The sequence below is a fragment of the Novacetimonas hansenii genome, from assembly GCF_014843995.1.
GTDB classification, from domain to species: domain Bacteria; phylum Pseudomonadota; class Alphaproteobacteria; order Acetobacterales; family Acetobacteraceae; genus Novacetimonas; species Novacetimonas hansenii.
In genome coordinates this window covers 3,135,648-3,193,318 of sequence record NZ_CP062147.1, presented here as the reverse complement: position 1 = coordinate 3,193,318, position 57,671 = coordinate 3,135,648, and the positions used below count along the sequence as shown (strand labels likewise).

Genomic DNA, 57,671 nt, shown 5'->3' with positions numbered 1-57,671 from the left:
GATTTTTCTCAGTTCTGAAACGACGTTCGTGTCCAGCAGGAACATCAGGAAAAATCGGCCGGGCGGAGCGTGATATTGGCGCGAGGCGGATCGAATGCGATGTCCGCCGCGTCCGGCATCGCCAGGGCGTCCGCGATCTTGCGCGGATGGTGCGTCAGACGGCGGTATTCCTCAATGCTGAGCAGGACATGGGTCGTGCGCCCCCTGTCGGTGATGAACACCGGCCTCTTGGCCGCCGCCTTCTTGGCCCGGCTGGTGTCCTGGTTGAACTCGCGGCTTGAAAGCGTGGTGATGCTCATGTCCGGTCTTCCGACTGAAATGTAGGAACATTACTACATATTGGGAAGCATTGCCAGAAAATCCATGTCCGATCCGGGTTCGGATCATCGTTGGCCGAAGATTCCATCCCGCCAGAACCGCCCGGTATCGTTCGACTCCCGCGATCTTCGTCCAGCATGACGAAGGTCCGGTCCGCACCGGGCAAGTATTTTTTTCCCTGCCGTTCGCCGGGATGCGACGACGCGGGAAAAGTTCTTGCAGACCGGAAAAGCATGGCGTTGTGAGGAGGCTCTCGGCATGAAGGCTGGCCTCCTTCGCCTGTCTTCATCTTGAATCACATCAGACGCCCCTTTGGGAATCCTATGATTTAAGCCATTCGTAGCGTACTCTAAAAAACGCTGCATTTCAGAAAAATGCAGCGTACAAAAATATTTTTATAATGATGCAGTATGTCCCTGCCCGATATGTCGTTTTATTCGGGCGGGGATGACGTCTTTTGCAGGGTGCGGTCGAAAAAGTGGTCCATCCATAAATATCCCTGTAACCAGTCCTGCGTGCGCAGGAATGCATGGCGTTCGCCGGGGAAAATATGATCTTCGTACGGAACGCCCTGGGCGGTCAGCATCCGCGCCAGCAGCGTCGACTGTTCGAATTCCACATTACGGTCATCATCGCCATGTACCAGCAGGACCGGCGCGCGCCAGCGCTGGATGTCCGCAATGGGAGAGGAGCGCCATTCCATGTCATGTGCATCACGGTTCTGCTGTGGTGACAGGCCGGGATGGTCGGGTTCGGTCATGTCATGGACACCATGGAAATCCACCCCGGCGGCAAAGATGTCGCTGTTACGCGCCAACGCCAGCCCCGTCAGGTATCCGCCCCAGCTTCCACCCCAGATTCCGATCCGATGGGCATCGACATCATCACGTTTCTGCAGATAGGCCGCCGCAGCCTGCACATCGCGATATTCGCTGGCCCCCGCACGCCCGATGCCCGGTGCGTTACGGAATGCTTCGCCATAACCCGAACCACTGCGGTAATTTACCGACAGCACAACATAGCCCTGTGACGCCAGCGTCTGATTCATCAGATAGGCATTGGAATAATATCCCATCGCATTGAATGCCGGCAGCATCTGGCGCTCTGGCCCACCATGAACGAACAGCAGGGCGGGATGACGCCGGGCCGTATCGTCGGGGGGGATAAATAACTGCCCGTGCAGGTCGATACCATCGGCGCTGTGGAAACGTACGCTTTGCGGCGTGACGAATGATACACCCGACGGCAGCATTGGTGTGACGGGCGTGACGGCCTGCCCATTTCGCAGGACAACGGGGTGCGCTGTCTGCGTCACGCCGGTTGCCATGACGGCGATGTCGTTACCCGCCGTGACAAGTGTGGAAATCTCGTCACTTCCCGGTGTCAGCGCGATCGCGGCACCCGTGCCCGCAACCGGCCGCGACCATGCACGCCATTGGTCAAGGTCGCCGGTATTGGAGGTGTAGAGAAGGTTTTTCCCATCCTGTGACACCTGATACGCCGAAACTTCCGCGCCATCGGGTGTCAGGCATTCCGGTGTATCCTGTCCACCCGGTCCGGCCATGGTCATCGGCAGGGCGCAGATGCGCATCCACCCGCTGCCTTCCCATGGAAACAGCAGCCTGCCATCCGCGCTCCAGTAAGGAACGGAGCCTTCCGGTGCGGCAAAGCGCGATCCCTTCCCCGCAGGTGCAGTCCAGACGGTATGTTCGTGGCCGGATGCCAGGTCATAGACATGCACGGACCAGAACCGTCCCTTGGCCGGGTCTGTCCCCAGGATCGGGTCCTGCGTGCGCATGAACGCCACCGATTTCCCATCGGGGGAGAAAACCGGCTGGCGGTCGTTCGACAGGGCTGGTGGGATGAAGGTCAGGACAGTTGACTTCGCCCCGACATCCCACAGTGCGATTACCCCATGGGAACCGCGATCTATTTCCACCGCCACATGCCGCCCGTCCGGCGCCCAGCGCAATGCGGTGATGGACCCCGGTGTGGTAAAGGCGGCGGTGGGTACTCCCCCTGTATGTCCGACCATCAGTGTCCCGCCACGGCTGAACGCCAGGAACGCCCCGTCAGGCGAAAACGCGGGCGAATGTCCTTCCCCCATGACACGGTCCCGTCCCGAAGGCCCGATCAGGTGGACCGTTTCCTTCCCTGCGAAGGTGGCCTGCCCCGCGTTGGGGGGGGCGTCATTGGGATATTCGGGATCGCCGCCTTCGACATATGCAAGGTTGCGCCCGTCAGGGGGCAGGGTCAGTCCCCACAGGTCGGTGCCGTCATCGGTCGTGTAATGGGTGACACGACGCGGGGCCTGCCCATGATCCGATATCATGATGTTGCGCACGCCTGCGCGGCGTTCCACCCACGCAATGCGCGGGGCCTGCGCCGCACCGGCAAGCCCGTTGGCATACGGCATCGCCAGCAGGGCCGACAGACGCTTTGCCAGGGCATTGTCGCCTTGTGACGTATCATCCGGCGGCGCCGCACCTGGTGGGATGCTCCCCGGTGGGGTAGCCAGCGCAGAGGATGCCAGCAGCACGCCCCCCAGCAGGCCAAGGCCCGTACGACGCAGCAATAAGGAGATGTGAGGCATCACGGAATGGCTCCGGCAAGGGTGGTGAAGATCTGTTCCTCCACCCGTGTGAAGGAAGAATAGGCACCTGGTGTTACGGCATCCTCATCGGGGTATCCTGCGGCGGCGAACACGAACGCATCCCCGTTGGCCGTTTCATACCAGAAGCCCGAATGCAGCCCGTAGGCATCGCCAAGATGCCCGCGCAGGTCCCCATGATATCCACGATAGGGCACGCCCGGGCGTCCATTGGGGTCCGGTTGCCCCGTCAGTTGGATCATGCCCAGCCCATAACTGGCGATGGGATAGGGGCAGGCCCCGTTATGGCCGTCATACTGCCATGTTGGCGTTTCCATCTGCCGGACGTCATGCGCCGACAGCAGGCGTCTGCCATCAAGGGTCCCGCCACCTTGCATGAAGCGCGCCAGACGGGCCAGCCCGGCCACCGATATCCGCAACCCGCCCTGTGGCGAAAATGCGGTGCCATTGGACCCGATGACATAGGCCGAAAGCTGCGCTGGCGACCATCCCTGTGGCGGTTGCGTATCCACCTGCGCCACATAACCACCCGGCAGGTCGCGATATAACGTCGCCAACCGTTCGGGATGACGCAGTTCGGCGATGTTATAGCCACCATCAATACCCAGTGGCCCCAGGACATGTGTCTGCTGGTAATGGTCGAAACGTTCGCCGCTGACACGTTCGATGATGGTGCCGATCAGGCCGTAACACAGGTTGCAATATTCGAACCACGTCCCCGGCCGATGACCCCCATCATGCGCGAAATGGTAATCTGGCCGCCCCGGCTGATGGGCCGGGCCGAACAGGTCCGCCACCTTCTGTTCCGGCGGCAGGGTATAGCGGTCCGCATCCACGATGGTGGAGGTGTGGTTGAGCAGCATCCGCACCGTGATCGGCACATCCGCGAAATCAGGGTTACGCAGCCCAAAGCCCAGATACTCCGAAGCATCCGCATCCAGCGAAACCCGCCCCTGTTCCACCAGTTCCATCAGCCCGATGGTCGTCACCACCTTGGATACCGAGGCAATGCGGAACAGGGTATCCGCACCGGCCGGAATGCTGCCTGTATCGCCAAGGCGGGCGAAACCGCCATGGTAGCTGTAGGCAACCTGTCCCTTGTGCAGCCGCATGGCCACGAGGGCCGCAAGCGGGCGTGCCTCGCCCTGCGTCATGATGGCATCCATGGCCGTGTCGATGCGCCCCGACGCGGCAGGGGCTGCGCTGGCGGCCGGAGCCAGTGCGAGCGCGCATATCATGGCAAGGAGGCAGCCGCCCCTCATGGCGTGTGCGCCGGTTGCAAGATGGTGCGTCCGACCGCAGCCGCCCTGACCCGATGGGCGGAGAAGGGCAGGGGCTGCATGCGCCCCCTGAGCCAGTCCGGCATGAAATCCGCATAATGGGCCGAACGTGGATCGCCGCTCTGTCCTGGGAAATTGAGGAAGACCGAATGATCCCATTCCCCCACGTCGCATACCATCAGATAACTTGCGCCCCCCGTTGCGACATAGGGATCATGCCCGTTCGATAACGGGTTGTACCATCGTGCCATGACGGTATAGGGATCGCCCCCCGTGCCGGTCCGCGCCCCACCCAGCTGCGGGAACCGCGCGGCGATGGCAGGGACATGCGCCAGCGCGTGATCCAGCGTGATCGTATGCAGCGCCCCCCACCGCCATGCGGCCATGACGGGGCCAAGGCGGTCGCGCAGTTCCGATTTCGCACCACGCAACGCAGTCACCAGCATGTCATCACGCGTCTGGGCCGGGTTCGTCCCGAACCGGGCATCGGGCGCATGCAGCAACGTCTTTTGCACCGTCGCGTTGATGGGACCGGGCAGGAGGTCATGCAGGCGTGCCGGGATCAACAGGGTATGCAGCGTGCGTTCCAGCCGTGTCCACCAGACTTCGTAAAGTGCCGCCGCCGCACTGTCGGCATGCACATGGCCATCCCATCCGCGCAACAGCGCCGCCACGTCCATGAGATCGGGCGGCACGGCGCCCAGCAGCCCGACCATATCCAGGGCAAGACGGGAAAATGTATCATGCTGCAACGCCGCACAATCCGCGATGGTGGCGCGCGGCGTCTCCTCCAGCACATGTGCCACGCGGTCATGGCGGAAGCGGTCGCGCCATTCGAAGCTGACACGGCGTTCCTGCGCGGGATAGCCGGGCGGCAGGTTCATTTCGTTGGATGTGGCAAACCAGCCGGATGCGGGATTGAATGTCGAAGGCAGCATCTCCAGCGGCTGCAGCCCCTTCCAGTCATAATGTCCGTCTCCCGGCACCGGCAGCAACCCGTCATGCCCGTCCACGCGCGATGGCAGACCCCCTGCGGCCTGCCACCCGATATTGCCCGCCGTGTCGGCATAGGTGAAGTTGGTGGGGCTGGTATGGACACGCAGGGCTTCGCGGAAGCTGTCCCAGTCATGGGCAAGGTTCAGGCCGATATTGACCAACAGCCCGTTGGCGCCCGGATACAGCCATGTCGCGCTGACCGCCGTGGCCCGGCGGCGCGCGGGGTCTGCGGATACGACCGGGCCCTGCGCCGCGTAACGCAGCACCACGTCGCGCCCTGCCTCGCCCCGCACCGCAATGTGTGTGGGGACGGTTTCCATCTGTTTCCATGCGCCATCATGGAAATAACGATCGGGATGGGCCGGGTGGGTGCGCAGGATGAACAGGTCTTCCTGATCTATATGGAAGTTGGTCCGGCCAAAGGCGATCTGCGCGTTATGGCCCTGCATCACGCCGGGCATTCCCGCCGTGCCGCCACCAATGACGTCAAGTCCCGGCGCGCTGAGGTGGATGACATATCGTGGTCCCGGCACGCCAAAGCTTAAATGCGGGTCATTGGCAAGGATGGGACGTTGCGTTGCCGTGCGCGATGGGGCAATGACCCAGGCGTTGCTGCCGGAATTGGTGCGGCGGTGTTCCGTATCGCCTGCGTCGCGCACGCGTCCCAGTGGCGGGGATGCCTGAAGCACGTCAAACAGCCCGAGGTCGCCTTGCGAGACCGCATGGACATCAAGGCCGCCTGGCACACGTGGTTCATGCGCAGGTTCCAGTGGCGTGCACAGCGCGTCGTAGGACAGCCCCCCGCGTGCGGCAAGGCGGGCGCGGCGGATTTCCGCACGCGTATTGCCCGTGACCTCGGCCCGTATGCGGATCAGGTCCAGAACGTCCCATGACATCGGCATGTAGCCAAAAATCGTGAATTCGGGCGGCAGCAGGTCGGGATTGGCCCGCACCTGCGCCAGGCGCGCATTGATCCCCGCCACATATGCCCGTGCGCAGTCCTGCACCTGTGGTGAAAACCGCGCAAGTTCGGTGGCCGCATCGCCCCGGAACAGGAACAGGCGGTTGGCGGTGTCGGTATCCACGAAATCCGGGCCAAAGACCTCAGCAAGCTGACCTAGTGCCTGGCGATGGCCGAAATCCAGTTCCCACAGGCGGTCGCGCGCCACAAGGAACCCATTTGCGAAAAACGCATCGGGGATGCTGCCTGCGCGGACATGGGGTACGCCCCAATGATCCTCCAGTACCTCCACCGGGGCCGACAGCCCGTCCAGGGCCGCGACCACCATACGCTGGCGTGCGGCCCGCGCCATGGGGGAAAATGTGGCAAACCCCGCCGCTGCCCCACCCAGAAGGATCTGCCGGCGGCTGCATCCGATGTTGCGCATGCTGGTGTCCTTATGTTGCGTTGGTAAGGGGGGCTGCATCGCCACGTACATTGCCACGTACAAGGTCGCAGACCCGCAGCGCCGATCCCACGGAAAGCGTAAAGCCAAGCGCCCCCTGTCCCACGTTAAGCAGCAGGTTGGGCGCGCGTGTGCGCGCGATGATCGGCACCCCGCTTGGCGTCGCCGGGCGCAGGCCCGCCCACGGGCGCGCGGTGTCATATGGCCCCGCCCGTGGCAGGGTTTTCGCCGCCAGGTCACGCAGGCGCGCGATACGGCGGGGATTTATGCTGTTGTCACGCGCCCCGATATCGACCATCGCCGCAATGCGCAGCGCATCGCCCAGACGGGCATAGACCACACGGTTGTCATAATCGGTGACGCTGACATCGGGCATCGTCCCGGCGGGCGAAGCCACCGTCAGGCTATATCCCTTAAGCCCGTAAAGCGGCAGGTCAAAGCCCATGGCGCGCGCCATCTGTCGCGATCCCATGCCCGCCGCCAGCACCACAAGGTCAGTCTCATGCGCCCTGCCATCGACCAGCACGTCGCATCGCCCGTTCGTGCCCTGACGCAGGCTGGCCTGTCCATGCCGCAACGTAAAGGACGGCATGGCGGCCATCGCGTCGCGCAACGACAGGCAGAAACGGTAACAGTCCGCCACTTCGTCAGCGGGGGAGAATATCCCCCCTGCAAGACTGGGTGCCAGCGCGGCAAAGGCTGGTTCCACGCGCGCGCATTCAGCAGGGGAAAGGACCTGTTCGCGTTCGGGATTGCTGATCCCGGCGGCGGCCTTGCTAAATTTGGCGGCGTTGCGATAGACCACGAGCTTGCCTGGCTGCCGCCACAGGAAATCCTTCAGCCCCTCGCCGCGCCAGCGGGTAAGTTCATCCTGACTGCGGAGTGCGAGCTGGAGCAGGATTTGGCTGTTACGGGCATTGGTGGTGCTGTTGCACGCCCGCAGGAACGCCAGCATCCAGCGCCACTGGTGCGGGTCGGCACGCAGGCGCAGCGAAATCGGTGATCCCGCCTGCAACAGCCACGACACGGATTCACGCGGCACCCCCGCATCCGCCAGCGGATGGACATAGCGATAGCTCAGTTGCCCGCCATTGGCGAAGCTGGCCTCCTGCCCCACATCGTCGCGCCGTTCAAGAAGCGTGACCGCATGCCCATCGCGCAGCAGCGCATAGGCCGTCGCCAGTCCCGTGACGCCGCCGCCAATGACCGTGATATTGCGTTGTGCCGGCATCGCGCCTGTCCCTTGCTACTCACTACCTGTTGCAAGATGGTAATGTTTTTATGAGGTTATTTCAGGTGGAAACCTAAAAACAGATACCCGCGCAGGCCAGTTTTAAAATGCAGTCCCCCTATAACTCATGGTTAAGGGATGGGGTGTGGCGGCAGATTTGAAAAAGGGGGCGTCCCTGTTGTGCGGTATGGCGCGAAAGCCGTTCGGGGGTGTCCTGCTTGTGCCGTTTCTTTGGGCGCGCGTCTTGCGACGCCTGTTTGAAAAAATGGCTTTGTCAGAAAATTTATGGTCCGGGTGTGGGGGCTGGGGCCGCCGCTTGGCTGGCATCCCAAAGAGAGTGTTTGAAAACAAATCATTGATAAAGAACAGGAAAAGTTTTTGGGTGCCGCCTTTTTTTTAAAGGCGGCGTCTTCTGAAGCTTTTTGGAAAAAGCTTCACCAAAAACTTTTGTAATTTCAGTATGTTATTGAGACTGACTTTTCAAACAGTCTTCTGGAAACGCGGACCATGATATTTTTCAGGGCAGATCTGTCTGAAAATTTCGAAACATGTCGGCCCATATTCAAAGGAATTGAGGCAGAATCTCAAAATCATTCCTTATTTCATCAACGGCTTGTTTTTTTTCGAAGCCTTCTCATGACGGGGGCGGTAGGAGAAGGGCGCGCCCATCCGCAAGCCGCAGTTCATGCGGGTGAAAGGCGCGGTCCCTTTCATGATGGCTGATGCTGATGATGGTCATGTGCGGCAGCGCCGCAAGCAGCGCGGCGTGGATGCGGCGCGTATTTTCGTCATCAAGGGCGGAGGTCGCCTCGTCCATGAACAGCATGCCCGGCCGCTGCAGCAGGACACGCGCCATGGCGATACGCTGTGCCTCGCCAGGGGACAGGATCGTGTCCCATTGTGCCTCATCGTCCAGCCGCGCGGCGCAGGCGTCAAGGTTCACGGTGTGCAGGACCGCTTCATACAGGGCATCGTCATGGCTGCACGCCGCATGGGGATAGGACAGGACCGCACGCAGGCTGCCATGGGGCAGATAGGTGCGCTGCGGCAGGAACATGCAGTTCCCCCTGTCAAGGGTGATGGTGCCGTGGCCATGTTCCCACAGGCCCGCGATGGCGCGCAGCAGGGTGCTCTTGCCCGTTCCGGACGCCCCGCGCACCAGCCAGCGTTCCCCCCCATCGACATGCAGGGCTGGAATATGCAAAAGCTGCCTGCCATCGGGATGATGCAGGACAAGGTCGCGGATATCGAGGCCGGGCGCTGGCGTGTCGATATGTGTGATGCGCGTGCAGGGCGGCAGGCTGACGGTGCGTTCGAATTCGTGCAGGCGCTGCATGACCGAGCGCAGGGTGGCAAGGTCGGTATAATTGTTCATGAACCATTGCAGGCTGCGCCGGACCTGCATGAACGCCGCGTTGATGCGTGAATATTCCCCAAAGGTTAGCGCGTGGGCCACCAGTTTCGGCAGCAGCAATACCCACAGGATGATCGACGCGGTGCCATTGAACAGGTCGCCCACGAAATTCGCCCGCCATGTATAGGTTACGACGCTGCGCCAGTTATGGGCGATCGTGCGCAGATAATGTGAAAGACGCAGGTTTTCTGCGTCCTCGCCCCGGCTGAAGGCGATCTGTTCGGAATTGCGCCGCATGTCGATCAAGGCCGCGCGCAGGTCCGCGTCGAAATGCTGTTGCCTGTAATCGGCTTCGATCAGGGGGCTTCCCATCTTTTCCATAAGGATTGACGCCCCCAGCGTTGCAAGGATGGTGCCCAGAAGAAGGTAGCCTGAAACACGAAGATGATGCCCGGACCAGCTCATGTCGATGCTGCCGCCGATTTCCCAAAGCACAATGGAAAATGACAGCAGCGTCGTCACGGCCTGTATGCCATCAAGGGCCATGCGCAGGCTCAGCACCGTCATCTGCGACAGGTCATCGGCAATACGCTGGTCAGGGTTGTCGCCCGTCGCGGTACCATGTTCCATCCGGTAATATGCCGTATCGGACAGGTACCGCCGCAGATAGACCCGTGTGTTCCACAGCCGCCAGCGCATCGACAGCACCTGCGTCAGGTAGGTCTGCAGGACATAGCATCCGCTGGAAAGGACACAGACTGCGATATAGGGGGGCAGCAGCCATAGGCAGGTTTCCACCCTGTAGGCGAACATGGCGTCAAAGAACTGCTGGTTCCACCGGCCGAACCACACCGCCGTACGGACATAGATGAATGACAGCCCCACGATCGTGGCCAGCATCGCCAGTGGGGCCCATTTCTCGTGTGAACGCCAGTAGGGCAGCACGACCGTCCAGTCGGACAGGGAGTGGCGGGCAGGGGGATCAGTATGTCGCACGCAGGGTCGCCATGAAATTGCGGGGGGCCGCGGGGAAGTTGAACTGCCACACGCCGCTGGCCCGTTCGTAATAATAACGGTTGGTCAGATTGTTGGCATTGAGCTGCAGGCGTAAGTGCCGGTTGATGACATAGCCGATGACGCTGTCGATGGTCATGTATCCGCCCTGCACGGTGGTGGGATATCCGCCATGCAGGTTGCTGCTGGCGTCGATCCCCGCCCCGAGGCTCAGCCCCTTCAGACGGCCTGCGGGCAGGGTGTAATGTACCCATGACTTGAACATGTGGTGTGGCGAATACGCCCCCCCCGAAATCCGCCGAGGACGGATTGGACAGCTTGGTATCAAGATAGGTATAGCCGATCGACACGCTGAGGTTCGGCAGGATCTCCCCGTCCATCTGTGCCTCCCATCCCTGTCGGCGAATGGGGCCGGTGGTGATGTAAAATCCGACATGTTCAGGGTCTGACAGCGGCTGGTTGACGCTTTCCATCCGAAACAGCGCGGTCGAGACATTGAGGCGACCGTGGAAATACTCCCCCTTGAACCCGGTTTCCACCTGGTTTCCCAATTGTGGCGCAAGCCCGCCGCCGCGATAGCGCATATCCCCCACCGATGGGGTGAAGATGCTGGCATAACTGGCGTACCACGACAGGTGCGGGGTGATCTGGTACACACTGCCCAGATAGGGCGTCAGTTGGGCATGGATGTCCGACCGCGTCGCCCACGCCCCGCGCGGCGACGGAGAGGTGTCGCGCGCATGTTCGTAAAAGCGCGAGACGCGCCCGCCAAGCACCACCGACAGGCCCCGGACGGGTTCAAGCCGCAGTTGCCCGTAAAACCCCCACTGATAGGCAGCATCATCCCTGCCTTCGGCCCCGCCAGAGGACGCGGCATAGCTGACGCTGCCTGCGGCAGGGGCCGGGATGGCGGCGGTGTTGCGGATGCTGATATTGTCATATACGCCACTGCCCGTAATGTCGGGATAGGCCACGTACTGGTCATATGAATTGTAATTGAAGCCCGCCAGCAGGTGATGCGTATGATGGAACAGGCGGAACGCACCTGTGGCATAGATATCGGCGGAGCGTGAAGAGTTCGTCCCCTTCTGCGCGGAAATGCCCTGGTCCTCATAGGTCAGCAGGCCGCTTTTCGCGCCGATGGTCGTCCAGGGTTCATTATAGAGCATGTCATAGCTCTGGTCATAAAATGTCCCGCGTGCCGTCAGCGTCCAGTTCCGTCCGATCTTTTGTGACAGTGACACGGCAGTCTGCTGTGTCATGTAGTTGCTGTAGCCCCATGGTTGGGACGGATTGGCCGACCGCCCACCATACCACAGCGTCCTGTCCGTTGTGACCGGCAGGCCGAAATAGGGCGCGGTAATGTCCTGCTGCTGTGCCGCGTGGGAGACAAGGAAGGTTGTCGTGGGCGTGATATCCCATTCCAGCGCGCCATAGGCCTGCCATTTGCGCGAATGGGAATACTGATAGAAATAGCGGTTGTCCTCAAACAGGTCCGCAGTGCGAAAGCGGAGTGTCCCCGAACGGTTGAGCGGCGTGCTCAGGTCGATGTCGGCGCGATAGTTGTCAAAGCTGCCGACGCTTGCCGCACCGCTGAGGGCGAAATCGTGTCCCGGTTTTTTTGTCACCTCGTTAACCACGCCGCCTGCGCCGCCAGCCCCCTGCAACAGCCCGGCAGAGCCGCGCAGGACCTCGATACGTTCATACATCGACAGGTCGAAGGTCGCGTTGTTGAGCGTCCCTGCCGCATTGGGCGTGCCGTCAAGCGACGTCGTAAGCTGGTAGCCGCGGGAATAGAAATTCGAATTCGCGCTTGACCCTGGCAGGACGCGGATGCCGTTCACCTGCCGCATTGCGTCCGTCATCGTCAGCATGTTGGAATCCTGCATGCGTTCTTGTGTGATGACGGAAACCGAATGCGGTACATCCTTCAGCGCAACGCCCGATTTGCCCCACAGGTCGGTTGTGGGCACCGTATAGGACCCACGGTTGGCCCTGACCTCTATGGCTTCAGGCCGGGGCAGGGTGCTGTCGGCCTGGGGTGGAGGGACGGCCCTGGTGGTGGCATGTGTGCGGGGGGCAGCTGTTGCCGTCCGGGCCGCAGTAGGCCGGGTAGGATTGGGTTGGACAGCACTGGATTCGATAGCTCTGGGGCGGGCCACACTGGGACGGCCCGCACTGGGTTGTGCAGCACGGGTCCGAACCGGATTGGGCCGGGCTGGATTGGTCAGGGTTTGGGGGGGATGATGTGGGGTTGCATGGGCGTGATGTGCGATCATGCATCCGCACAGGAGGATTCCGGCCGGGATGACCCCGACCAGAACAATCCGGGCCGGGATGATCCCGACAGGCCCGGACGCCTTTGAAAAACGCGACATGGATTGCGATCCTGAACTGACATGAAACCAGTCAGCAGGACAGGCGTGCGATCACGTCGTGCCACATACCCTGTTGGGTGATGGGGCTGTCGCGTGGGGGAACGTGGCCTGTGGTCCTGCTGACGCCAGGGGGCATTCAGCAGGGGGGCCGCGTGAGGGGGGAACGCCCGGGGAAATTGCCGGGGGTGCACGCGGTTGTCCCGGACGGGCATGCGGGCGTGCCCACGCCATCGGCGGCAGCGGCATGAACGGCAGTGCCGCCAGTGCGATGGCGGGCAGGTGCAGCAGCGGGCACAGCGTGCATGACCCGTCGTGGTCATGGCGGGATGTATCATGGTCGGGAGTGTGGTCACGACCATGGTCCGGACCATGGAGGATGGCCCGGCCGGTGAGATGGGTCATGGCCTGCGCCAGGGCGCGATGCGGGCCGTCCTCCATGACCATTGTGGCGGCGTCTTCGCATCCCATGTCCGCCATGGGGGCGATATCAATACCGGTCAGGCGTTCAATCGTGGCGCGTGGCATTTCCCCGGGCAGCGCGCGGCTCAGGACCAGCAACTGCCCCACAAAGCCCAGCAACGTGCACACAACAACCAGCCACCGGATGGTGGCCATGCCTGTCACAGGATGGGAAATGCGTGCCATGAAGCGGAAAGATATGCCTTTTTTTCACGAATGCGTGGCAATGTCGGTCACGCCGTAAGGCTTGTCAAATCGGCTGGCGGGCATATTGTGTCGAACACGTAATGGTGCGACAGTGCGCCCGAACGCATTCCCCCCCGTCATGGATGGCAGGCGGTCTGGCGTCCGTGCTGCATGAACGTCCGGCCCACCCACCGGGCCGATTTACGGAAGGAAAGGTCATGTCCGGTATCTTTGCAATGTTGCGGCGTGGCGTCATGACCGCCACGGTTGGGCTGGTATGTGCCGCCGCCCCGGTGCAGGCCGCAACGCTGGCGCAGGATGTGGCAAAAACCGTATCAGGACAGCCGGGGTCTTTCGCCGTCTATGCCGCGATGTCGGGACAGCGCCCGCAGGTCTGCCTGAACTGCACGGATTACATCAATGCCGCCAGCACCATGAAACTGTTCGTGATGGACGCGGCCTATGACATGTTTACACGTGGCACCCTTCAGCCGCAGGAGACGATTGTGGTGCATAACCGCTTTCACTCCCTCGTAGGAACGCGGAGTTTCTCGCTGGAGCAGAAAGAGGATTCCTATGATCCGCTTTATGCGCAGATCGGCAGGCCCGTCACGGTGTCCGAACTGGTGCGTGTGATGATCCAGTACAGCAGCAACCTTGCCACCAACCTGATGGTCGAACGGATCGGCGTGCCCTATATCCATGCCGTCATGCATGCCCAGCACCTCAAGGGAGTGCGCTTTGGCCGCATGATCGAGGATTATGACGCCAATGACAAAGGCATCCGTAACGAGATGACGGCAAAGGGGCTTGGCATGTTCATGCAGAAGCTCGACCAGGGAAAGATCGTAGGGCCCGCGCAAAGTGCCGCGATGATCGACATCCTGCGTGGCCAGACATTTAACGACATGATCCCTCCCGGCCTGCCGCCCGGAACCCCTGTTGCGCACAAGACCGGATGGGTGGATGGCGTGCGCAATGACGCGGGCATTGTCTTCCTGCCTGATGGACGTCACTATATCCTTGTGATGCTGACGAAATCCCTGCCTGACGAGGCTGCGGGCATCCGGGTGCTGAATGGCATTTCCCGTCAGGTCTATGGCCATTTCGTCGCGTCACCCGCCATGGGTGCGCCAAAGGGCGGGTAACGGGGGAGCTTCTGGCGCGTCCCTGATGTGCCCCGGGTGTGTCGCGCGGCGGCATTGCCTAACCAGCCAGCGTACGGGGACCGTGTAAGACATGCGACTGCGTCAGATTGAAGTTTTTTATGCGATCATGACGACGGGGTCACTGCGTCGCGCGGCAGAGGTGCTGCATGTTTCGCAGCCCGCCGCAAGCAAGGTGCTGCGTTATGCCGAGCAGTCGTTGGGCTTTGCCCTGTTCGAGCGTACGGGCGGTCGCCTCGTCCCCACGCGTGAGGCGCAGATCATGCTGCCGCATGTCAACACGATCTTTGCCAAGCTGTCCGACCTCAAGCGCCTGACGGACAATCTGCGTTATGCCCGTGACGGGCATTCGATCAATATCGGCTGTGTCCCCAGCCTTGGCCTCAGCCTCGTGCCACGGGTGATCCAGCGTTACCATGCCGACCATCCCGGAACGGAATTGACGGTCGATACCCTTCACGGTACCGAAATCGTGTCGCGTATCCTAAATCATGACCTCGACCTTGGGATCGTGTTTGGCGATTATTCCTGCGACGGCGTCAGTTCCCATCACATCGCGGATGTGCCGCTGCTGCTGATTGATGGCGGGGACGGCACCGATGGCCCGGTCGTTATGGAACGGATCAACCCCGCCCGTTACATCGGGTTGAGTGAAAATGATCCCACTGCGCGCCTGCTGGATATGGCAATGGAGGAGGCGGGCCTCTGCACCGCCCCGTCGGTGCGGGTGCGCACGCATTACATGGCGGCCGAGCTGGTGCGACTGGGGGCGGGGTGCGCCATCGTGGATGCCCTGACCGCGCTGCATCACCCCGGCCTGTCGAAACCGCACGAACTCTCGCCCCCCCTCTATGTGGCATGCACGGTGCTGTTTCGTGCGGATTATGCGCTTTCGCATATTTCGCGTGATATCCTGTCGCTTTTGCGTACGGAACTTGATGTTGACCTTGGGCGGCTGCGGTGCTGAGGCTTCCGCACGGAAATCCTGATATTAAAAATATGGTTTAATCATAAGAAAATTTCTGATGGAGTCCTTTTTGGTATCGCCCTCGATAAGATTCTTTATTGTTCCTGGAGGGATATTTGAGAATGGCCAATATGAAGAGACTGTTTAAAAAACAAATCATTGATAAAAAATAAGAAAAGTTTTGGGGTGCCGACTTTTTTCAAAAAGGCGTCGTCTTCTGAAGCTTTTTGGAAAAAGCTTCACCAAAAACTTTTATAATTTTAGTGTGTTATCGAGCCAGACTTTTCAAATAGTCTCGAATAAGGGAAGAAGAGGCTTCCAATATATTTCTGTTTATGGATCTGATATATTTCAAGGTTTGTGAAGGCATGAAAGCATAAAAATTTCGGTATCATAAAGGTTTTTTGCAATATATCAGAGCCTGACGCAAAAAGAGGTTTGAGTGGTTTTGGGTAGGAAACAACGCTGCGTTGGGATCAAATCTTATGAGGCAGATTGTCCCCAACCTCATGACCATAAATCGCGATTGAGAAAGCAAAACAACCTATCCGGCCTTCACTATGAACATCAGCGTTTCTTGAGTAACTGAAATAAATCAATTGATTTTCGGTCAGGATTTCAGTTTTTCAAAAGACCTTATATTGGACGTTTAAAAATCAGGTAATCAAACACCACTTTATATATCAGAGAATTTTTGAAAAGTAAGTCTCAATAACATCCTGAAATTATAAAGATTTTTGGTGAATCTTTTTCTAAAAAGCTTCGAAAGACGCCGCTTTTTTGAAATAAAGGTGGCACCTAAAAACCTTTCCTGTTTTCTATCAATGATTTGTTTTCAAACAATCTCTCGGGCATGTTTTATGCATAAGGTTCTGCACGGCGGTCTGGCGGGTATTACGTAAGGTTAAGGGCGGGCAGCATCTCGTTACGCGACAGGGGGGCAGGTTTCATGCTTTGCTGGCAGGTGGTGTCACATCATGTTTGTGACGACGTCCCTTTTCTTCAGCAGCGTCAGGATGGCCGGTAGTGAAAAAGTCATGTGCAGGACGGGTCGCCCGTCGCATTGTGGGAATGGGCATATTGTCGCTTGCGATATTGCCGCCTGCGATTTCTGCATCGTGGGCCGCGCCCGCTGCCTTGCCGCCGGGCCTCAGCGCCGCACAGATCGACGCGGTTGTCGCGCGCGCGCGCGATGCGTTCCATGTTCCGGGTGTGGCCGTGGCGGTCGTGCATGATGGACAGGTCGTTTTTGCACGGGGATATGGCCGCAGGGGAGAGGACGCGCATAGTGGTAATGTCGATACGCGCACGATGTTCGCAATCGGGTCCAATACCAAGGAATTCACCACCACTGCGCTTGCGACGCTGGTTGATGCGGGCAAGCTGAAATGGGATGACCGGGTGATCGACCATATGCCGGAATTCCGGGTGGCAGATCCCGCCATCACGCGTGATTTCCGCGTCAGTGACCTGCTGACGCATCATAGCGGCATGGGTGAGGGGGCGGGCGACCTGATGCTGTTTTCCCACAGCACCTTCACACGGCCCGAAGTGCTGGCTGCGCTGCCTTACATGCCATTTACCGCGCCATTTCGTGTGGATTACGCCTATAATAACCTGTTATATGTCGTTGCAGGTGCGCTGGTGGAGAAAATCAGTGGCACAAGCTGGGAAAATTATGTCCAGTCGCATCTGATCGACGCTGCTGGCCTGCCCGCCTGCCAGAGTACGCCGCCGGTCAGCGGGCAGATGGATGTTGCAACGGGACAGGGCGAAGATCCTGCCCTGCCTGATCGTGCCACGCTGCGTCTGCCTGCCGTGGCCCCGGCGGGAGGTATCTGGTGCAGTGTCGATGGTGTCAGCCGTTGGGTGCAGATGTTCCTTAATGGTGGGAAAACCCCGCAGGGCAGAACCATCATCAGTACTGCGCAGCGTGATGTGGTATGGGCCCCGCATGCGCTTTTGCCGCTGCCGGATACGGCACAGGCAACGCAGGGGCATTTCCGTGCCTATGGCTATGGCTGGTTTACCGAGGATTTCTTTGGGAAAAAGCGTGTATGGCACACGGGCACGATCGACGGAATGGTCAGTTATGTCTCGTTCCTGCCGGAAATGAATACCGGGATTGTGGTCCTGACCAATCATGATGACCATCATGCGACTTATGCCATACAGACGACACTGAACTCCCTTGTCGTAACAGGGAAAAGCGATGACTGGGTGCAGCATTGGAAGGATGAGGCCACAGCAAAGGAGGCAGAGGCGGCCAAGGCTGCCGCCACCGATGGGCCTGGATCACCCGCGCGGCCGTTTATCACGCTGTCTGCACAGGCGGCGCATGACTATGTCGGGCTGTACCATGATGACTGGCGTGGAAACCTGCATGTTACGCAAAAGGGTACCGAACTGCGCCTGACATTTGACAAGGCGATCGGTCTTTCGGGTGTACTGTCGGCGTTGCCGCATGACCTGTTTGTGGTGCGATGGGATAACCGCGCACAGGATGCGGAGGATGACAGCTATGTCCAGTTCCAGCGCGATATGATGGGCAAGGTCGTAGGTATGAAGATGCAGGTTATCGGCTCGGACTTCAGCTTTGACGCGCAGGACCTGCATCCACGCAAGGTTTCGGACCAGCCCTGATAATCGAACATGTCCCGGGCAATATGATCTAGGACGTAGTGTCCGGGAAGGTCTGTACCTTTTTAATAATGCATTGTTCGAGAACGTATTTCATAAAAAAGGGGCATGGGAATTCGATTCCCATGCCCCTTTTGTCATTGGTCCGGATATTCAGGGTTTTTGCGGGGCGAAGATATTGCCCGCCGGTGTGGGGGCATGCACGTCAATCCAGCTATTGGCGACGTCAATACTGATCTGTGCCGGTTTATAGGCACTCGCGGGGGCAAGGAAAATATTGTCCACATAGGTCTGCGGATTACGGTCATAAAGCGGGAACCAACTCGACTGTACCTGGATCATGATCCGGTGCCCCGGCAGGAAGGTATGGTTCGCCACAGGCAGGTTGAATTTGTAAAGCTGCTGTGTATTGGCGGGAATGGGTTCTGGATGTTCGAGGCTCTTGCGATAGCGGCCACGCAGGATATCAGCGCTGACCATCAGCTGGTAGCCACCCATCTCGCGCTGTTCGGGCACTTCGTCAGGATAGACATCGATCAGCTTGACAACAAAATCCCCGTCGGTGCCGGTCGTCGCGGCCGTCAGGTGGACAACAGGCTGCCCCTTGATCGTAAAGGGCTGCGTCAGCACACCAGATGTCATGGTCAGGACGTCGGGCCGGGCGGAGAAATTGCGCTGGTCCATCGTCAGCCACTTTGCCCATGGCGAACCCGTTGCCCCTTTGGTCAGCACGGGACGTGGAATATAGGTAACCGGGTGCGCGGGGTCGGACACATATTGCTGCGTGCCGGCATTGGCGCCCGCCGGGGTGAAGGCAATGCCGTGTCCGGGCTGGAAATGCAGGCTGGTGCATCCCGATGCGCATTCCTGTGACGGCAGGGCATTTTCGGATTCCCACACATTCTCCCCGGTGCGGAAGGCCGTGACGCGGGCAGGAAGCGGGATGGACGCGTCCTTCAGGTAATGTGCAAGGAACGGTTCAAGGATCTTCTTGCGGAAATACAGTCCGGTATCGGCGTGAAAGTCGATATCCCCCAGCATGCCTGCCTCTTTGGCCTCTCCTCCATGGTTCCATGGCCCCATGGCAAGATAGAGGTTGGAGGCCGCCGACGGGGTCTGTCGCAACGCGTAATAGGTTGCAATCGCGCCATAAATGTCTTCCTGGTCCCACAGGCTGTGTACCAGCAATGTCGGAACCTTCAGCCCTTCCTTTTGTAGCAGCTTGTCCATGGCCTGATCCTGCCAGTAGGCATCATAGGAGGGATGCGCCAGAATCTGCTGGAAGAAGCCGATCTGCTCCATGCCGCGCGACTTGCCCACCATGCCGGCGGATACGCCATTCAGGTAAACGTCATAGGCATCATACTGACTGGCCCACCATTTCGGCATGCTCTTGCGCGTGGCGTCCTGGGTATAGATGTAGGGCAGCGATTCCTCGCGGAAGGCGCCGTTATGGAACCAGTCATCGCCCATCCAGCCATCGACCATCGGGTTCATGGGCACAGAAACCTTGAGCGCCGGATGCGGATGGAACAGTGCCGTCAGCGCGGTATAGCCATCATAGGAGATCCCGATGATCCCGACTTTCCGGTTGCTTTGCGGAAGGTTATGGATCAGCCATTCGATCGTGTCCCATGTGTCGGTTGAATAATCGACCTGTGTGCCATTCAGCGGGCCACGCATCGGACGCGCCATGACATAGTGGCCTTCGGAACCATGTTTGCCGCGCACATCCTGGATAACGCGGATATAGCCGCCATCGGCGATCACGTCGGGCATGTTGTCATACCCCTCCATAATCGAGCCCATATGGCCGCTATAGGCATATGATACCATGTGATCAGCGCTATAGGGCGTGCGCGTCAGCAGGATGGGGGCATCATGGGCCGCCCGGGGGATCAGGATGACGGTATACAGCTTCGTCCCGTCGCGCATGGGGATCATCACGTCCTTACGAACGTAATCAAAGCTGGAATCCGCGACCTCGAACTTGTCCGGCATGTCGGGGGCGATGCCGCCTGGCGGCGCCTCCTGTGCCAGGGCGGTCATTGAAAAGGCAGCGAAACATCCTGACAGCAGAAATATTTTTTTCATCATCGGTCTCATGCAGCGTACAGAAAATGGGCCGGACCCGAAGGTCCGGCCCCATCAGGCGGCGATTTTCAGAATTCCGCCGAGATGGTGCCAAAGAATTCGCGCGGTGCCGCAACGAACAGGTTGGCGTTGTCATCACCGCTGACCGATGCCGCGCCATACACGCCACCGATATAGTTCGTGTTGAACAGGTTGGTGATGCCAAACGTGGTCTTGAGGTTATGGGTGAAGCCGATCTTGCCAAAGTTATAGGCAAGGTTGAGGTTGGCCAGCCAGTATGACGGGATCTTCTCGTCATTCAGGTAGGTCATGGGGCGTGAACCGATATAGTTCACGTTGAAGTTGAACATCGCCCGCTTGTAGGTGTAGTTCAGGTTCGCCTTATACATGAACTTGGGATAGTAGACCTGGTGCTTTCCCTTGATGCTGTAGGTTGTCCCGCCATAGTTGATGGCCGTGCTCTGGTATTCGGCGTTGTTCCAGCTAAAGCTGTTGGTGATTTCCAGTCCCTTGAACGGACGCACCGTGCCCTGCACGTCCGCGCCATTCATGGTTTCGCGACCCACGTTCAGGAAGGCGTTGTTGGTGTTGTTGGCCGACCCTTCGGTAATGGCCGCCAGACGGTTGTAGTAATCCGTGTGGTAGAAATCCACCGTCCCGGAGAAGTAGCGCGAGTTGTAGCGGTAGCCCACGACATAGTTCCACGTGCGTTCCGGCTTCAGCTTGCTCTTGTTTGCGTTGAACACCGTCTGTGCCGAAGTGGTGGAATTACCCAGGCCACCCCATGCAGTATCCGAATCTGTCTGTGAATAGTAATCGTAGGAACGCATGTTCTCCGCAATGTCCCAGTAAATTTCATGGTTGCGGAGGAAATGGTAGTCAAAGCTGAAATGCGGCAGGAACGCATCGGATGCCGTCATGGTGCCGCTGACGGGATGGCGGTAATAGGCGTTCCAGCCTTCGGCGACCAGTTTGTCGGTATAGTCGGCCTTTGTGCCGCCATGCGTCGTCTGCGTCATGGAGCGGAAACCAGCCAGCAGCGTCATGCCCGGCATGATGGTCCAGCGGTCCTGCAGGAAGAAGCTGAAGGTGTTGGTGTTAAAGCTGTTGTTGAACCACGTCGCGCCCGAACCGGCGGGCATGTTGGAATCGTCGTTGTGGCCGGAGGTCAGGCCATCTTCATACAGGCGTTCGTTATACACCCATTTGTTGTTTTCGTACCAGACACCGGTTTCAATATGGTTGTGGTGCGGGGCTTCGATGGCGAATTTTTGCGTAAAGCCAAGGCGGCGCATGAAGGCATGGCTGCCGATCAGCGCCTGCGGCACGCCCGATACGGTCCCGTCGGAGTTCAGCGACACCGGCCCGTAGGAAGGTGAGGTCAGGAAGTTGTTGGTGCCACCATAGATGGCGCTGTTGACGTTGCCATAAACGATGGTGTCGGACGTCACGTTCTTGAAGATATCGTAATGCAGCGACACGTTCGACAGATAGGTGCGCTGCAACTGTGACGCATCCCACGAATAATCGCCCACTTCGTCATTCGACAGGATGCCCTGCACGGATGACGGAACCTGGTCGGTGTACTGCGCATAATAGGCCCACAGCTTGGCTTTTTCGTAATCGGGTTTCAGATAGGTCGAATTGCGGCCCATCTTCTGCCACATGTTCTTCGTCATCGTCAGGTAGTTGGACTGCGTGAAATCGCCATAGCCAAAGAAGGCCGTCAGCTTGCCGCGATCACCCAGCGGCTGCACCAGCTTGGCGTCCGCCTGCAGTTCGTCCTGATATCCCTGGCCCTTCCACAGGTTGGTGTCGGTGCGTGCAAAGGACGCATAGAACTTTGTGCCCGTGGAATTGAGCACGCCGCTATCCACGCGGCCATAGGTGCGGAACGCGTTATAGCTGCCGAAGGTCTGGCTGACCTTGCCGCCCGCCTTGTCCTTGGGGTCAGACGTCACATACGTCATGGCGCCGCCAAGGTTCTGGGTCGAGAATGAATCCAGCGCACCCGCGCCCTGCGACATGGTCATGCCGCCGATATCATCCTGGATCATCGCCTGCGTGATCGAGACGCCGTTGCTGTTGGCAAAGCCCTGCGTGCCCATCGGCATGCCGTCCAGGGTCGCGCCGATCTGCATCTGCGTAAAGCCGCGTACGTAGAATGTGTTGGCATAGGTATCCAGGCCGAACGCATCGGTGGAGGTGAAGTTCGCGCCCGGCGTGGTCTGCGCCAGCACCTGCATGGGGTTCGTCCCTTCGACGAAACGATCCATGACCTGTCGTGTCACCGCGACCTCGGACCCATGGCTGCGCACGCGTGTCGCACTGACCGTCAGGCTTTCAGGCGTCTTGCTGGCAAGCTGGTGCTGCGCGGTGGCTGCATGTGCCGTCCGGGGCGTGCCTTTGACCGCGCCCCTGGCGGCAACGCGATGCGTCGTGGCAGTCGTCGTTGTGGTCGTCGTGTCCGCAGCGGAGGCCGAAGCACATGTTCCAACCGACGAGAACAGGGTATAGCCCGTTATCGCCGTACAGAACAGAAGCCATGATTTTTTTCTCGAATACTGCATTGGTCCAGTTTTGCTGAGCATTTGTTACCTTGCCTCAGATCGGGTTGCGACATGTTCTGCGGAAGACGGCACACAATCTTGAAAAAATAATGCCAATCCATGTTTGGTAAGGTCGTTATCTGGCTGATGCCATTAGGTTCTATATCGAAACGTTTTAGGTTTATTCGTTTCCTGTCAATAACAAAAAATCATGTTCTACTTAACCTGTAGTTAAGGGGTGTGCCCGCCCCCATAATGCAGGGCAGGACTTGCTTGCCCCGGGCTTTTGCTTGGCATGTCATGATCCATGATGCCCGCCGGGCACTGGGACCTGATTTTTTACAAAGTTAAGGCCCATGATCCTGAAATTGCAGGATAATTTATATGTAATAATGGATGTTGATGAAGAAAACCGGCATGGGGAACCGTCGTGTGGTGGGGCATGCATGACGCCCCGTTAGGCATCGGTCATACGTGATGCGGAATATATAATACCCTGATTTTATCAGGATGTTCATGTATTCTGTGAACAGCCGTCGCCATAACGGGGCGGGCGTTCCAGGATTGGCTTTGATATAGATTCATGGTCCCAATCCCCCCAGAAAAGTTAATGTCCAGCAGACTATTTCAGTGGTGATGGTTTTATGTCAATTCCAAATACGCCCCGTTTTCATTAGCTGTGGGTTAAGGAGACGCACTGTGGCGGGAATGTCGCATTATTTATGGGGATATTTAATATAATTGTTTAATATCAATTGGATAACAAAATGTCACGCGTGTGTGCCCATCGGGTACGCCATGGCATAACTGCTGGTTATGTACCCATGACCAGATGGAATTGGATATTACGGCCAATCCAGTACAGTCTGGTAACAATAGCTGTCCCGGCCCTGGGGCAGGACCACATGCCTGCCTGAATCCATCGTGCGTCAGTACGGGGACGCAACCATATCGACAGGACGGGTATTGTGTAACCCAATTTTGTGGATCAGGGGTTTTCGTAAATGCTTCTTTCGGCGCGTGTGGGTCATGGCCTGCCGTGGGGCCGGATTGCAGGCATGTCACCACCAGTGATGTTTGGGGCATGAATAGTTGCGATTGATGTCGTTGTGCGCGCGGTACGTGTTCCGTCACCTGCTGGTTCTCCTGCCGGCCATGTTCGCCCTGTGCGTTACGGCGCAGGCGGCGGGGCAGGATCACCATGGGGGGGAACTCCGCCTGCTGGGCAGCACTTCTGGCGGGACGCTGGACCCGCAACTGCATTACACACCGGTTTACCTGCAGATTTTTTCTGCCGTTTATGATGGGCTCCTGACCTATCGCAAGGCGGGGGGCGCGGCCGGGGACGAGGTCGTGCCGGATCTGGCCACGGCATTGCCCCAGCCAGAGGATGGGGGCAGGACGTGGACATTCTACCTGCGTCCTGGCATCCGCTTTTCCGACGGGCGGCCCGTGCGGGTACAGGACGTGCAGGCCTCTTTCCAACGCATCTTCCGCGTCGGCAGTCCCACGGCCAGCAGTTTTTATGAAAATATCGTCGGCGCGCATGACTGCCTGCGCCAGCCCCATGCCTGCACCCTGTCCGAAGGGATGGAGGTGGACCCGGCGACCGGGCGCATCACGTTCCATCTTGTCGAACCCGATGCAGAGTTCCTGACCAAGCTGGCCTATCCCCATGCCGTGATTTTGCCTGCCGACACACCTGACCATGATGTTGGCACGGTGCCTGTGGCGGGGACGGGCGCCTATCGTGTTGTCTCCTATGACCCGCAACAGTCGTTGCACCTTGCGCGCAATCCGTATTTTCACGTTTGGAGCGACGCCGCACAGCCCGAAGGCTATGTCGATACGATAACCTACCGTTTCGGCCTGCGTGACGAGGACGAAGTCACGTCGGTGGAGGCCGGGCATGATGACTGGATGTTCGAGGTCAAGCCCCTCGACCGGCTGGGCGAACTTGGGGCGCGTTTCCCCGATCGGGTGCATATCAACCCGTCGCTGCATATCGTTTATGTGCCGCTCAATGTTCATATCGCGCCGTTTGACAATGCCATGGCACGACAGGCCGTGGCATGGGCGCTCGACCGGCATGCGGCGGCCATCTTCTATGGCGGTCCGGCTGTGGCGACCCCGATGTGCGACATGGCGCCGCCCAATGTGCTGCCGCCGGTGGGGCAATGTCCCTATACGCTGCCGGCTGTATCCGCATCCGGCATGTCCGGCTGGCCCCGGCCCGACCTGGACCGGGCGCGCGACCTTGTCATGAAAAGCGGGACGCAGGGACAGGCCGTGACCATCGTCGTGCAGACGGATTCAACACAGCGTGGGATCGGGGCATGGATGCGTGACCGGCTGCAACAGATCGGCTACAGGGCATCTGTGCGTGAGATCAGCCGGGGAGTGCAGTTTTCCTATATCCAGAACAGTGCCAACAATGTGCAGATCAGCCTGACAAGCTGGTTTGGCGATTATCCCTCTCCCTCCAACTTTGTGTATCTGCTGTTTGCCTGCTCCAGCTTTCACCCGCATTCCGACAATTCGATCAACATTCCCGGCTATTGCAATCCCGCCCTTGATGCCGTCATGCATCGGGCGTTACAGGAACCACGCGATCCCGTGCGCATGGCCCTGTGGCGTCAGGCTTCCAACATGCTTAACAGTGATGAACCCGCCGTGCCCCTTCTTGCCATCAAGGATGTAGACCTGGTTTCCGCCCGTCTGGGAAATTATGCCTACCATACCCTCTATCACATGCTCGTCGCGCGGGCGTGGGTGCGGTAATGGCACAGGATCTTCCCGCGCCGCCCGCAGGCCCATGGCGGCAGGCCATGCGCTCCATCGCGCGCAACCGTTCCGCCATGGCGGCGCTGGCGACGTTGGCGCTGGTGACGCTGGCATGCATGCTGGCGCCGCTTTACGCCCATCATGTCGCGCATACGGACCCGTTCACATCAAATGTGGCGGGCAGCATCGTGCTGGACGGGCATGAGGTGGATATCATGCAGCCCAATGACAACCCGCTGCATCTTGGCCTCAGCCCGATCGGGCCGACATGGCATGCGACCTATCTGCTGGGTGCGGACAGCCAGGGGCGCGACCTTGCGTCACGGCTGCTGTACGGGGGGCGGGATTCCCTTCTGGTCTCGTCCTGTGCGGCGGTGGTGTGCCTTGTGCTGGCGGCCATGGCGGGCATTGTTGCAGGATTTTCTGGCGGGGTCGTGGATGCGCTGCTGTCGCGTATGATGGATATCATGTGGGCGGTGCCGGTCTATCTGTTTGCGATCTCCCTTTCGATCGTCACCGTCAGCCACGGGCTGCGGGTCGGGCCGGTCACGGTGCGGGCCGACAGCCTGCTGATCCCCATCTTCATCATTGCACTTGTCTATGTGCCCTATGCCGCGCGGCCGATACGTGGGCGTGTCATGGCGTTGCGGCAGGCCGAATTCGTCACGGCCGCGCGCTGCCTTGGCGTGCCGCGCTGGCGTATTGTCGTGCGTGATATCCTGCCCAATGTCACGACCACGCTGGTGATGCTTGGCCCGCTGCTGATGGCGCTGTCGCTGCTGGCGGAAAGCGCGCTGTCGTTCCTGTCGCTTGGCGTGCAGGCGCCCGCGGCGTCATGGGGCACCATCATCCAGGATGGCGAAGGGCTGATCTATACCCGTCCCATGGTGGCGGTCGCGCCGGGCCTTGCGATCGTGGTGGTTGTGCTGGCGCTCAATATCCTGGGCGACGGGTTGCGTGATGCGCTGGATGTGCGTGACGCGGCGCGGCGTTCGTCGTGAAGGGAGCGTGGCCATGATGCTTGCCCTGCTACGTCGGCTGGGACAGACGCTTTTCGTGCTGTTCGGGATTTCCGCGCTGGTGTTCGTGGTGTTCTTTGTAACGCCGGGGGCGGACCCCACAGCGCGCATCGCCGGGCGCAATGCCTCCCCCGCCGTGATGGAGAAGGTGCGCCGGGAATATGGTTTCGACCGGCCCCTGCCGGTGCAGTACGCAACGATGATGAAAAAGCTGTTCATCACGCGCGACCTTGCGTCCTATGTCGATCGCGGTGAACTTGTTGTGCCGGAAATCCTGCGCGCGGCCCCGGTCACGGCATCGCTTGTGTGTGGGGCGGCGCTGATCTGGGTTGTGGTATCGGTCGCGATGGGAACGCTGGCGGCGGCGATGAAGGATACATGGGTGGACCGGACCCTGATGATGGCCGGGCTGGTGGGGATTTCCATGCCGGTCTTCTGGCTGGGGCAGGTGACCAACCTTGTAACGCAAAGCCGTTATCACGACACATGGCTGTTTTCATGGGTGCCGGGACTGGGATACGTGCCGTTTGGCGAAAGCCCGCTGGGCTGGTTCCGTGCGCTGGTGATTCCATGGATCGTGCTGGCGGTGATGTTCATCGGGATCTACAGCCGTGTCCTGCGCTCTGACCTTGTGGCGCTGGCGGGGGAGGATTTCATACGCACCGCACGCGCCAAGGGGCTGTCGCCGGTGCGCATCCTGCTGTGGCATGGGCTGCGGACATCCATGATTACGTTCGTATCCTTGTTCGGGCTGGATTTTGCGCAGCTTGTTGGCGGTGGCGCGCTGTTGACGGAGGTTGTGTTTGGCCTGCCCGGTGTGGGGCACCTGACATATCAGGCGCTGAACAACCTCGACCTGCCGGTCATCATGGCAACCGTGATGTATTCCGCCGTCTTCGTGGTGATGGCGAATGCGGCGGTGGACCTGCTGTATGTGTTTCTTGACCCGAGGGTGCGTGATGGCCGCTGAGATATCCCGCCCCGTGCCATTGCTGGAGGTGCGCGACCTGTGTGTCAGCTTCCCTTCGGGCGGACGCATGATCCCGATTGTCGAGCATGTGTCCTTTACGCTGGGTGAGCGTGAGATCCTTGGGCTGGTGGGGGAATCCGGGTCGGGAAAATCCGTGACGGCCATGGCGATCATGGGGCTGATCGACAGTCCGGGCGTGCGTATCACCGGCTCCGCCCTGTTTCGCGGGCAGGAACTTGTGGGCCTGCCGCCTGCACGGATGCGGCGCCTGCGGGGCAAGCAGATCGCCATGATCTTTCAGGACCCGATGACGGCGTTTACCCCCGTCTATACCATTGGCTGGCAGATTGACGAGCAGATCCGCGCGCATGAACGCGTCACACGCCGGCAGGCGCGTGCGCGCACGGTGCAACTGCTGGGGGAAATGGGTGTGCCCGATCCTGCACGCACGGCCAACCGTTATCCGCACCAGTTGTCAGGGGGGCTGCGCCAGCGTGCGATGATCGCCATGGCGCTGTCATGCAATCCTGCCCTGCTGATCGCCGATGAACCGACCACGGCGCTGGATGTGACCGTGCAGGCGCAGATCCTCGAACTTGTCCGTTCGTTGCGTGCGACACATGGGTCTTCGGTCCTGATGATTACGCATGATATGGGCGTGGTGGCGGAAACCTGTGACAGTACGCTGGTGCTGTATTCAGGACGGGTGGCGGAAACCGGGCCGACGGACCTCTTGTTCGCGCATCCGGGCCATCCTTATACGGCGGCCCTTCTGGCCTCCATCCCGCCGTTGGACGGGCCACGGCCTGAACGCCTGCCGACCATCGCGGGCGCGCCGCCTGCGCCGTTGGACCGCCCGGCGGGCTGCGCCTTTGGCCCGCGTTGCGATTATGTACATGAAAGCTGCCGTTTTGTCCCGCCGCCCCTGATCCCGGTTGGCGCCGGGCAGGAAGCGGCCTGTGTCCTGCCGACCGAAAGCCGTCCCCTGTCGCCGCGGCATGTGGCCGCCCCCACCACGCAGGACGCCCCCGCATGAGCGCACGGTTGACCGCAATGACGCCAGATGATGCCCCCCCCCTGATGGAGGTGCGCGACCTGCGCAAGACCTATGCCCTGGCGCGTGGGCAGACGCTCAAGGCGGTGGACGGCATTTCCCTGTCGGTCATGCCGGGGGAGGTGCTGGGTCTGGTGGGGGAATCGGGATGTGGCAAGTCCACGCTGGGGCGGTGCCTGCTGCGGTTGATGGATGTGACGTCTGGGCAGATCCTGTTCGAAGGGCGCGATATCACCGCCCTTGGCGAACGCGCCCTGCGTCCGCTGCGGCCGCGCATGCAGATGGTGTTCCAGGATTCCTATGCCTCGCTCAACCCCCGGCGGCGCATTGGCGACCTGCTGGCGGAACCGTTGCGGGTGCATCCCGATGCGGGGGGGCGCAGGCGTTCGGCGGCCGAAATTGCCGCGCGCCTGCATGAACTGATGGAACTCGTCAGCCTGCCGCGTGCGGCACTCAACCGCTATGCCCACGAATTCTCCGGTGGTCAGCGCCAGCGCATCAACATTGCCCGCGCGCTGACACTGTCGCCACGTCTGGTTGTGGCCGATGAACCGGTTTCGGCACTGGATGTGTCGGTGCAGGCGCAGATCGTCAACCTGTTCATGGACCTGCAGGCACGTCTGGGGCTGACCTATGTTTTCGTCGCGCATGACCTTGCCGTGGTGCGCCAGATTTCTACGCGTGTCGCGGTGATGTACCTTGGCGCGGTGGTCGAACTTGGTGCGACGGACGATGTGCTGCACCATCCGGCGCATCCCTATTCCGCTGCGTTGACCGCCGCCGTGCCGCGCCCGGTGGTGGGGGGCATGCGCGCCGTCCCGCTTGGCGGTGATATTCCCAGCCCGATCGCACGCCCGGCGGCATGCCGGTTCCATACACGCTGCCCCCATGTGCAGGAACGCTGCCGGGTGGAGGAACCCGCCCTGCGCCCCATTGGCCCAGGACACGATGTTGCGTGTCATTTCCCGCTTTCACGCGGCTGACGCGCCGCGCTGCGTTCATCATGCCGTGGAAATGGGATTTGCGGATTTTGCACGAATATATGCTATTTTCGTCCCGTGCGGTCGGCATGAACCGGAAAGGACGGTATTGTGGAACTGAAATGGCTGGAAGATTTCGTATGCCTTTCACGTACCCTCAGCTTTTCGCGTGCGGCGCGTGAACGCAATGTCAGTCAGCCTGCCTTCTCCAAGCGTATCCGCCAACTCGAACAGTGGGCGGGTGCATCCCTTGTCAACAGGGTCAGCTACCCTGCGGAACTGACGGCGGAGGGCAGGCGGTTCCTGGAGGAAGCGACGGAGATCGTCTCCGCCTTCTACAGGGCGCAGCGCAGTGTCTGTCCATCATCACGGTGCGAGGTCGTGACCATCGCCGCGCTTCATACGCTGGCGCTGACGCTGATCCCGCATTATTTAGGCAGCCGTGAGAACATGCCGTCCATGGCGCGCCTGAAGGTGACGCCAGACCTTGGCGGGATCGAGGATAACCTTAACAGGCTGGTCACGGGTGGGGCGGATTTTTTCCTGACCTATGCCCATCCGCTTGTGCCGTTTCACCTTGACCCGGCGCTGTTTCCCTTCGTCTGTCTGGGGACGGAGCGTGTATTGCCTGTATGTGCGCCGGAACTGAAGGCACGGGTCAGCCACGCCATGGCCAATGCGGAAGCCGTCGATTACCTGAGCTATGGCGATGAATCATTTTTTGGTGTTGCCCTGTCAAAGCTTTTTGCAAAACATGATGCCTTTCGGCGGCGGGTCGTCTGCGAAGACACGCTGTCGGTCGGGTTGATGTCCATGGCGCGGGCGGGATGGGGGGTGGCGTGGCTGCCTGAAAGGTTGATCCGCGATGAACTCGATATGGGGCTTTTGGTATCCGTTACCGATGATCCCGCGCTGGTGTTGACGGTGGAGACACGCCTTTATCGCCATGCCAATGCGCAACGCCCGGTCTGTGACCAGGTGTGGGACGTGTTCACCTCACGCGCGAACAGGTTTGCCCCGGCCCATGGGTGATGGGGTATGTGTCGGGTTTCGTGTCATGATTTTAAAAAATGTTTGAAATATATACAATGTTTAGAAAAATATTGATAACCATGAATGGTTTCAGGATATAACGCGGGCCGGGAAAAGTCGGCGCAGTCCCTGCCGGTCAATCAGGTCCTCAAGCCATATGGCATGTTCCAGCAAGGCCTGGTCATTGCCGCGCTGTGCGCTTAACAGCACGCCGACAGGGCGGCCTTCGCGATCTTCCGCGCACGGGATGCTGATGGAGGGATGGCCGCTGATATTCGTCAAGGTGCAGTTGCGTGATGCCAGCATGGGATGTTCAGGTGTCATCGCCACAGGGGGCAGGGCGGTCACCTGGGCCGTGGGTTCAAGCAGCAGGTCGCACGTTGACAGCACGTGATCCATTTCCACGCTGATGGCGGCCTGTTCGCGGCGCGCATCCTCGATCTCACTTAAGGAAACAGAACTTTTGCGCAGCAGGCGTTCGCGCAGTGTGGGGGAAAGTGCGTCAGGATTTTTGTGTGCGGCAGCGCCCCAGACCTGCCATGTTTCGGCAAAAAGCGCGATGGTGACAGGTAATGTCCGGACATGTAGCGTCGTGGTGCAGTCCATGATGGTGACGTTTTCGTCACGCAGTGCAGACAGAAGTTGGCCCATGACGTGGAGGATGCCGACGTCACAGTTTTCAAATCCTTCCCACCGGATACCGATACGCCGCGTGCGTGGTGCGGGCGCGCTCGGGCTGGCGTCGTGTTCGATGGCGTGGAACAGGTGCCGTGCGTCGCGTGCGCTGCGTGTCAGCAGCCCGACATGGTCAAGGCTGGGCACGAGGGGCATGATGCCGGTCATGTCCCAGCGTTTTGCAGTGGGCTTGAACCCTGTGATGCCACAGCAATGCGCCGGGAAACGGATGGAACAGGCGGTATCCGTGCCCAGTGCCGCCATGGTGAGGCCCCTGCTCACGGCGGCGGCGGACCCGCTGCTTGACCCCCCTGGGTCCAGGCGGGTGTCGAGTGGATTGCGGGTGCGTGGTCCCACCGCATTTTCGCCCGTCGTGCCCCATGCCAGTTCACACATGCTGGTCACGGCAGGAAACAGCGCCCCTGCCGCGCGCAGACGGGTGATGATCCACGCATCACGCGTCGCAATGCGCCCGGCGAACAGCCGGCTGCCACCCTGTATGGGGGTGTCGGCGATATCTATATTGTCCTTTACCGCGATATTCAGGCCATGAAGCGTCTGGCCCGCACGCTGCCGTTCAGGCAGGCGGCTGAGGGCCTGAGCTTCCTGAATGACCGCTGTTTGGCGGAGATGGCGCACGGCGTGGATATCCGCGTCGCGCGCCGTCATCCGTGCAAGTGCCGCACGGATATCCCCCTTGTGGGGGTCGGCTGTCATGCCGCCATATGTCATGGACGTGGATGGGCCGCCAGCACATCCGACAGGGCCGGGAACACCATGCCGTTGCGTCCCGCAACAGGGGTTGCGGCACACAGGGCGTTGAGCACAGCTTCCTGTGTGGCTTCGGCCACCGCGCGGAACAGGATGTCGATGTGCCCTTCGTTCAGCATGGGGCGGGTGATGGTACCTTCGGTTTCGTGCAGGTGAAAACGCACACTGGGACAGAAACCAACCGCGATATCGCCGCTGCCGTTGCCCCAGAAGGAGCCCAGTCGCCCGATACCTATACCCGCGCGGCGTATGACCCGGCGTAATTGCCGGTAATCCAGCGGCAGGTCGGTTGCGACAACCATGATGACGGACCCACGTTCGCGTTCATCGTGCAGGGTGGGCGCAGCCGGTGGTGCGATGCGGCGTCCATCCGGCAGGGTCAGGTCGCCCGGCATGCCGAAATTGGCAAGTACCAGCACGCCCAGAATGCCCTGGTGCGTTCCGGCCGCGACATGGCGCGAGGACGTGCCGATCCCGCCCTTGAACCCGAATGCCGTCATGCCGGTACCCGCCCCGACCCCACCTTGCGCGACCGTGCCGCCCTGCGCGTCGCGTATTGCCTGCAGGGCGTCGTCTGGTGTTACGGCCAGTGCCTGTATATCGTTGATGCGCCCGTCATTACATTCAAATACCAACGGGTTGACCGTTGACAGGCTGCGGCCGATTTCGGGATTGCGTCCGATGGCGTCACGGATCAGCGCCTCGGCCCCCGCACTGACGGAGAAGGTATTGGTCAGCAGGATCGGCGTTTCAATCTGGCCAAGTTCCTCGACCTGCATCATGCCGACGCTTTTGCCAAACCCGTTAAAGACATGCACCGCGCCAAGCGGACGGTCGCGGAACAGGTCGCCGTCATGGGGCAGGATACATGTGACGCCCGTCTGAATGGGGCCATTGCGGATCGTGCGGTGTCCGACGCGTACGCCGGGAACATCCGTTATGGCGTTATGCGGACCGGGTGGCAGGATACCGCACCCCAGACGAAAGCGCCGCGCCGGGCTGTCGTATGTCGCAGGGCTGTCGTATGTCATCGTGTGGCCGGCGCGGAAAGGGAACGCATGAAGTCAAGGTAGGCGTCCTGCAGGCGTTTCGTAACCTCGCCGGTCTGCCCATCCCCCACGGCATGGCCGTCGATGCTGGTGACGGGGATGATCATGTAGGTCGCGCTGGTGACGAAGACCTCTGGCGCGCGCAACAGTTCATCGCGTGTGATGATGCGTTCTTCCACCTTCATTCCGGCATCCTGCGCCAGCGTGATGATACGCGCGCGCGTGCAACCGGCCAGCAGATGGTGCGAAAGGGGGCGTGTGATCAGCGTACCCGATGCTTCCACGATGAACACGTTGGAGGACGAGCCTTCGGTAATGCCCAGTTCGTCAAAGAACAGGGTATCGTCCACGCCGTTGGCAAGCGCGCTGCGCTTGGCCATGACCTGTGGCAGCAGCATTGTGGTCTTGATATCACGGTGCAGCCAGCGGATATCGGGTTGCAACTGCACCGTGATGCCGCGTGACAGGGACGGTGCGGACAGGAAATCCTGTGCCTGCGCCAGGATCATGACGGTCGGTCGCCCCTGCGGCACGGCCGTAAAGGAACGCGGGGTCGCACCGGGCGTCACCTGAAGGTAGGCAAACCCGTTCGTGATGCCATTGGCATGCGCAAGGTCATGCATGATCTGCGGTAGCTGCGCGCGTTCGGGGGGCGGCGTCATGCCGCATGCGCCAAGGGACCTGTCCAGTCGCGCAAGGTGGCTGTCCATGTCCACGAACTGCCCGTTAATGATGATGCAGACTTCGTAAATGCCCTCGCCAAACAGGAAAGCCCGGTCAAAAGGGGAAATCCGGGCTGATTCCGCAGGCTGGATTTCCCCGTTCAGATAGATCAGTGATCCCATGTCATGCTCCGGCCTAGGGCGAAAATTGATGCCGGAATATCATGAACCTGAAAGGGGAAGTCGTCGAATTGATATTTTCTTCTATCCTATTCTCAAAAGTTACTGCTTCGCCGGTCTTTATATCAAGGCAACATCAGAAAATTTCATGTTTTCCGTACATTTGTTTTCAGGACGTATTTCAATGTCGCCGCATGGACCATGCCACGATACAGGCCGCGACAATCAGCCCGGCGACAGAGAATGTCGCACACCACAGCACCACCCCCACCACCACGCCTGCCGCCAGCGCCACACCAAGGGCCAGGGCAGGTGCCACCCCACGCACAAGGCCCATGACGATGCGATATCGTGCCGACAGGTCAGGCAGGCGATAGCGTGCAGGCTGCAACGCGGCATGGCATGCCAGACACCCGACCCATAGCATGACAAGAAGGGGGATCATCCCACCGGCTCCCTATACAATCGTACCAAAGGGTACAGTGCAATCAGGCCGAACAGGGCCGCCATGCCATCAATGCCCGCATGAAGGACAGGTGACGCCCGTAATGCCGCCATCGTGCATGTGGCATCCAGCACGGGCAGTCCACACCCCAGCACCGCAACCATGACAAGCTGTTCACGCCATCCCCGCATGGGACGTGCGATGCCTGACCACAGCGTGCCATGCATCGCGCAGGCTGCCCATGTAAAAAAGAATACGGTGATTTCCGCCCCCTCCCGTCCCGGCAGGCCCGTCGGCAGCATGCGGTTGGCCCACAGAAAGGACAGGATACCCACCGGCAGGCCAACGATTGTGGCGATGGTCAATCCTTCCGCCACCCGGAATTCCGCCCGATGCCCCGAATGGCGTCGTCGTTTCATGAGGAACAGGACCAGGCCGCTTGCAATGCCTGCTGTCGCGCCAAGGCCGGACATGAAATACAGCCAGCGTAGCGATGGCGGGGCGAAACGGGCGTAATGCAGACCATGTATCAGGTGCATGGTCATGGCGATGGGGCGGCGTGCCACTGTCGTGCCCAGCAGGCGTCCGTCAGGCAGGCTGAAATCGACGTGGTCACGTGTCAGGAATGGGCCGGAGGCATCGCTTGCGGAAATGCTCAGCCGGTCGGGCAGAAACAGGATGAAGCCACAATCCCGGCCGCCCAGGCGTGCGCGTGCCGTATCCAGCAACGGGCGCATATGTGTCATTACAGGCCGAAGGGGGGCAGGTTGTGCCGGGGGGGCTGTGGCCCGCGCGCGCGGTGCCGTCATGACGTGCAGGTGCGCGGGTAATATCGTGTCGGCATGCACAAGGATGCCGGTATAGGCCATCATGACGGTAAATGGCATGAACAGCACACCGGCGAGCAGGTGCGCATCCAGCCATGCCCGGATACGTGATCCCGACAGGCGCAGCATGACGATATCGGGCATCAGGGCGCGCAGGTGGATGATGAGGCCAGCCCCCACCGCAACCAGCAGTCCCAGCGCAAGGATATTGACAATACCCACCCCCACCGTTCCCCCGCCGCGCAGGCTGTAATGGAAATTATAGAAGAATTTCCCCCCCGTCGTGGCGCGCGTCGCAATCAGGGCGCCCGTGTGGGGATCAAGCGTGTCGCCCACGAATTCATGTCCGTCATAATGCAGGATTTCGAGTGCGGGCGCCCGTGCGGAAGGCAGGTTCAGGAATGCAAAGACGCCACGCGCCTGTTGTTCGCGCACACGTGCCGCCGCCGCGTCAAGTGCTGTATCGGTGGGGGACGTGCCGGTAGGGATACGGATTTCTGGCTGCATCCATCGTGTTATTTCCGTATCGAAAACCGCAAGCGTGCCGGTGGCGCAGATACATGTCAGTACCAGCCCGCATATGAACCCCACCCAGGCATGCAGCCATCCCATCCGTGTGCGCAGGGTTTCGCGCATCGGGGTTTCGCGCATCACGCCAACACCACAAGGCACAATACCGCCACACAGCCTGTGGCACAGACCATGGTAAATCCGCGATACCTTGTCCGCATGCCGAAACAGGCCAGCACCATGGCCGGCAGGCCCGCGACGGCAATGATTTCGCCCAGGGCTGTGGCATCTGCGGGCAGGGATGGATGCCACAGCCCGGCATCCGTCACCACAAGGCGTGCAACCACATAGGACAGCACGCAGGACAGAAGAATGTTGCGGAACCTGTCGGCCCGGAGGCTGGATTGCAGTTTTGCCTTGTCGTGCTTCACGGTGGTCCCATGTTTACATGATATGAAATAAATGCGACGCATTCGCATGTGATCTTCATGCCACAAAATGCTGCCTTTTGCGAAAACCGTGTCATAACAGCCGTGTTGATGTTGCGACTTACTATCACTTGCGTATATCAGGCCTCCTACGCAAATGCTTTTATCCGAGGCCCCGATGATGTTATGTGCCCGCCTGCTCCCTGACTGCCGGAACAATGTCGCAAGGCTGGCGGCCATGATCTTTATTGGTGGCCTTGTGCCCTGCGTGCCTGCATTCGCGGCCGGTGATGACAATTCCGACACCGCGAAATCCGACGCCGCGCAAAAAGACGAAAAAATCATCGTGACGGCCAAGCGGCGTAATGAAATGGAAGTGACAACCGGTGGGAACCTTGGCGCGCTTGGGAACAAGCGGGGCTTGGATGTGCCGTTCAATGTGCGCAGCTATAACGCCAGCATGATCCTGAACCAGCAGTCACAGACACTTGGTCAGGTGCTGGAGAATGACCCGTCGGTCCGTACGACCTATGGCTATGGCAATTTTTCCGAAATGTTTGTCATCCGTGGCTTTCCGGTCAATGGTGACGATGTGGCGATTGATGGCCTGTACGGCATCACCCCCCGGCAGCTTGTCTCGCCACAGCTTTATGACCAGGTGCAGGTGCTTAACGGGGCCAGTGCCTTTCTTAATGGTGCGGCGCCCAGTGGGTCGGCCATTGGCGGCAATATCAACCTTGAGTTCAAGCACGCGACGCAAACCCCCATTACGCGGGTGACGGGGGATTATACCAGCAATGCCCTGGGCGGTGGCAGCGTGGATTTCGGGCGGCGTTTCGGGCGTGACAAGGCGTTTGGCTTTCGCCTGAATGTGGCGGGACAGGATGGAGAGGATTCCATCGACCATGAACGCCGTCATTCCGCCGCCGTGGGGGGCGATTTCGACTGGCATGATGATAAGACGCGCATTTCGCTGGATATGAATTTCCAGAATCAGGGGGTGAATGGCGGTCGTCCGGCCATCTTCCTTGGGGCCGGGGTGACGGCGGTGCCACGGGCGGTGGCGCCATCGCATAATTTCGGGCAGCGCTGGGCCTATAACGACCTCAACTATATTTTCGGCAAGTTGAATGTCGAACATGATTTTTCGAAACATATCACGGTCTATGGCGCATTCGGCGGCCTTGGTGGGAATGAGAAGGGGGATTACGCCAATCCCACCGTGACCGATGCCGCCACGGGGGCAGCCACGATCGGCAGCATGTATGTGCCCTATGTCCAGACCAACAAAAGCCTGCGTGCCGGGGTGCGCGCGCATTTCAGTACCGGGCCCGTGCGGCATGAGATCAATGCCGGTGGGTCGTCGCTGTGGGAAGAGGCCGATACCGCCTATTCCATGGCGCTGACCTCTGTTGCAACGAATATTTATCGCACCCCTGCGGTCACGCCGCTTGCCAATACTTTCAGCGGGGGTGATGTCAACAACCCGCAGGCCATCAGCCGCACGCGGCTTTACAGCCTCTTTTTCTCTGACACGATGTCATTCTTTCATGATCGCGTCGCCCTGACGGGGGGATTTCGTTACCAGAACATGTTTATCGACGGATATGGTTATGCCGCGTCGGGGCGTGGGGCTGTGACATCGCATTATGACGAGGGGGCGATTACCCCGGTTGTGGGTCTTGTCATCCATCCCACACGCCAGACGGCGCTGTATTTCAACCGGATCGAGGGCCTGTCACAGGGGGCGACCGCGCCGTCGGACACGTTGAATCAGGGTCAGGTCTTTGCGCCTTATAAATCAACGCAGTATGAGGTGGGCGCAAAATATGAAACCCGCCGTTTCAGCGCCTCGCTTGCGGTGTACCAGATTTCGCAGCCCAATGCGTATTCAAAATCCGTCGGTACCAGCAGCCAGTCGATCTATGTCGAAGATGGGTTGCAGCGTAATCGTGGTATCGAACTCAGCATCAATGGGCAGATCCTGCCGGGCCTGCGTTTCAACGGGGGGGGCACGGTGATTGATGCGGACCTGCGTCGCACGGCTGGGGGGCTGCAGGACGGTCATACCGCGATTGGCATTCCTAATTATACCATCAACGGAAATCTGGAATATGACCTGCCGTTCCTGAAGGGGGCGACGGTCGTGGGGCGTGTCGTCAATACCGGCAAGCAGATGGTCAATACATCCAATACGCTGCATCTGCCGGTCTGGACACGTTTTGACCTTGCAGGGCGGTACACGTTCGTCGCCGACCATAAACCGCTGACACTGCGTTTTGGTGTCGATAACCTTGCCAATACCCGGTACTGGTCTTCATCTTTCAATGGCTATCTGCTCGAAGGATTGCCGCGCACGTTCAAGTTCTCCTTTACCGCAGACCTGTAAGGGGTCATGGGATGTGTGTTTCAATTATTTCGAAAATATTTGAAAATATATAGATTTTAAAAAATTCATCGGTCGGAAATCTGCGTGATGTACGCAGGGTGCCGGGGCGGTGGGACACTGTCCCGGGCTGCCATGCGCGTCTGGCATCATCGGGCCGGGTTGCGATACGCCATGACCGCTTTGTGCGGCATGGCGTTTTTTTTTGAAAATGGCAGAATAAAACGAAGCCTCCTGAATTTTTGACTTTTATGGCGGTGTGCAGGCCGCATCGGGAGGCATGTTGCGACTTATTTCAGAATGATGACGGTTTTGCATTGCGAATCAGAATCACTTCTAGTAGTGGAAGTTTAATTAATAATTATTCGCACAACAAAGATGGCCCCCATGATCCCTCCCAGACGTTTGAGACCATTTTCTGCGGCAACCGCGACATTGGCGCTTGCATGTTCTTCGGCCGCGCATGGCGCCACGGCCGGCACGACGGCCAGTACGACGGCCCGTACGTCCGCCACGGTCATGACAGGGACATCATCCGTCCCGTCGTCAACCGCGTCGGGGGGCACGGCGGCAACCACGGCCACCAAATCGACCAAGACGGCCGACGGCAGCGCATCGACCGCGGCACAGCCGGATGCGGACGGGGTTTTTTCCGACCATCGTTACGACAATACGACGGTGACGGCATCCCCCATGAATGCGTTGCGCCAGTCGGTTGGCCTTAGCCGTATGCCGCATGACGCGATGCATACGCCGCAGAACATCAATGTCGTGCCGCAGATCCTGATGCAGCAGCAGAACGTCAAGTCGCTTGACGAGGCATTGAAGAACGTCCCCGGCATCACGGCATCAGTGGGCGAGGGCGAAGGCGGCATGGCGGGGGACCAGTTCCTGATCCGCGGGTTCCAGTCGCAGAATGACATCTATGAAAATGGTCTGCGTGATTTCGGGGTCTATACGCGCGACAGTTTTGATTACGACCATGTCTCCGTTATCAAGGGGCCGTCGTCGGAAGTATTCGGTAACGGCACGACGGGGGGGGCGATCAACATCGTCACCAAGGCCCCGCACCTTGGCAATGCCTATCAGGCCAATTTCTCGGGCGGAAGCGGGTCGTACTATCGCGGAACGCTTGATATCAATCAGCAGTTGACCAACAGCATCGCCTTCCGCCTGACGGGCATGGGGAATGAAAACAATGTTGTCGGGCGCGACTATATTTATTCCCACCGCTGGGGCATTGCACCTTCGATTGCCTTTGGCCTGGGCAAGAAAGTGTCGTTCATCCTTGAATATTTCCATCAGAACGACAACCGCATTCCTGATTATGGCGTGCCTGTCGTCTATAAACCCGGACAGGCCATCGGTCGTCCGGTAACAGAATATGGTGTGCGGCGTACCAACTGGTATGGCACGACCTATGATCAGGACAACACCAGCGATGACATGATCACGGGACGCCTGACGGCGCGGGTCAGCCCGATCCTGACGCTTTATAACGACATGCGCGGCGGGATCTTTCATCGCTATTTCTCCGCCTCTCAGGAAGCCTGTTCCAGCATGGCGGCCGGAACCGCCGCCTATACCAACAATGTGATAAACGGAAGCGTGCCTTCTGCGACATGTAACCGGGATTTCTTTTCCGCAAATCCGTCAAGTGCGCAGGTCGCGCGTAATGGTGGTGTCGGTGGTCCCGAACCCTATCGCCAGAGCGACTGGTCAATACAGGATGTCTTTTCCGGGGTGGCGCGTTTCAAGACAGGCCGTATCCGCCATGAGGTCATCGGCGGGTTTGATATCGAATATGTCACCGATCATCGACAGAACTATGCCTATGGCAGCAACCGTACCAGCACCAGCCTGCTGAACCCGTCGATGTATGTGCCCGGCCTTGTGCTTGGGGATTGTAACCAGTATCCGAACCGCCTTGTGAATATCAGCGGTGTGGGCAAGAAATGTTACAAGGATAGTGATGCGCTTGATGTCGGCTTCTTCCTGTCCGATCAGGTGTGGCTGACGGATTACCTGTCGGTCAAGGCGGGCTTCCGCTGGGACAACTGGAACAGTCATTACAGTGCGACGGGCGGGAATACCGCGAAATATCCCGATGTCCATTATGGGCAGGACGAGACGACCATCAACCCCAGCGTTAGCGTCATGTATACACCGCGCAGCAACCTGATGGTGTATTTCAACTGGTCGCAGTCCACGACACCGTTGAGCATGTATGTCACCAACAGTTCCGAACCGATGACCGCCAAAAGCCAGAGCGCTGCGCCCGAACGCAGTTCCCTGTATGAAATCGGGGCGAAATACAGTGCCTTTCATGACCGGATCGGCATGACGGCGGCGCTGTTCCGTCTGGACAAGAGCAATTCGATCCAGACAGACCCCAACACCGGCGATATCAGCGCAACCAGCGATCAGGAACGCAACCAGGGGCTGGAGCTTAGCATTTCTGGGACGTTGCTGCCGAACTGGATGTTCTATGGCACGTATGCGCTGTATGATCCGACAATCACCAAGGCCGGTTCTGCGACATCCAAGCAGGGGGGACAGATCCAGTATGTCCCGCATAATCAGGCAACGGCATGGACATCTTATGAAATTGCCCCGCACAAGCCATGGAACATGACGGTTGGTGGCGGCCTGACATGGCGGCAGGGTGTATGGCTGGATCAGGCCAATACGGCGCGTGCGCCGGCAACGGTGGAATTCGACGCCATGGTGTCGCATCGTTTCAATAACCACTGGCGCATGGCGATGAATGCCTACAACCTTGATAACCGCCTGAATTACGGCAGCCTGTTTTCCAACCGCGTCACGCCTTCCATCGGCCGGTCCTTCCTGTTCAATGTCTCGGCCCAGTATTGAGGTGGCTTGAAAAGCCCATATTCATGACAGGCGTTTTCGGGTGCCGCCTTTTTTCATAAAGGCGGCATTCTTCAAAGTTTTTTGGAAAACATTCGCCAAAAAACTTCTTCATGACTGTCATCGGATTGTGTAAGCCTCTTTTTGTCATGCGGCGTGGGGCGATCGGCCAGTGGGGCAGGGCGTGCGCGGATGCGGGGATAAGGTCAAATGCTGTTACATGTGCCCGGACTGCTTGATGCCGGGGAACTTGCCCACTGTCAGGCGACGCTGCGTGCGGCGCAATGGACGGACGGACGCGAAACCGCCGGGCAACAATCCGCCAAGAGCAAGAACAACCGACAGTTACCGCAGGATTCCCCCGCCTGTCGTGAACTTGGCGATATCGTGCTGCGTGCGCTTGGTCGTAACGCAACATTCAACAGCGCGGTGTTGCCGTATCGCGTCAGCCCCCCGCTGTTTAACCGTTATGACGTGGGGATGTCCTTTGGTGCGCATGTCGATAATGCCATCCGGGGGATTTATGCGGGTGGCATTCACACGCGCATCCGCACGGATGTTTCAACCACCCTGTTTCTGTCCGATCCCGACGATTATGATGGCGGGGAACTGATCATGTCCGATCCGGGGGGCGAACAGGCAATAAAACTGCCCGCAGGGGATCTGGTGCTGTATTCCACGACCGTCCTGCACCGTGTGACCCCGGTTACGCGTGGGTCGCGCCTGGCGGCATTTTTCTGGTCGCAGTCGATGGTGGCTGATGAAACGCGTCGGCGCATCCTGTTCGACCTGGATGTGCAGACCATCACCTTGCGTGAACGTCTTGGCGATCATGACCCCGCCGTTCTGGGGTTGACGAACATCTATCACAACCTGATGCGGCAGTGGTGCATCCTGTAAGAGACTGTTTGAAAAGTCAGGCTCGATAACATACTGAAATCATGAGAGTTTTTGGTGAAACTTTTTCCAAAAAGCTTCAGAAGACGCCGCCTTTTTCGATCAAAAGGCGGCATCCAAAAACTTTTCCTTTTTTATCAATGAGTTGTTTTCAAACCCTCTCTAAGGGGTTCCCAGACGGTTTTTACGTATCTGTTCAGGCTGGATTGACAACAGTTTCTGGTGAAGCTGCTTTCCAGAAAAGCTTTGAAAGATGTCCCCTTGCTAAAAAGGTGACACCTGAAATCTTATGAAAATGCTGTTTTCAAACGACCTGCCATGCCGGGGCAGCGATCAGTCGAGGGCCGGGCGGCCACGTCCCTGCTTGACCTGACCGCGCCGTGACTTGTCATCCATCCTGCGGCGACGCTGTGTGCGGGACGGGCGGGTGGCGATGCGGCGCGTGGGGACATGGGCTGCCTGGCGCAGCAGGTCGCACAGGCGTTCGATCGCGTCCTCGCGGTTACGGGTCTGGCTGCGGAATTTCTGTGCGGTCAGGATGATGGTCCCGTCGCGTGTCATACGGCTACCCGCCAGCAGGCGCAGGCGGGCGCGTATGCGCGATGTCAACGCGGCACACCGCGCCATGTCAAAGCGGAGTTGTGCTGCGGTTGCGACTTTGTTGACATTCTGCCCCCCCGGCCCGGACGCATGGATATAGGTGACGACAATATCGTCGTCAGAGATAACAAGATCGGGAAGGACATGGTACGCCATGCCTGTGTATAGCATATTCCCGCCATTGTGGGGGGAGGTGTTCGCTTTGTGGATACCTTCCCCGCATGGTGGGCATTGCCCGCGGACGTGGATACGACCACCATGTACCCAACCAAAAAACATGGCGGGAGGAACACATGACCGAGGTTACGGATCGCGAGAGCGAACAGTTGCAGCAGCTTCTGGCGCAGGCGGCCGATCAGGCGGCACAGAAGAAAGTGATGCCGGTGGTCAAGATGATCGCGGCGCAGCAGCTTGTCATCATGGACCTGATGCAGTTGTTGGTGGACAGTGGCACAGTGCATGCCGAAGACATCGTCGCGCGCATGCGTCACCTGATGGAACATGCCGATACCCGCGACATGGCCGCGCGCGCCCTGTTCGATCAGGTGCGTTCGCGATTTGCAACCCAGTAGCCCCTTCTTTGTATGCAAAGGTTGTGACGAATGGATGATCATCCCCCCGCCCTGCGTGCCGAGATCGCAGCCCTGAAGACCGAGCTGCTCCGCCTTAGGGAGGCGCTGGCAAATGCGCAGAAAACCATCGAGGCGCAGAGCGCGCAGTTGCGTCATGAACAGGCGCAGAAGAAACGCATGCGCTAATCCCCCTTTCATTTCCCCTATCACGACAGGACCCCATGTCTGACGAAAAAGCAAAAGACGCCAGCGGCAATGTTGTCGTCTATCCCACGGTAAGCTGCGGCGCGGAGGCCGTGCAGGGAACCGTGGTCATCCTTGACCTGTTCATGGCTACATCCCCCGAACACCTGAAATCGGGGGACCGTCGTGTGGTCACGGCCCTGCATCCCGAACAGGCCCTGCATCTGGCACAGCAGTTGCAGGCTGCGGCGGAGACCGTCTTGAAGGCGCGTAAGGACCGTGCGGCATCCTGAACGCGCCGGACGCTGAAAACATCAGGCAGGCATGTCCTGCCATCCTTGTCCCTGACGGCTGTTTGGGAATGCCTTGTGGCAGGAACAATAAAAACCCTGTTGGATAATTTGCAAAAAATCCTCGTGTTTCATCATTTTTTTGAAAAAATGATGATGGTGACTTTTAGAGGCTGTTTGAAAGGTAAGTCCGATAAGATCGTGAAATCATAAAAGTTTTTGGTGAAGCTTTTTCAAAAAGCTTCAGAAGACGCCGCCTTTATCGATCAAAAGGCGGCACCCAAAAACTTTTCCTGTTTTTTATCAACGGCCTGTTTTCAAACAGTCCCTGAGTGTCCGGGGGATTGCGGACCATCCGGGTGTCGTGATCCGTCCCGGAAGGCCCGCAATCCCCCGAACCGCAGGTTAAGTGCGACCTCGCGCCCCGACAGGGTTGGCACAGGAAGGGTATGCGACAGCGATTGCCGCAACCGCGCCTGGGAAACCAGATGCACGATCCCCACAGGGGCATGGGGGTAGAACAGGTTGACCAGCATGCCGCGATCCTCGTCCAGCAGCCATGGCCCGATATAGTTGTGGGCGTTATCGAGGAAGGTCACACGAGCGTTGTCGATATAGACCGCCAGCGCGATGCTGAGCTGGTCTTGCGTGAACAGCGCGCCGCCCTGGCGGATGATGGTCTCTTGCCATTTCCGCAGCATGGGCCAGATGGCCGCATCACGGTGCAGGCACATCACCCCTGAATTCAGCAGGGGCTTTGCGCCGATCCGACGCCGGATGGCAAAGGGCAGGCGGGCCTTGCGCGCGTTTTTATAAAGGAACGAACGTACCTGCATCCAGCCCGGACATATCCACCGGATTGCGAACATGTCCGCGATCTTGGCCCCGATTTCAGGAACGATGGCCAGCGCCCCGTCACGTGCGGCGTCGAACATGTGTTCGATGGCGGTCATGTCCTGCACCCAAGCATCCGCGTCGACCCACAGGATCAGGTCGAATTGTGGCAGCACACGGTCCAGCCACAGCTTGGACAGGTTGATGGCCAGGGTCGGGCGCTGTCGTATCTGCCGTGCGGACGCGCAGGGTGGGACATAGGGGGGTCGGATCAGTACCCCAAGGTCCGAAAGGGTTTCCACCTGCCGGGACGACAATCCGGCGTCAAGGACACATAATGCCGCATCTGTCCGGCCATTGATCGACTGGATCAGTTCCATGACCAATGGGAAATAACCGCTGTCACAGCCTGTGACGATAACCTTGCGCAACCGGGCCTCCTGCCTTGGCCACCTGCCGCCGGTCGTGGCGGCATGGACCGGCGTAGCATACAGCCATAGCAACAGGGTGGGAAACGGATCGGGGGCGTGGCGCTGGCCCATAGGGGGGAACGCCGCTATGGTCTGGGTCGTGTACTGACCATATACAGGAACCGCGTCATGACCGTTCATACGGGGACATCGCTTCCCCCTGGCGAAGACGAGATCGTCGCCACCGTTGCCGCCATTACCGAAGGGGAAGGCGATCCGATCGCAAACGCCGCGAATATCGCGGCGATCCTGTTTGAGGGATTGGTGGATATCAATTGGGCCGGTTTTTATTTCCTGCGTGACGGACAGCTTGTGCTGGGGCCATTCCAGGGGCGCGTGGCCTGCACCCGCATTGCGATTGGCAAGGGGGTGTGCGGCACGGCAGCCCAGCAGCGTGCGACGGTCGTAGTGCCTGATGTCCATGCATTCGCGGGGCATATCGCATGCGATGCGGCATCACGTTCGGAAATCGTGGTGCCGATCCTTGATGGGGATCGGCTACTGGGCGTTATTGATATCGACAGCCCATCTCTGGCACGTTTCACGCAGGCGCATGCCGCGCTGATCGAACAGGTTGCCGCATTATATGTGCGGGCATGTCGTGGACATGCCTGAAATGATGCGGGGATAAAAGGTCTTTCGGTGCCGTCGTTTTTCTGGAAATGAACTGTCCTTAGGGCAGGCGGCCAAGATGTCGTGCCAGCAGGTCATAAAAACCGTCTGCATCGACCTGTCGCATGAACATGGCATTGACTGGACGTTTCGTGGTGCCCCACCAGTCCACAACCGACATGCCCCGCGTCAGCACATCATGCAGTGCGATTGTCACATTGACCTTCCGACCGGCAAACAGGTCGGGGGCAATCAGGCAGGCGAGTGTGCATGGATCATGCAGGGGCGCGCCCGTCCAGCCATATTTGGCGATGTCAAACTGTCCCGCCCTGTCCAGCATTGCCACGGCGGCCGCAGCGCAGCGACCCGGCAGGGCGCGCAGGCGCGCCAGGCGTTCGGGCGTGCTCAGGCATTGGTGCGTGACATCCAGTGGCAGAAGGGTCAATGCGGTGCCCGCGCGCAGGACGATGTCAGCGGCCTCGGGGTCGGCATAAAAATTGAACTCGGCCGTGGGGGTGATATTGCCACCTTCGGACCATGCGCCCCCCATGGCAATCACCCGGTGGAGGCATTGTGCGATATCAGGCGCCTTGAGCAATGCCACCGCAAGGTTCGTCATCGGCCCCAGCATGACAAGGCTGAGGCTGTCGGGCGGGGCCGTACGTATGGCATCAATCAGGTAATCAACACCGTGCTGCGTCTGGACAGGCATGGTGGGCGGCGGCAGGTCTGGCCCGTCCATGCCCGTGACGCCGTGTATATGACGGGCATTGACGCCGGTATGGCCCATGGGGCGGGCACACCCGGCGTAAACCGGGATATCCGTGCGTCCCGCCAGTTCAAGGATGCGACAGGCGTTCTGCGCGGTCTGTTCCACCGTGACATTGCCCGCAACGCTGACAAGGGCCTGTACTTCAATCTTTTCGGATGCCAGTGCCAGCATAATCGCCAGCGCGTCATCCACGCCGGGATCGGTATCTATGATGATCCTGTGTGTGGTCATGTCGCCGCGTGTCCCGTGCCGTGCCATAAAGAGCGGCACGGTAGGGCATTACCATGCCCCAGCGCCAGTGGTTGCGTGTCCAGACCCGGGTGTCACGAGGGAGGGCGGTTGTCCATGTTTCGGCCCCCATGATCCTGCCACCGGAGCGGTACCGCCCGGGCCGTGCCACTGGAAACGTGCCATTGGGATCGTATCACTGGGATCGTGCCGTCAGGTGCATAGCATCGGGCATGGACCGTCTGGAGGGTACTGCCTGATGGGGCAGGGCGATGGCTCATGTGGTCTGCCAAGAATAATCGTTGTTACAATTCGTAGAACAGATGCCGTATTCTGGCATGTGGTATTCTGTATAACCATATCTGTAAGGCGCATGACTTGACGCTGATTACATCATTTTAATATTTTTAGGACATAGTCAGAAAATGATGAAGAAAATGCTTCTCGCTGCTGCCGTCATGACCGGACTGACCGGAACGGTTGGGCATGCGGCGCTGGCGCACGATGCCCCACCTCCTCCGCCGCCGGGTGAAGGTTGCGATGCGCATGGTCCCCATCATGGACATATCCTTTCCCTGCACGGAATCACCCTGACATCGGCCCAGCATAAGAAGCTGGCGGCCCTGATGCATGGCGACCACCCTGATTTCCGCGCGGACATGCAACAAGAACGCGCCCTGCACGGGCAATTGCGCACTCTGTTGTCCACGCCAGGCACCGTGGATCAGGCCAGCCTGACCTCTGTGGAGCAGCAGCTTGATGTCCTGCACCAGAAGCGTGAGGCGCAGCGTCTGCAGTTCGAGGTCAAGGTCCACGATATCCTGACGCCGGAACAACTGGCGCAGATCAAGGAGCGTCAGGACAAGATCGATGCCCTGCAAGACCAGCTCCATGCCCTGATGGCCCCCCCGCCGCCGCCGCAGAAATAATCCCTGTCCCTTGATCCCTGAAGGGTGAGGCGTGTCCTTGCCTGACCCATGATGATGGCGTCGGTTGTCCTGCAACCGGCGCCATTTTTGTTTGGGCCGCGCCAGACGTAACGCGCATGCCCCGTGAGGCATGGGAAAACATGGTTGTTCCTGCATGTCGCCATGTCGCGCAGGGAGCGTGGCGCCAAACTATTGTGAAAAGGACACCCGGTTTGGAATTGCGCCAGCACCTTTGGGCAGGGTGAGGGCTGCGGAGCTGAAGGCACATTGCGCAGGAGCCTTTTCCTCAGGCTCTTTCACCGATATTATTTGTTTTTCATAACATATTATCGAACGTGATATATAAAGGATAACATGTTTAAAATGATGGCAATCATGAGCAGGCCAGGGGATGCGACGCAGGATATGGCAGGCGATGTGGTGGGGGGGGGATGTGACCGTACAGGCGTGATGGCCCGGCGCATCGTCCCGGCGGGCGTCCAGCATGTGGTTCATTGATGTCAGGGGGCAGGCCGCAAGCAGTTGGCCGGGGAACGGCCCATCTTTCAGGCATCAGCCTTTTTCAAAGAGGTGACGGCCTCTGAGGCTTTCCGGCGAAATGCCGCGCCAAGATGTATAATTTCAGTCAGCTATGGCGTGTCCCGCAGGCAGGTGCCCCGGACACGCCCGTCAGGCGATTATTTCGTGGTATAGCCACCATTGACGAGGATGGTCTGCCCGGTCATCCACCATCCTTCCGACACAAGGAAGCGGACATGCGGGGTGATGTCCTCGATATCCGTCAGGCCGGTCTTGCTGAAGGGCGACAGGGCGGCGGCGGTTTTATGATAAGCCACGGCCTGTTCTGATTCCTGCCCATAAAAGAATGGCGTATCCATGGGGCCAGGGCCGATTGCGTTAACCGAAATACCGCGCGCGCCATATTCCTTGGAGGCCGCGCGGGTGAAATGTTCCACCGCTGCCTTTGACCCGGCATAGGTGGAATAAAACGGCGTATACGCCCCAAGCAGTGATGTCACGAGTGTCAGCAGCTTGCCATGGTCATTCAGGTGCAGGCCCGCTTCCTTGATGAAGAAGAAGGCCGCCTTGGTATTGACGGCGAACATTTCATCATATTCGTCCTCGCTCGTCTCGGCGATGGGCTTCTTCAGGACCTTGCCCACTGTGTTGATGGCGATGTCGGGACGACCAATGGCTGCAATGGTGTCGGAAAACAGCTTTGCTGTCGCTGCGGCGGTACTCAGGTCCGCCTGGAATGCCACTGCCTGAACGCCTGCGGCCTGCAGGTCCGCGATCGTGCTGTCGGCTTCGCTTTTGCTTGCGGCACTGTTGTAATGGATGGCGATGGCGCGCGCGCCATGGGCGGCAAGGTCACGGGCAATCAGGCCGCCCAGATTTTTTGCCCCGCCTGCGATCAGGACGGTTTTCCCCTTGATGCTGTGATCGACCATTGTTGCGATGTCCCCTCATTGCGATGTGCTTCCCCGAACGGGAAGGTGTGGAATGAGCGTATCATTTGCGATATCGAGATAAAGTTGCCTTTCCTGACAACATATGTCGTAAATCACGAACAGTCTGTCGCGATGGTGGCAGGTAGGGGGCGCATGGACCGGATCGACCTGTTTCGCGTTTTCGCCCGCGTGGTGGAGAGCGCAAGCTTTACCCGTGCGGCCGAGACACTGAATCTGCCACGTTCCAGTGTATCCACTGCCATACAGGAACTGGAAGGACGGCTTGGCGCGCGGCTTTTGGCGCGCACGACCCGATCTGTTACACCCACGGCGGACGGTATGGCATTTTATGACCATTGCCTGCGCCTGATCGCAGATGTGGAGGAGGCGGAAAACCTGTTCCGCCATGACGGGGCCAGCCCGCGTGGCCTGCTGCGGGTCAACCTGCCGGGCCGGATCGGGCGGTTGCTGGTGGCGCCGCGCCTGCCTGAATTCCTTGGGCGGTATCCGGGGGTTGATATCGAACTTGGTGTGACTGACCGGGCCGTCAACCTTGTGGAGGACGGGATCGACTGTGTCCTGCGCGTCGGCCCGCTGCATGATTCCGGTCTGATTGCACGCCGGATGGGGGACCTTGATCTGGTCAATGTCGCCTCTCCTGCCTATCTGGCCCAACATGGGATACCGCAGGTTCCTGCTGACCTCGTCCATCATCTGGCCGTGCGTTATGCCTCCCCCTCCACCGGGCGGATCGAGGCATGGGAATGGGAGGAAGGTGGTGCGACCCACAGCCTGCCCATGTCCGGTCGTGTCACGGTTAACAGTGCGGAGGCCTCCATCGCCTGCTGCCTTGCCGGATTGGGCCTGATCCAGGTTCCGGGCTATGACGTGGCCGCCCTTGTAAAGTCGGGGGCGTTGGTGGAGGTGCTGCCCCAATGGCGCGCGGCCCCGTTGCCCATGGCGCTGCTTTATCCGCACCGCAAGCATCTGTCGCGCCGGATACAGCTTTTTGCCGACTGGCTGGAAGAGGTTCTGCATATCCCCGGACAGCCATTGGCCCATCCTGCGCCGCGCACGTCTTTGCCAGCCGATGTCATGCCGGATGCCATAACCGTGTCAGCGCGCCCGCGCGCCCCTGCACCGGGTCCGTTGGCGGGAAAGGCAGGCGCCCCATCACCGTGATGGCGGCGCGCGTGATGGGGCCACGTTGCAGGTCGAAATCCTGGTCGGGGGGATAGGCCCCCACGACAAGGAAATCGTTACTCGACCCTTCGTTCCTGTGTCCCGTGCCTGCGGGCAGGACGACGACGTCACCCGCGCGCACCGTCACAAGCCGTCCTCCCGGCCCGCCAAGGCGCAGTTGCGCGGAACCCGCGATAATCCCGAGCACCTCATGCGCGGTGCTGTGGTAATGGTGGAAGTCATAGACGCCCCATCGCCAGCGTGGTGGCCATCCATTGGCGGTAAACAGTGCCTCCATCCCGGCCGCCGGGTCGCCGCCGCGGATGGGCAGGGCGTTATGGTAATGCAGCACCGGCAGGTGCGCATTGTTGGGAACCCACCCATCGGGTGACAGCATGAAGGCATCCGGTGCATTGCGCATGGCGGCGGCCCCGCGCGCCGTGCGGACATGCTTGCCACACATCACCAGCCCAAGCATGCCAAGGATGGTCTGGAACTGTCGGCGTCCGGTCTGTGTCCTGTGCTGGCTCATGATCGGGGTCCTGCTCTGCCGTGCCCATCCATCTATATATCAGGACGTATGAGGGGCAGGCGGGTTGCAACCATATTTACCCCTACCCTCGGCATTGCCGGGCTGTTCATCGCACTCAGCGGCAAACCTCGTTTATAAGTTTACCCCAAGGAATTGTAGTCCGCAAAAGCATAAATATGGGTATTTAAATAAATGATATGTTAATTGAATCTGGTGTAGGAATTATTTTCAATCTATGAATTGGGATGAAGGGTAAATATTTTCCAACCTATAAAAATATTGATGGTGACTCTGGCATTGTGTCATATGCATATGATGCAACTTCCATCGAAGTGATTTTCGGGAAGGGTAAGCAAACAACTTACATTTATACCTATGGTAGTGCCGGTATGGATCATATTGAGCGTATGAAAATACTTGCTGATTCAGGACATGGTCTGAATGAGTATATCAGACGATATGTAAATTACAAATATGCTTCAAAATCATAAAATCATATAAAATATTTCAAACCCGAATGCGCAAACCAGTATGCATGTTGTGCCTGCTGGTTTGCAATGGAATGGAATTAATTATATATAATCTGGTTTTCGTGAATATATTGTTTATTGTCAGATATTGATCTCGATTAATTGCCTAATTCCATTGCGGAAATAAGTGCGTTTGCATGTATTTCCAAGGTGTCCAGACAGGGTATCGTAAGGTTCATGCTGTCAAAAATAAGTGGTAATTCCGTGCATCCTAATATAATTGCCTCTATGTCATAAGTGTGGATCATATTTTCAATAACTTTCAAAAATCCACATTTTGTTTCTTCTTTTATTATCCCATGTTCTAATTCGTGAGATATTTTATCTGCAACGAAATCTAAATCTTCTCCTTGAGGTGAAAATATTTCTATTTTTTCTTCCTGAAAGGGTTTTTTGAAAAAATCTTCTTCCATGGTGAAACGCGTTCCTAATAACCCGACTTTTTTATACCCTAATTTTTTTGCTTCTTTTTGGGTGGCTTCAATTATACTGACTAATGGGACAGAAGATTTCGTACGTAATGTGTCGAAAACGATATGTGGCGTGTTTCCGGTCAGTGATATGATGTTGCATCCTGCTGCCTCAAGGTTGCGAATGCCATTCATGATATAGTGGCTTAAACCATCATAGTTTTTTTCTGAACAGAATTTAAGAACATCAAATACATTTAGGCTTTCAATATTGATGTTGGGAAAGAAGTTTTCACCTACAATTTTATTGGCGCCATATACTATCTTTTTATAATAAATTATTGTGGACTCAGGGCCTGTTCCGCCAATCAATCCTAATTTTTTCATTTTAATATCTCCTGACAATGTAACGTTTCACGAACTCTAGAATTTTTCTGCATAGATGTCAGCCTTGGATACTTTGGGATAATGGAGGCGGTTTCTGCCCTTTTCTCGATGTCCAATCGATTGCCATTGGGCCTGCGAACCCTCTTTTAATGGGGGTATGCGTCCCGTCTTTGGCGGAAATCTCTGAGAGACTGTTTGAAAAACAAATCTTTGATAAACAATGGGAAAATATTTTTTTCTGTTGCCTTTCGATCGAAAAAGGCGATGTATTTTCGAAGCTTTTTGAAAAAAGCTTCACCAAAAACTTTTACGATTTCACAATCTATCGGACTTACCTTTTCAATACGGTCTCTGAGGGCAGTTTAGGGAATGACTGTTTGATCGGAGATATTTTGCAAAAACCAGCCCCGATAGCCTATGGAAACCATAAAAGCTTAGGAGCACAATGTTTGTGCGAAAAGCATTGAAATACATTGTATTTTCAAAAAATAATTCCCAAGATTGCCCGACCGCGTCCCATATTTGCCCTGTTGCACATTCTGCCCCTGACCGATCCCCCTGAGGATCACCGTGGTCCGTTCCAGCGGGGCAGTGTAATGTCGGACATATGCAGCATTGTTACCATGCAGGGGAAAACAGGCGATGACGACAGTTCCGGTCCACAGGGGCAATGCCGCGACAGGGCGGCTGGGCGTGGCGGTGGGGCAATGTACCCTGGGCACGGTCATGCTGGCGACGGGGGCGAATGGCGTGGTGGCCATCGCGATGGGCGATGGCGCGGATGCATTGGTGCATGACCTGCGTGCGCGCTTCGTGGGGGTGGAACTTGTGCTTGGCGATCCCTGCGCCAATGACTATCTGCGGCATGTGGTGGCATTTATCGACGGGGAGTCGGACGCACTCGACCTGCCTCTTGATATCGGTGGCACCGCGTTTCAAAAACGGGTGTGGGCGGCCTTGCAGGCCATCGCGCCGGGCACGACCGTAACCTATGCTGAAATCGCGCGTCGGCTGGGTACACCTTCGGCGGTGCGGGCGGTGGCGGGGGCCTGTGCTGCGAATATGCTGGCGGTGGTCATTCCCTGCCATCGTGTCGTGCGCAGTGATGGCACCTTGTCAGGCTATCGCTGGGGTGTTGCGCGCAAACAGGCACTGATTCTGCGTGAAGCCACCGGCACGGCGGCGGCCATCGCGCGGTAAGGGCCGGGAATGGCGGCGGGCGATGGGGGATGTGGATGCGGGGGCGCTGGTTGTCTTGCCATACTCTTTGCGGCATGAGGGGCACTGGCGTCCATTCATTCCCGTTTGTTGGTAGGTCCTGATATGTCAAACTATACCCCCGTTGGCCTCGGTAATGAGGCCGCAACCGTCAAAGCCCTGACGCATTCGGGGAATTTTCACGTTGATGAGACGCTGGGATATGTCATCCTGCATTACGCGCTTGCCCCCCATGGCGACCTGCGCGGCCGCGTCCTTGGGACCGTACCGACTGACAGGCTGGATTTCGGCCGGACGCGTTCGCCCGAACGTATCCGTGCGGCGGATATCGTGTTTGACGTCGGCGGTATCTATGACCCGCAAAAGGGACGTTATGACCACCATATGAAGGACAAGCCCCTGCGTGAGGACGGCACTCCCTATAGCGCGGCGGGCCTGTTGTGGAAGGATTATGGCATTGCCGCGATCCGCAATATCCTGAAGGCCCCAGTGGATGACGCGGCGCTGCCCATCATCTGGCAGGCGATTGACAAATCACTGGTCCTGCCGATCGACCTTGATGATAATGGTGTGGTCAAGCTGGAGAAGCTGTCGCTGGCGGATATCGTTTCATCCTGCCGCCCCGTCTGGGACACGGCGGAACTTTACGGTCCCGAAGAAGCTGCGATGCGTGAAAGTGTAGGCTTCGCCGATGCCGCGTGCGCGGTCGCGGGTTATCTTGTCAATACGGTCGATCGCGTCCGTGCCAGCCTGAAGGCAACGGATCGTGTGCTCGAAGCGTATGCGAATGCGCAGGACAAGCGTATTCTGGTCATGGAGACGGGTATGCCGACCGAAAAGGTGATTTTCGAGCATGACCTGCCTGTCGTCTATGTTGTCTCGCCCGCCGCGCCCGGCCGCTGGAACGTCAAGGCGGTCCCTCCCGTGCGGGGTGATTTCGGGCAGCGTGTCTCTCTGCCTGAAGCCTGGCGCGGACTTGATGGAGAGGCTCTGGCCAAGGTGTCAGGGGTGGCGGATGCAGTGTTCGCCCATCCCGCACGCTTCATCTGTGGCGCAGGCAGCAGGGAAGGGGCGCTGGAGATGGCGCGCCTTGCGCTGGAAATCGACGCCTCCCAGAACAAGGGCGCATGAGGCCAGCGCACAGACACGACACAGATACGCACCATAGAAGCTATCGGACGCCGCCTTTTTGAAAAAAGGCGGCGTGCTTCAGGGATTTTGTAAAAGATGCCCCAGGCGTCATCGTGATGGATGCGATGGTTGCCTGATGGGGCTTTTGCGTTGCCTGCCATCTTTTGCAGGATGGTCGGTCACTATCGGCGGGGTGGTATGTTGGTGTCCGCGGCGGGATTCGAACCCACGGCCCCAGGATTCATCCCACTTCGACTTTCGCCGCCGCCATCATGCGATGGCGTTCGTGGTCTGGACTGTCCCTTCGCCATGGACCCACCATAGGGGGGTCGGTAGGCGCTGCCCATCCAGTCTCTACACCTTCCCGGCATGGGGCCGGGCTTGGCTCGGGATTGGCACGGCATTCCTGCCAGAGCGTTCCCCGAATTTGAGCAGATCCGCCACGTGGTTTCCCGTCGTGACGCCCAATTGCTACCAGGAATCCTGTGCTCTATCCTGCTGAGCTACGCGGACATACACCCGTTATATCTAGCCGAGGGGCCGGGGGGGGGCAAGTATCAATATGGCCATGCCCATCGGTACAATATGCAACGCCATGCCCGCTCCCATGCTGCAACATGGCCCAGGCTGGTAAAGGTTTTCGAAATTCTTTGAAAATATATTATATTTTCTGAAAATGTCCCCGCAAAACATGTCGGGTCGGGGGATGTTTTATGATGCGCCTAGCGCTGCCGCGCCATAATCCGCGCCTGTGTGGCAAGGCGTGCGATATGGCGTTTGCACAGCACGACATCTGGGCTGCCGGTCTGCTTGCAGGCCAGTTCAAGCTGCTGTGTCCATGTGGCCGCCTGCATCAGGGCATCTGCATCCCATATCGTGACGGCACGGCCAAACTGTTCCGTGCGTTTGAAAAAGACCGGTGGCCGCAGGGCGGACATGGCGTCCGCACGTCCCTGTCCCGCATCCATCGCCAGACGCACACGCCGCAGCCGGTGGATATGCGACAGCAGCGCGCGTGCCGCGCCAATCGGGTTCATGCGGTCGGTGCTCATCGCGCGTTCGATCGCAAGGTCGGCCCCCGCCCGGTCGCCCGACATTGCGGCAAAGGCCGCATCCTCAAGCGATACGCTGGCGGCATCGCCAATGCAGGACTGAACGTCTTCATGTGTCAGACGCCCGCCCTGTCCCGCGAACAGGAAGAGTTTTTCCACCTCCGCACGGGTTGCGGCGCGGTCCGGGCTGGCGCGTTCCGCAAACCATGACAGCGCGTCGGGATCAATCTCCACCCCAAGGGCCAAGAGCATCTGGCGGATGCTGCCCTCAAGCGCGCGACCTTCCTCGGGGTAGCAGGCGATGGCGGCGCAGTTCGGCGCTTTTTCCAGCAGGGCACGTAGTTTGGAGCGGGACTCCAGCCCTGGCGCCTCCATGATAAGCAATGTGTCCGTATCGGCTGCCAGGCACTCCTTGACCGGTCCCGTCAGGCCATCACGCGCCTCGCGCACCCAAACGACACGACGCCCCCCGACAAGTGACAGTGCAGCGCATTCTTCCGCCATGCGGTCATGCGCGTCGCGACCCAGTATGGCGACACGGAATGGATCATCCAGTTCGGGCGTAATGACCTGCGCCGCCTGTGTCGCGCGTTCACGGATCAGGCCGGTATCTTCGCCATGCAGCAATATGACACGCCACGCGCCCGGGTCGCGCAGGGTGCTGGCGATTGCGCGCGGGCTGATCTTCACTGGTTGGTGCCGCTGCCACCGATGTTGACATTATCGGGGCTGTCGCTCCCGACGCTGACGGAGGTGCCTACGTCGCTTTCGTCATTCAGCTGTGAATTCGACCGCCCCGTGGCCAGTGCGGGCAGGCCGTCCGCACCGGGGCGTTGTGATGGCATCTGGTTGTTGCTGCTGGCGTTGGCGATCGAGTCGGGGTCGATGAAGCGGGGCTGGTTCTGTTCCGCGTCCGACCCGTCTGTCGCGGGCTTGGCATGGGTGCGGAACCATACCCCCACCTGCTGGGTAATCTGTTCGGCCATGTTCTTCGCCACGCGGGTGCGCACGGTCTCAAGGTTCAGCGACAGGGCGAAATACTGTTCATATGTATTGTTGACGCCGTCGATGATGTTCGCATCCCCTTCGGCCAGCAGGCGTGGGCTGGCGCTGACGGTATAAAGCTGCCAGTGGGCGAAGGCAGTGGTGCGGGTGCGCCCGCTGGTATTATCCGAATGGATGTCCACCGCCTCGTTCATCATGTAGGTGCGGATGCGCAGGCTGTAGCGGGTCGGGTTTTCAGGCCCCGCCCCGCCAAGGTCCTGTTGCAGGAACTGTCGCAACTGCTGGCCGTAACGTTCCGTGATGCGCGGCACATAAACCTGTTGCAGTTCGGCCGCCACATCCGTCACCGTGGCCTTGCCGTCAGGTCCGATATGCTTTCCTGTCGTCTGGTACATGGGCGAGAAACCGCACCCGCCCATCATGACCACAAATGCGGCCGCAAAAAGCGGCGATACGCTGCGACGACACGAAAGGCGTATCATCTATTTCGCAATCACAAGGTTGACGATCCGCCCCGGCACGTAAATGCGTTTGACGATCCGCGCGCCCTCCAGCAGGCGCGCGACATTGGGTTCGGCCTCCGCACGGGCGATGACCTCGTCCTTGGGCAGGTCGGGGGCCACCGCGATCGTGCCACGCAGCTTGCCCATGATCTGCACCGCGATCGTGACCTCGCTTGCGACAAGCAGGTCCTCCTGCGCCTTGGGCCATGTGCGTTCGACCACCGGCCTGCCTGCGGGTTCCAGCAGTGTCATCATCGCTTCGGCCTGGTGCGGGATCATCGGTGCGCACAACAGCGCCAGCGCCCCGGCCGCCTCACGCCGGGCAAAGGCGACGCCGTCTTCGTCCGCGTGCTTTTCCGCATCGGCCAGCGCACTGGTCAGTTCATGCAGCCGCGCGACCGCGACATTGGGGCTGAACCCTTCGAGGGCTTCTGTCACTGCCACGATGGTGCGGTGGGTCGTGCGGCGCAGCGTGTCGGCGGGTTTGGCAACCTGCGTGGGGCAGGGGGCGTCGGCCGGGACCTGTGCCGCCACACCGCGCACGACGCGGAACAGGCGTTGCAGGAAACGCGCGGCCCCGGCCACACCGGA

Annotated in this window: 49 protein-coding genes and 1 pseudogene (2 of these 50 cut by a window edge); 24 read left to right on the top strand and 26 right to left on the bottom strand. The window is 59.1% G+C overall.

Annotation, left to right across the window (positions count from 1 at the left end):
- The 9 genes and pseudogenes from IFJ82_RS13870 to IFJ82_RS13830 form a co-directional block, all read right to left on the bottom strand.
- Window positions 1-45, bottom strand: the 5' end (the start) of a protein-coding gene (locus IFJ82_RS13870) for a type II toxin-antitoxin system VapC family toxin (RefSeq protein WP_075595889.1). 384 nt of this gene lie to the left of the window's left edge; the window shows 45 of its 429 coding nt (coding positions 1-45); the start codon lies at window positions 43-45; its stop codon lies beyond the left edge, outside the window.
- Window positions 45-299 (bottom strand): type II toxin-antitoxin system prevent-host-death family antitoxin, encoded by a 255-nt coding sequence (locus tag IFJ82_RS13865; RefSeq protein WP_192264964.1) that lies wholly within the window; start codon window positions 297-299, stop codon window positions 45-47. Before IFJ82_RS13865 ends, IFJ82_RS13870 begins: the two co-directional genes overlap by 1 nt.
- A gap of 452 nt (window positions 300-751) precedes the next feature.
- Entirely contained in the window at window positions 752-2,911 is a 2,160-nt protein-coding gene (locus IFJ82_RS13860) for a S9 family peptidase (RefSeq protein WP_225578681.1), read from the bottom strand.
- Window positions 2,911-4,191, bottom strand: a complete 1,281-nt coding sequence (locus IFJ82_RS13855; protein ID WP_225578680.1) for a serine hydrolase domain-containing protein — start codon at window positions 4,189-4,191, stop codon at window positions 2,911-2,913. Before IFJ82_RS13855 ends, IFJ82_RS13860 begins: the two co-directional genes overlap by 1 nt.
- On the bottom strand, window positions 4,188-6,593 hold the full coding sequence (locus IFJ82_RS13850) for a penicillin acylase family protein (protein WP_192264963.1): 2,406 nt from the start codon (window positions 6,591-6,593) through the stop codon (window positions 4,188-4,190). Before IFJ82_RS13850 ends, IFJ82_RS13855 begins: the two co-directional genes overlap by 4 nt.
- A gap of 10 nt (window positions 6,594-6,603) precedes the next feature.
- On the bottom strand, window positions 6,604-7,842 hold the full coding sequence (locus IFJ82_RS13845) for an FAD-dependent oxidoreductase (protein ID WP_192264961.1): 1,239 nt from the start codon (window positions 7,840-7,842) through the stop codon (window positions 6,604-6,606).
- A 634-nt stretch (window positions 7,843-8,476) separates the two neighbouring features.
- Window positions 8,477-10,096: an ABC transporter ATP-binding protein/permease gene (locus IFJ82_RS13840; RefSeq protein WP_239026135.1), complete on the bottom strand. Its 1,620-nt coding sequence runs from the start codon at window positions 10,094-10,096 to the stop codon at window positions 8,477-8,479.
- A 440-nt stretch (window positions 10,097-10,536) separates the two neighbouring features.
- Window positions 10,537-12,084: pseudogene (locus IFJ82_RS13835) on the bottom strand (TonB-dependent siderophore receptor); the annotation flags it as partial.
- A 555-nt stretch (window positions 12,085-12,639) separates the two neighbouring features.
- Window positions 12,640-13,233, bottom strand: coding sequence for a DUF2946 family protein (locus IFJ82_RS13830; RefSeq protein ID WP_225578679.1), 594 nt, complete (start codon window positions 13,231-13,233; stop codon window positions 12,640-12,642).
- Window positions 13,234-13,451: 218 nt separating this feature from the next.
- Between IFJ82_RS13830 and IFJ82_RS13825 the strand changes: the two genes are divergently transcribed.
- The 3 genes from IFJ82_RS13825 to IFJ82_RS13815 all read left to right on the top strand — a co-directional run bounded on the left by IFJ82_RS13825 (window position 13,452) and on the right by IFJ82_RS13815 (window position 18,009).
- Window positions 13,452-14,381 carry a serine hydrolase gene (locus tag IFJ82_RS13825; RefSeq protein WP_225578678.1) on the top strand — a complete coding sequence of 310 codons (930 nt, stop codon included), beginning with the start codon at window positions 13,452-13,454 and terminating at the stop codon, window positions 14,379-14,381.
- 91 nt (window positions 14,382-14,472) lie between these two features.
- Window positions 14,473-15,366 (top strand): LysR family transcriptional regulator, encoded by an 894-nt coding sequence (locus tag IFJ82_RS13820; RefSeq protein ID WP_003617765.1) that lies wholly within the window; start codon window positions 14,473-14,475, stop codon window positions 15,364-15,366.
- A 1,026-nt stretch (window positions 15,367-16,392) separates the two neighbouring features.
- Entirely contained in the window at window positions 16,393-18,009 is a 1,617-nt protein-coding gene (locus IFJ82_RS13815) for a serine hydrolase (RefSeq protein ID WP_192264957.1), read from the top strand.
- Between the two features lie 150 nt (window positions 18,010-18,159).
- Here the strand turns inward: IFJ82_RS13815 and IFJ82_RS13810 are convergent, their stop codons facing one another.
- Both IFJ82_RS13810 and IFJ82_RS13805 read right to left on the bottom strand, forming a co-directional pair.
- Window positions 18,160-20,055 (bottom strand): CocE/NonD family hydrolase, encoded by a 1,896-nt coding sequence (locus IFJ82_RS13810; RefSeq protein WP_225578677.1) that lies wholly within the window; start codon window positions 20,053-20,055, stop codon window positions 18,160-18,162.
- Between the two features lie 113 nt (window positions 20,056-20,168).
- Window positions 20,169-22,670: a TonB-dependent receptor domain-containing protein gene (locus tag IFJ82_RS13805; RefSeq protein WP_003617771.1), complete on the bottom strand. Its 2,502-nt coding sequence runs from the start codon at window positions 22,668-22,670 to the stop codon at window positions 20,169-20,171.
- A gap of 1,080 nt (window positions 22,671-23,750) precedes the next feature.
- Here IFJ82_RS13805 and IFJ82_RS13800 point away from each other — a divergent pair.
- The 6 genes from IFJ82_RS13800 to IFJ82_RS13775 all read left to right on the top strand — a co-directional run bounded on the left by IFJ82_RS13800 (window position 23,751) and on the right by IFJ82_RS13775 (window position 30,488).
- Window positions 23,751-25,430, top strand: a complete 1,680-nt coding sequence (locus IFJ82_RS13800) for an ABC transporter substrate-binding protein (RefSeq protein WP_075595900.1) — start codon at window positions 23,751-23,753, stop codon at window positions 25,428-25,430.
- A complete protein-coding gene (locus tag IFJ82_RS13795; RefSeq protein ID WP_003617774.1) occupies window positions 25,430-26,434 on the top strand; it encodes an ABC transporter permease in 1,005 nt (334 codons plus the stop codon). Before IFJ82_RS13800 ends, IFJ82_RS13795 begins: the two co-directional genes overlap by 1 nt.
- 13 nt (window positions 26,435-26,447) lie before the next feature.
- Window positions 26,448-27,422, top strand: a complete 975-nt coding sequence (locus tag IFJ82_RS13790; RefSeq protein ID WP_003617775.1) for an ABC transporter permease — start codon at window positions 26,448-26,450, stop codon at window positions 27,420-27,422.
- Window positions 27,412-28,458, top strand: coding sequence for an ABC transporter ATP-binding protein (locus tag IFJ82_RS13785; protein WP_192264955.1), 1,047 nt, complete (start codon window positions 27,412-27,414; stop codon window positions 28,456-28,458). Before IFJ82_RS13790 ends, IFJ82_RS13785 begins: the two co-directional genes overlap by 11 nt.
- Before the next feature lie 44 nt (window positions 28,459-28,502).
- The gene (locus IFJ82_RS13780) at window positions 28,503-29,459 is read left to right on the top strand and encodes an ABC transporter ATP-binding protein (protein WP_192266570.1); all 957 of its coding nucleotides are present in this window, start codon (window positions 28,503-28,505) and stop codon (window positions 29,457-29,459) included.
- Window positions 29,460-29,567: 108 nt separating this feature from the next.
- Window positions 29,568-30,488, top strand: coding sequence for a LysR family transcriptional regulator (locus IFJ82_RS13775; RefSeq protein ID WP_192264953.1), 921 nt, complete (start codon window positions 29,568-29,570; stop codon window positions 30,486-30,488).
- A 90-nt stretch (window positions 30,489-30,578) separates the two neighbouring features.
- Here IFJ82_RS13775 and IFJ82_RS13770 read toward each other — a convergent pair whose 3' ends face one another.
- From IFJ82_RS13770 to IFJ82_RS13745, 6 genes are all read right to left on the bottom strand, one after another.
- Entirely contained in the window at window positions 30,579-31,880 is a 1,302-nt protein-coding gene (locus IFJ82_RS13770; protein WP_192264951.1) for an amidase, read from the bottom strand.
- A gap of 11 nt (window positions 31,881-31,891) precedes the next feature.
- On the bottom strand, window positions 31,892-32,965 hold the full coding sequence (locus tag IFJ82_RS13765; protein WP_062808573.1) for a DmpA family aminopeptidase: 1,074 nt from the start codon (window positions 32,963-32,965) through the stop codon (window positions 31,892-31,894).
- On the bottom strand, window positions 32,962-33,828 hold the full coding sequence (locus IFJ82_RS13760; protein ID WP_192264949.1) for an aminotransferase class IV: 867 nt from the start codon (window positions 33,826-33,828) through the stop codon (window positions 32,962-32,964). Before IFJ82_RS13760 ends, IFJ82_RS13765 begins: the two co-directional genes overlap by 4 nt.
- Window positions 33,829-34,006: 178 nt before the next feature.
- The gene (locus IFJ82_RS13755) at window positions 34,007-34,270 is read right to left on the bottom strand and encodes a hypothetical protein (RefSeq protein ID WP_003617783.1); all 264 of its coding nucleotides are present in this window, start codon (window positions 34,268-34,270) and stop codon (window positions 34,007-34,009) included.
- Window positions 34,267-35,748: a PepSY-associated TM helix domain-containing protein gene (locus IFJ82_RS13750; RefSeq protein ID WP_225578676.1), complete on the bottom strand. Its 1,482-nt coding sequence runs from the start codon at window positions 35,746-35,748 to the stop codon at window positions 34,267-34,269. Before IFJ82_RS13750 ends, IFJ82_RS13755 begins: the two co-directional genes overlap by 4 nt.
- The gene (locus tag IFJ82_RS13745; RefSeq protein WP_139312496.1) at window positions 35,748-36,038 is read right to left on the bottom strand and encodes a hypothetical protein; all 291 of its coding nucleotides are present in this window, start codon (window positions 36,036-36,038) and stop codon (window positions 35,748-35,750) included. The genes IFJ82_RS13750 and IFJ82_RS13745 overlap by 1 nt, the downstream gene beginning before the upstream one ends.
- A 154-nt stretch (window positions 36,039-36,192) precedes the next feature.
- Between IFJ82_RS13745 and IFJ82_RS13740 the strand changes: the two genes are divergently transcribed.
- The 4 genes from IFJ82_RS13740 to IFJ82_RS13725 all read left to right on the top strand — a co-directional run bounded on the left by IFJ82_RS13740 (window position 36,193) and on the right by IFJ82_RS13725 (window position 42,482).
- A complete protein-coding gene (locus tag IFJ82_RS13740) occupies window positions 36,193-38,424 on the top strand; it encodes a TonB-dependent receptor (protein ID WP_192264947.1) in 2,232 nt (743 codons plus the stop codon).
- A 516-nt stretch (window positions 38,425-38,940) separates the two neighbouring features.
- On the top strand, window positions 38,941-41,295 hold the full coding sequence (locus tag IFJ82_RS13735) for a TonB-dependent receptor (protein WP_408887692.1): 2,355 nt from the start codon (window positions 38,941-38,943) through the stop codon (window positions 41,293-41,295).
- A gap of 207 nt (window positions 41,296-41,502) precedes the next feature.
- On the top strand, window positions 41,503-42,192 hold the full coding sequence (locus IFJ82_RS13730; RefSeq protein ID WP_003617791.1) for a Fe2+-dependent dioxygenase: 690 nt from the start codon (window positions 41,503-41,505) through the stop codon (window positions 42,190-42,192).
- Between the two features lie 41 nt (window positions 42,193-42,233).
- Entirely contained in the window at window positions 42,234-42,482 is a 249-nt protein-coding gene (locus IFJ82_RS13725) for a hypothetical protein (RefSeq protein WP_155116138.1), read from the top strand.
- Between the two features lie 40 nt (window positions 42,483-42,522).
- On the opposite strand, the gene arfB is transcribed toward IFJ82_RS13725, so the two are convergent.
- Entirely contained in the window at window positions 42,523-42,945 is a 423-nt protein-coding gene (gene arfB / locus IFJ82_RS13720; RefSeq protein ID WP_192264943.1) for an alternative ribosome rescue aminoacyl-tRNA hydrolase ArfB, read from the bottom strand.
- Between the two features lie 137 nt (window positions 42,946-43,082).
- Between arfB and IFJ82_RS13715 the strand changes: the two genes are divergently transcribed.
- From IFJ82_RS13715 to IFJ82_RS13705, 3 genes are read left to right on the top strand one after another with little or no spacing between them, the layout of a single operon-like run.
- Window positions 43,083-43,361, top strand: a complete 279-nt coding sequence (locus IFJ82_RS13715; protein WP_040511442.1) for a hypothetical protein — start codon at window positions 43,083-43,085, stop codon at window positions 43,359-43,361.
- Between the two features lie 30 nt (window positions 43,362-43,391).
- Window positions 43,392-43,547, top strand: a complete 156-nt coding sequence (locus IFJ82_RS13710; RefSeq protein ID WP_003617794.1) for a hypothetical protein — start codon at window positions 43,392-43,394, stop codon at window positions 43,545-43,547.
- A gap of 35 nt (window positions 43,548-43,582) precedes the next feature.
- The gene (locus tag IFJ82_RS13705; protein WP_003617795.1) at window positions 43,583-43,837 is read left to right on the top strand and encodes a hypothetical protein; all 255 of its coding nucleotides are present in this window, start codon (window positions 43,583-43,585) and stop codon (window positions 43,835-43,837) included.
- 314 nt (window positions 43,838-44,151) lie between these two features.
- On the opposite strand, the gene IFJ82_RS13700 is transcribed toward IFJ82_RS13705, so the two are convergent.
- Entirely contained in the window at window positions 44,152-45,279 is a 1,128-nt protein-coding gene (locus tag IFJ82_RS13700) for a glycosyl transferase (RefSeq protein WP_338042224.1), read from the bottom strand.
- On the opposite strand from IFJ82_RS13700, the gene IFJ82_RS13695 reads away from it, so the two are divergent.
- Window positions 45,268-45,753, top strand: coding sequence for a GAF domain-containing protein (locus IFJ82_RS13695; protein WP_075624505.1), 486 nt, complete (start codon window positions 45,268-45,270; stop codon window positions 45,751-45,753). The genes IFJ82_RS13700 and IFJ82_RS13695 overlap by 12 nt on opposite strands.
- A 58-nt stretch (window positions 45,754-45,811) precedes the next feature.
- Here IFJ82_RS13695 and IFJ82_RS13690 read toward each other — a convergent pair whose 3' ends face one another.
- Window positions 45,812-46,753 (bottom strand): nucleoside hydrolase, encoded by a 942-nt coding sequence (locus IFJ82_RS13690; protein ID WP_192264941.1) that lies wholly within the window; start codon window positions 46,751-46,753, stop codon window positions 45,812-45,814.
- Window positions 46,754-46,806: 53 nt separating this feature from the next.
- Between IFJ82_RS13690 and IFJ82_RS13685 the strand changes: the two genes are divergently transcribed.
- The 3 genes from IFJ82_RS13685 (at window position 46,807) to IFJ82_RS15930 (ending at window position 48,177) form a co-directional block, all read left to right on the top strand.
- Window positions 46,807-47,010 carry a hypothetical protein gene (locus IFJ82_RS13685; protein WP_143455935.1) on the top strand — a complete coding sequence of 68 codons (204 nt, stop codon included), beginning with the start codon at window positions 46,807-46,809 and terminating at the stop codon, window positions 47,008-47,010.
- A 165-nt stretch (window positions 47,011-47,175) separates the two neighbouring features.
- A complete protein-coding gene (locus IFJ82_RS13680; RefSeq protein WP_192264940.1) occupies window positions 47,176-47,679 on the top strand; it encodes a Spy/CpxP family protein refolding chaperone in 504 nt (167 codons plus the stop codon).
- Window positions 47,680-48,054: 375 nt separating this feature from the next.
- Window positions 48,055-48,177, top strand: coding sequence for a hypothetical protein (locus IFJ82_RS15930; RefSeq protein WP_264986115.1), 123 nt, complete (start codon window positions 48,055-48,057; stop codon window positions 48,175-48,177).
- 179 nt (window positions 48,178-48,356) lie between these two features.
- Here the strand turns inward: IFJ82_RS15930 and IFJ82_RS13675 are convergent, their stop codons facing one another.
- Entirely contained in the window at window positions 48,357-49,130 is a 774-nt protein-coding gene (locus IFJ82_RS13675; RefSeq protein ID WP_003617801.1) for an SDR family oxidoreductase, read from the bottom strand.
- 153 nt (window positions 49,131-49,283) lie between these two features.
- Here IFJ82_RS13675 and IFJ82_RS13670 point away from each other — a divergent pair, with 153 nt between their 5' ends.
- Entirely contained in the window at window positions 49,284-50,312 is a 1,029-nt protein-coding gene (locus tag IFJ82_RS13670; protein ID WP_192264938.1) for a LysR family transcriptional regulator, read from the top strand.
- On the opposite strand, the gene IFJ82_RS13665 is transcribed toward IFJ82_RS13670, so the two are convergent.
- Window positions 50,224-50,844 carry a cupin domain-containing protein gene (locus IFJ82_RS13665; protein WP_064478806.1) on the bottom strand — a complete coding sequence of 207 codons (621 nt, stop codon included), beginning with the start codon at window positions 50,842-50,844 and terminating at the stop codon, window positions 50,224-50,226. The two genes, IFJ82_RS13670 and IFJ82_RS13665, sit on opposite strands and share 89 nt — an antisense overlap.
- A 245-nt stretch (window positions 50,845-51,089) precedes the next feature.
- On the opposite strand from IFJ82_RS13665, the gene IFJ82_RS13660 reads away from it, so the two are divergent.
- Complete coding sequence (locus IFJ82_RS13660) at window positions 51,090-51,335, top strand: hypothetical protein (RefSeq protein WP_192264936.1); 246 nt, start codon at window positions 51,090-51,092, stop codon at window positions 51,333-51,335.
- 137 nt (window positions 51,336-51,472) lie between these two features.
- Here IFJ82_RS13660 and IFJ82_RS13655 read toward each other — a convergent pair whose 3' ends face one another.
- On the bottom strand, window positions 51,473-52,171 hold the full coding sequence (locus IFJ82_RS13655; protein WP_192264934.1) for an aspartate/glutamate racemase family protein: 699 nt from the start codon (window positions 52,169-52,171) through the stop codon (window positions 51,473-51,475).
- 642 nt (window positions 52,172-52,813) lie between these two features.
- Between IFJ82_RS13655 and IFJ82_RS13650 the strand changes: the two genes are divergently transcribed.
- Both IFJ82_RS13650 and IFJ82_RS13645 read left to right on the top strand, forming a co-directional pair.
- Window positions 52,814-53,371, top strand: coding sequence for a methylated-DNA--[protein]-cysteine S-methyltransferase (locus IFJ82_RS13650; protein WP_192264932.1), 558 nt, complete (start codon window positions 52,814-52,816; stop codon window positions 53,369-53,371).
- Between the two features lie 123 nt (window positions 53,372-53,494).
- The gene (locus IFJ82_RS13645) at window positions 53,495-54,520 is read left to right on the top strand and encodes an MYG1 family protein (RefSeq protein ID WP_003617808.1); all 1,026 of its coding nucleotides are present in this window, start codon (window positions 53,495-53,497) and stop codon (window positions 54,518-54,520) included.
- Between the two features lie 722 nt (window positions 54,521-55,242).
- On the opposite strand, the gene holA is transcribed toward IFJ82_RS13645, so the two are convergent.
- The 3 genes in view from holA to leuS are tightly spaced (each overlapping or abutting the next) and all read right to left on the bottom strand, a layout consistent with a single transcriptional unit that may run on beyond the window.
- Window positions 55,243-56,262: a DNA polymerase III subunit delta gene (gene holA, locus IFJ82_RS13640; RefSeq protein ID WP_062808586.1), complete on the bottom strand. Its 1,020-nt coding sequence runs from the start codon at window positions 56,260-56,262 to the stop codon at window positions 55,243-55,245.
- Window positions 56,259-57,059, bottom strand: coding sequence for an LPS assembly lipoprotein LptE (locus tag IFJ82_RS13635; RefSeq protein WP_003617810.1), 801 nt, complete (start codon window positions 57,057-57,059; stop codon window positions 56,259-56,261). Before IFJ82_RS13635 ends, holA begins: the two co-directional genes overlap by 4 nt.
- Window positions 57,060-57,671, bottom strand: the final stretch of a protein-coding gene (leuS, locus tag IFJ82_RS13630) for a leucine--tRNA ligase (protein WP_192264930.1). It continues 2,025 nt past the right edge of the window; 612 of the gene's 2,637 nt are visible here — the last part of the coding sequence; its start codon lies off the right edge, out of view; the stop codon is at window positions 57,060-57,062. It lies immediately after the preceding gene.

Coding starts and splice junctions, on each gene's coding strand:
- IFJ82_RS13865 (WP_192264964.1), bottom strand. CDS start 299: ATGAGCATCACCACGCTTTCAAGCCGCGAGTTCAACCAGGACACCAGC.
- IFJ82_RS13860 (WP_225578681.1), bottom strand. CDS start 2,911: ATGCCTCACATCTCCTTATTGCTGCGTCGTACGGGCCTTGGCCTGCTG.
- IFJ82_RS13855 (WP_225578680.1), bottom strand. CDS start 4,191: ATGAGGGGCGGCTGCCTCCTTGCCATGATATGCGCGCTCGCACTGGCT.
- IFJ82_RS13850 (WP_192264963.1), bottom strand. CDS start 6,593: ATGCGCAACATCGGATGCAGCCGCCGGCAGATCCTTCTGGGTGGGGCA.
- IFJ82_RS13845 (WP_192264961.1), bottom strand. CDS start 7,842: ATGCCGGCACAACGCAATATCACGGTCATTGGCGGCGGCGTCACGGGA.
- IFJ82_RS13840 (WP_239026135.1), bottom strand. CDS start 10,096: ATGCTGGCCACGATCGTGGGGCTGTCATTCATCTATGTCCGTACGGCG.
- IFJ82_RS13830 (WP_225578679.1), bottom strand. CDS start 13,233: ATGGCACGCATTTCCCATCCTGTGACAGGCATGGCCACCATCCGGTGG.
- IFJ82_RS13825 (WP_225578678.1), top strand. CDS start 13,452: ATGTCCGGTATCTTTGCAATGTTGCGGCGTGGCGTCATGACCGCCACG.
- IFJ82_RS13820 (WP_003617765.1), top strand. CDS start 14,473: ATGCGACTGCGTCAGATTGAAGTTTTTTATGCGATCATGACGACGGGG.
- IFJ82_RS13810 (WP_225578677.1), bottom strand. CDS start 20,055: ATGACCGCCCTGGCACAGGAGGCGCCGCCAGGCGGCATCGCCCCCGAC.
- IFJ82_RS13805 (WP_003617771.1), bottom strand. CDS start 22,670: ATGCAGTATTCGAGAAAAAAATCATGGCTTCTGTTCTGTACGGCGATA.
- IFJ82_RS13800 (WP_075595900.1), top strand. CDS start 23,751: ATGTCGTTGTGCGCGCGGTACGTGTTCCGTCACCTGCTGGTTCTCCTG.
- IFJ82_RS13795 (WP_003617774.1), top strand. CDS start 25,430: ATGGCACAGGATCTTCCCGCGCCGCCCGCAGGCCCATGGCGGCAGGCC.
- IFJ82_RS13790 (WP_003617775.1), top strand. CDS start 26,448: ATGATGCTTGCCCTGCTACGTCGGCTGGGACAGACGCTTTTCGTGCTG.
- IFJ82_RS13785 (WP_192264955.1), top strand. CDS start 27,412: ATGGCCGCTGAGATATCCCGCCCCGTGCCATTGCTGGAGGTGCGCGAC.
- IFJ82_RS13780 (WP_192266570.1), top strand. CDS start 28,503: ATGGAGGTGCGCGACCTGCGCAAGACCTATGCCCTGGCGCGTGGGCAG.
- IFJ82_RS13770 (WP_192264951.1), bottom strand. CDS start 31,880: ATGACAGCCGACCCCCACAAGGGGGATATCCGTGCGGCACTTGCACGG.
- IFJ82_RS13765 (WP_062808573.1), bottom strand. CDS start 32,965: ATGACATACGACAGCCCTGCGACATACGACAGCCCGGCGCGGCGCTTT.
- IFJ82_RS13760 (WP_192264949.1), bottom strand. CDS start 33,828: ATGGGATCACTGATCTATCTGAACGGGGAAATCCAGCCTGCGGAATCA.
- IFJ82_RS13755 (WP_003617783.1), bottom strand. CDS start 34,270: ATGATCCCCCTTCTTGTCATGCTATGGGTCGGGTGTCTGGCATGCCAT.
- IFJ82_RS13750 (WP_225578676.1), bottom strand. CDS start 35,748: ATGCGCGAAACCCCGATGCGCGAAACCCTGCGCACACGGATGGGATGG.
- IFJ82_RS13740 (WP_192264947.1), top strand. CDS start 36,193: ATGCTTTTATCCGAGGCCCCGATGATGTTATGTGCCCGCCTGCTCCCT.
- IFJ82_RS13735 (WP_408887692.1), top strand. CDS start 38,941: ATGACAGGGACATCATCCGTCCCGTCGTCAACCGCGTCGGGGGGCACG.
- IFJ82_RS13730 (WP_003617791.1), top strand. CDS start 41,503: ATGCTGTTACATGTGCCCGGACTGCTTGATGCCGGGGAACTTGCCCAC.
- IFJ82_RS13725 (WP_155116138.1), top strand. CDS start 42,234: ATGAGAGTTTTTGGTGAAACTTTTTCCAAAAAGCTTCAGAAGACGCCG.
- arfB (WP_192264943.1), bottom strand. CDS start 42,945: ATGGCGTACCATGTCCTTCCCGATCTTGTTATCTCTGACGACGATATT.
- IFJ82_RS13715 (WP_040511442.1), top strand. CDS start 43,083: ATGACCGAGGTTACGGATCGCGAGAGCGAACAGTTGCAGCAGCTTCTG.
- IFJ82_RS13710 (WP_003617794.1), top strand. CDS start 43,392: ATGGATGATCATCCCCCCGCCCTGCGTGCCGAGATCGCAGCCCTGAAG.
- IFJ82_RS13705 (WP_003617795.1), top strand. CDS start 43,583: ATGTCTGACGAAAAAGCAAAAGACGCCAGCGGCAATGTTGTCGTCTAT.
- IFJ82_RS13695 (WP_075624505.1), top strand. CDS start 45,268: ATGACCGTTCATACGGGGACATCGCTTCCCCCTGGCGAAGACGAGATC.
- IFJ82_RS13700 (WP_338042224.1), bottom strand. CDS start 45,279: ATGAACGGTCATGACGCGGTTCCTGTATATGGTCAGTACACGACCCAG.
- IFJ82_RS13690 (WP_192264941.1), bottom strand. CDS start 46,753: ATGACCACACACAGGATCATCATAGATACCGATCCCGGCGTGGATGAC.
- IFJ82_RS13685 (WP_143455935.1), top strand. CDS start 46,807: ATGCCCCAGCGCCAGTGGTTGCGTGTCCAGACCCGGGTGTCACGAGGG.
- IFJ82_RS13680 (WP_192264940.1), top strand. CDS start 47,176: ATGATGAAGAAAATGCTTCTCGCTGCTGCCGTCATGACCGGACTGACC.
- IFJ82_RS15930 (WP_264986115.1), top strand. CDS start 48,055: ATGAGCAGGCCAGGGGATGCGACGCAGGATATGGCAGGCGATGTGGTG.
- IFJ82_RS13675 (WP_003617801.1), bottom strand. CDS start 49,130: ATGGTCGATCACAGCATCAAGGGGAAAACCGTCCTGATCGCAGGCGGG.
- IFJ82_RS13670 (WP_192264938.1), top strand. CDS start 49,284: ATGGACCGGATCGACCTGTTTCGCGTTTTCGCCCGCGTGGTGGAGAGC.
- IFJ82_RS13665 (WP_064478806.1), bottom strand. CDS start 50,844: ATGAGCCAGCACAGGACACAGACCGGACGCCGACAGTTCCAGACCATC.
- IFJ82_RS13660 (WP_192264936.1), top strand. CDS start 51,090: ATGAAGGGTAAATATTTTCCAACCTATAAAAATATTGATGGTGACTCT.
- IFJ82_RS13655 (WP_192264934.1), bottom strand. CDS start 52,171: ATGAAAAAATTAGGATTGATTGGCGGAACAGGCCCTGAGTCCACAATA.
- IFJ82_RS13650 (WP_192264932.1), top strand. CDS start 52,814: ATGACGACAGTTCCGGTCCACAGGGGCAATGCCGCGACAGGGCGGCTG.
- IFJ82_RS13645 (WP_003617808.1), top strand. CDS start 53,495: ATGTCAAACTATACCCCCGTTGGCCTCGGTAATGAGGCCGCAACCGTC.
- IFJ82_RS13635 (WP_003617810.1), bottom strand. CDS start 57,059: ATGATACGCCTTTCGTGTCGTCGCAGCGTATCGCCGCTTTTTGCGGCC.